53 protein-coding genes (2 of these 53 cut by a window edge) are annotated in these 57,671 nt (G+C 47.2%); 29 read left to right on the top strand and 24 right to left on the bottom strand.

Annotation, left to right across the window (positions count from 1 at the left end):
* Positions 1 to 803: the 5' portion of a class-II fumarase/aspartase family protein gene (locus tag I2494_RS12530; RefSeq protein ID WP_218467151.1), read on the bottom strand. 565 nt of this gene lie to the left of the window's left edge; only the first 803 of its 1,368 coding nucleotides appear in the window; it begins with the start codon at positions 801 to 803; the stop codon falls past the left edge of the window.
* 297 nt (positions 804 to 1,100) lie between these two features.
* Between I2494_RS12530 and I2494_RS12535 the strand changes: the two genes are divergently transcribed.
* The 11 genes from I2494_RS12535 (at position 1,101) to I2494_RS12585 (ending at position 15,046) form a co-directional block, all read left to right on the top strand.
* A complete protein-coding gene (locus I2494_RS12535) occupies positions 1,101 to 1,544 on the top strand; it encodes a hypothetical protein (RefSeq protein WP_218467150.1) in 444 nt (147 codons plus the stop codon).
* Positions 1,545 to 2,185: 641 nt separating this feature from the next.
* A complete protein-coding gene (locus I2494_RS12540; RefSeq protein WP_218467149.1) occupies positions 2,186 to 4,342 on the top strand; it encodes a TonB-dependent receptor plug domain-containing protein in 2,157 nt (718 codons plus the stop codon).
* Complete coding sequence (locus I2494_RS12545; protein ID WP_218467148.1) at positions 4,342 to 5,187, top strand: heme/hemin ABC transporter substrate-binding protein; 846 nt, start codon at positions 4,342 to 4,344, stop codon at positions 5,185 to 5,187. The genes I2494_RS12540 and I2494_RS12545 overlap by 1 nt, the downstream gene beginning before the upstream one ends.
* An 85-nt stretch (positions 5,188 to 5,272) precedes the next feature.
* Positions 5,273 to 6,589 carry a heme anaerobic degradation radical SAM methyltransferase ChuW/HutW gene (gene hutW, locus I2494_RS12550; protein WP_218467147.1) on the top strand — a complete coding sequence of 439 codons (1,317 nt, stop codon included), beginning with the start codon at positions 5,273 to 5,275 and terminating at the stop codon, positions 6,587 to 6,589.
* 29 nt (positions 6,590 to 6,618) lie between these two features.
* A complete protein-coding gene (gene hutX / locus I2494_RS12555; RefSeq protein ID WP_228350943.1) occupies positions 6,619 to 7,113 on the top strand; it encodes a heme utilization cystosolic carrier protein HutX in 495 nt (164 codons plus the stop codon).
* Complete coding sequence (locus tag I2494_RS12560) at positions 7,110 to 7,742, top strand: NAD(P)H-binding protein (protein WP_228350944.1); 633 nt, start codon at positions 7,110 to 7,112, stop codon at positions 7,740 to 7,742. The genes hutX and I2494_RS12560 overlap by 4 nt, the downstream gene beginning before the upstream one ends.
* A gap of 51 nt (positions 7,743 to 7,793) precedes the next feature.
* Positions 7,794 to 8,804: a FecCD family ABC transporter permease gene (locus tag I2494_RS12565; RefSeq protein WP_218467145.1), complete on the top strand. Its 1,011-nt coding sequence runs from the start codon at positions 7,794 to 7,796 to the stop codon at positions 8,802 to 8,804.
* Positions 8,797 to 9,567 carry a heme ABC transporter ATP-binding protein gene (locus I2494_RS12570; RefSeq protein ID WP_218467144.1) on the top strand — a complete coding sequence of 257 codons (771 nt, stop codon included), beginning with the start codon at positions 8,797 to 8,799 and terminating at the stop codon, positions 9,565 to 9,567. The genes I2494_RS12565 and I2494_RS12570 overlap by 8 nt, the downstream gene beginning before the upstream one ends.
* A gap of 446 nt (positions 9,568 to 10,013) precedes the next feature.
* Positions 10,014 to 13,589, top strand: coding sequence for an AAA domain-containing protein (locus tag I2494_RS12575; RefSeq protein WP_218467143.1), 3,576 nt, complete (start codon positions 10,014 to 10,016; stop codon positions 13,587 to 13,589).
* Between the two features lie 53 nt (positions 13,590 to 13,642).
* Positions 13,643 to 14,182, top strand: coding sequence for a DUF2058 domain-containing protein (locus I2494_RS12580; RefSeq protein ID WP_218467142.1), 540 nt, complete (start codon positions 13,643 to 13,645; stop codon positions 14,180 to 14,182).
* Positions 14,183 to 14,323: 141 nt separating this feature from the next.
* Positions 14,324 to 15,046, top strand: coding sequence for a hypothetical protein (locus tag I2494_RS12585; protein WP_218467141.1), 723 nt, complete (start codon positions 14,324 to 14,326; stop codon positions 15,044 to 15,046).
* Positions 15,047 to 15,267: 221 nt separating this feature from the next.
* Here I2494_RS12585 and I2494_RS12590 read toward each other — a convergent pair whose 3' ends face one another.
* Complete coding sequence (locus tag I2494_RS12590) at positions 15,268 to 16,722, bottom strand: KAP family P-loop NTPase fold protein (protein WP_218467140.1); 1,455 nt, start codon at positions 16,720 to 16,722, stop codon at positions 15,268 to 15,270.
* A gap of 435 nt (positions 16,723 to 17,157) precedes the next feature.
* Here I2494_RS12590 and I2494_RS12595 point away from each other — a divergent pair, with 435 nt between their 5' ends.
* The 3 genes from I2494_RS12595 to I2494_RS12605 all read left to right on the top strand — a co-directional run bounded on the left by I2494_RS12595 (position 17,158) and on the right by I2494_RS12605 (position 18,513).
* Positions 17,158 to 17,364: a hypothetical protein gene (locus tag I2494_RS12595; protein ID WP_218467139.1), complete on the top strand. Its 207-nt coding sequence runs from the start codon at positions 17,158 to 17,160 to the stop codon at positions 17,362 to 17,364.
* Positions 17,365 to 17,436: 72 nt separating this feature from the next.
* Positions 17,437 to 18,225 carry an aminoglycoside adenylyltransferase family protein gene (locus I2494_RS12600; protein WP_218467138.1) on the top strand — a complete coding sequence of 263 codons (789 nt, stop codon included), beginning with the start codon at positions 17,437 to 17,439 and terminating at the stop codon, positions 18,223 to 18,225.
* A 33-nt stretch (positions 18,226 to 18,258) separates the two neighbouring features.
* Entirely contained in the window at positions 18,259 to 18,513 is a 255-nt protein-coding gene (locus tag I2494_RS12605; RefSeq protein ID WP_218467137.1) for a CopG family ribbon-helix-helix protein, read from the top strand.
* Positions 18,514 to 18,840: 327 nt separating this feature from the next.
* Here I2494_RS12605 and I2494_RS12610 read toward each other — a convergent pair whose 3' ends face one another.
* The 8 genes from I2494_RS12610 to I2494_RS12645 all read right to left on the bottom strand — a co-directional run bounded on the left by I2494_RS12610 (position 18,841) and on the right by I2494_RS12645 (position 27,260).
* A complete protein-coding gene (locus I2494_RS12610; protein WP_218467136.1) occupies positions 18,841 to 19,749 on the bottom strand; it encodes a LysR substrate-binding domain-containing protein in 909 nt (302 codons plus the stop codon).
* A gap of 157 nt (positions 19,750 to 19,906) precedes the next feature.
* Complete coding sequence (locus I2494_RS12615; RefSeq protein WP_218467135.1) at positions 19,907 to 21,133, bottom strand: cytosine permease; 1,227 nt, start codon at positions 21,131 to 21,133, stop codon at positions 19,907 to 19,909.
* Positions 21,134 to 21,158: 25 nt separating this feature from the next.
* Positions 21,159 to 21,551, bottom strand: a complete 393-nt coding sequence (locus tag I2494_RS12620; protein WP_108901462.1) for an allophanate hydrolase-related protein — start codon at positions 21,549 to 21,551, stop codon at positions 21,159 to 21,161.
* A gap of 67 nt (positions 21,552 to 21,618) precedes the next feature.
* On the bottom strand, positions 21,619 to 22,578 hold the full coding sequence (arcC, locus tag I2494_RS12625; RefSeq protein WP_218467134.1) for a carbamate kinase: 960 nt from the start codon (positions 22,576 to 22,578) through the stop codon (positions 21,619 to 21,621).
* Positions 22,575 to 24,017: a YlbE family protein gene (locus I2494_RS12630; RefSeq protein ID WP_218467133.1), complete on the bottom strand. Its 1,443-nt coding sequence runs from the start codon at positions 24,015 to 24,017 to the stop codon at positions 22,575 to 22,577. Before I2494_RS12630 ends, arcC begins: the two co-directional genes overlap by 4 nt.
* Positions 24,018 to 24,028: 11 nt before the next feature.
* Positions 24,029 to 25,585, bottom strand: a complete 1,557-nt coding sequence (gene fdrA, locus I2494_RS12635; RefSeq protein ID WP_218467132.1) for an acyl-CoA synthetase FdrA — start codon at positions 25,583 to 25,585, stop codon at positions 24,029 to 24,031.
* A 109-nt stretch (positions 25,586 to 25,694) separates the two neighbouring features.
* Positions 25,695 to 26,588: a DUF2877 domain-containing protein gene (locus I2494_RS12640; protein ID WP_218467131.1), complete on the bottom strand. Its 894-nt coding sequence runs from the start codon at positions 26,586 to 26,588 to the stop codon at positions 25,695 to 25,697.
* 3 nt (positions 26,589 to 26,591) lie between these two features.
* On the bottom strand, positions 26,592 to 27,260 hold the full coding sequence (locus tag I2494_RS12645; RefSeq protein ID WP_218467130.1) for a cysteine hydrolase family protein: 669 nt from the start codon (positions 27,258 to 27,260) through the stop codon (positions 26,592 to 26,594).
* 782 nt (positions 27,261 to 28,042) lie between these two features.
* Here I2494_RS12645 and fdnG point away from each other — a divergent pair.
* The 3 genes from fdnG to fdnI are packed head-to-tail and all read left to right on the top strand — an operon-like array spanning position 28,043 to position 32,624.
* Positions 28,043 to 31,093, top strand: a complete 3,051-nt coding sequence (gene fdnG / locus I2494_RS12650; protein WP_218467129.1) for a formate dehydrogenase-N subunit alpha — start codon at positions 28,043 to 28,045, stop codon at positions 31,091 to 31,093.
* Between the two features lie 12 nt (positions 31,094 to 31,105).
* Positions 31,106 to 31,996, top strand: a complete 891-nt coding sequence (gene fdxH / locus I2494_RS12655; protein WP_218467128.1) for a formate dehydrogenase subunit beta — start codon at positions 31,106 to 31,108, stop codon at positions 31,994 to 31,996.
* Positions 31,980 to 32,624, top strand: a complete 645-nt coding sequence (fdnI, locus tag I2494_RS12660) for a formate dehydrogenase-N subunit gamma (protein ID WP_130593588.1) — start codon at positions 31,980 to 31,982, stop codon at positions 32,622 to 32,624. Before fdxH ends, fdnI begins: the two co-directional genes overlap by 17 nt.
* A 76-nt stretch (positions 32,625 to 32,700) precedes the next feature.
* Here fdnI and exuR read toward each other — a convergent pair whose 3' ends face one another.
* The 4 genes from exuR to I2494_RS12680 all read right to left on the bottom strand — a co-directional run bounded on the left by exuR (position 32,701) and on the right by I2494_RS12680 (position 36,557).
* Positions 32,701 to 33,483: a transcriptional regulator ExuR gene (gene exuR, locus I2494_RS12665; protein WP_218467127.1), complete on the bottom strand. Its 783-nt coding sequence runs from the start codon at positions 33,481 to 33,483 to the stop codon at positions 32,701 to 32,703.
* 189 nt (positions 33,484 to 33,672) lie between these two features.
* Complete coding sequence (locus I2494_RS12670; protein WP_228350945.1) at positions 33,673 to 34,992, bottom strand: TRAP transporter large permease; 1,320 nt, start codon at positions 34,990 to 34,992, stop codon at positions 33,673 to 33,675.
* The gene (locus I2494_RS12675; protein WP_218467126.1) at positions 34,992 to 35,492 is read right to left on the bottom strand and encodes a TRAP transporter small permease; all 501 of its coding nucleotides are present in this window, start codon (positions 35,490 to 35,492) and stop codon (positions 34,992 to 34,994) included. The genes I2494_RS12670 and I2494_RS12675 overlap by 1 nt, the downstream gene beginning before the upstream one ends.
* A 75-nt stretch (positions 35,493 to 35,567) precedes the next feature.
* Positions 35,568 to 36,557, bottom strand: a complete 990-nt coding sequence (locus I2494_RS12680) for a TRAP transporter substrate-binding protein (protein WP_218467125.1) — start codon at positions 36,555 to 36,557, stop codon at positions 35,568 to 35,570.
* A 318-nt stretch (positions 36,558 to 36,875) separates the two neighbouring features.
* On the opposite strand from I2494_RS12680, the gene uxaC reads away from it, so the two are divergent.
* From uxaC to I2494_RS12705, 5 genes are all read left to right on the top strand, one after another.
* Positions 36,876 to 38,288 carry a glucuronate isomerase gene (uxaC, locus tag I2494_RS12685; RefSeq protein ID WP_218467124.1) on the top strand — a complete coding sequence of 471 codons (1,413 nt, stop codon included), beginning with the start codon at positions 36,876 to 36,878 and terminating at the stop codon, positions 38,286 to 38,288.
* Between the two features lie 96 nt (positions 38,289 to 38,384).
* Positions 38,385 to 39,845, top strand: coding sequence for a tagaturonate reductase (locus I2494_RS12690; protein WP_218467123.1), 1,461 nt, complete (start codon positions 38,385 to 38,387; stop codon positions 39,843 to 39,845).
* Between the two features lie 19 nt (positions 39,846 to 39,864).
* On the top strand, positions 39,865 to 41,355 hold the full coding sequence (locus I2494_RS12695; RefSeq protein WP_218467122.1) for a UxaA family hydrolase: 1,491 nt from the start codon (positions 39,865 to 39,867) through the stop codon (positions 41,353 to 41,355).
* A gap of 181 nt (positions 41,356 to 41,536) precedes the next feature.
* The gene (locus I2494_RS12700; protein ID WP_218467121.1) at positions 41,537 to 42,247 is read left to right on the top strand and encodes a GNAT family N-acetyltransferase; all 711 of its coding nucleotides are present in this window, start codon (positions 41,537 to 41,539) and stop codon (positions 42,245 to 42,247) included.
* A 164-nt stretch (positions 42,248 to 42,411) separates the two neighbouring features.
* Positions 42,412 to 42,852 carry a helix-turn-helix domain-containing protein gene (locus tag I2494_RS12705; protein WP_218467120.1) on the top strand — a complete coding sequence of 147 codons (441 nt, stop codon included), beginning with the start codon at positions 42,412 to 42,414 and terminating at the stop codon, positions 42,850 to 42,852.
* A 91-nt stretch (positions 42,853 to 42,943) separates the two neighbouring features.
* Here I2494_RS12705 and I2494_RS12710 read toward each other — a convergent pair whose 3' ends face one another.
* Both I2494_RS12710 and I2494_RS12715 read right to left on the bottom strand, forming a co-directional pair.
* Complete coding sequence (locus tag I2494_RS12710; protein WP_140920692.1) at positions 42,944 to 44,311, bottom strand: L-serine ammonia-lyase; 1,368 nt, start codon at positions 44,309 to 44,311, stop codon at positions 42,944 to 42,946.
* A gap of 33 nt (positions 44,312 to 44,344) precedes the next feature.
* Positions 44,345 to 45,646: an HAAAP family serine/threonine permease gene (locus I2494_RS12715; protein WP_218467119.1), complete on the bottom strand. Its 1,302-nt coding sequence runs from the start codon at positions 45,644 to 45,646 to the stop codon at positions 44,345 to 44,347.
* 794 nt (positions 45,647 to 46,440) lie between these two features.
* On the opposite strand from I2494_RS12715, the gene I2494_RS12720 reads away from it, so the two are divergent.
* On the top strand, positions 46,441 to 47,415 hold the full coding sequence (locus I2494_RS12720; RefSeq protein ID WP_218467118.1) for a TerC family protein: 975 nt from the start codon (positions 46,441 to 46,443) through the stop codon (positions 47,413 to 47,415).
* A 743-nt stretch (positions 47,416 to 48,158) separates the two neighbouring features.
* Here I2494_RS12720 and I2494_RS12725 read toward each other — a convergent pair.
* Positions 48,159 to 48,392: a DUF2594 family protein gene (locus tag I2494_RS12725; protein WP_218467117.1), complete on the bottom strand. Its 234-nt coding sequence runs from the start codon at positions 48,390 to 48,392 to the stop codon at positions 48,159 to 48,161.
* 155 nt (positions 48,393 to 48,547) lie between these two features.
* On the opposite strand from I2494_RS12725, the gene I2494_RS12730 reads away from it, so the two are divergent.
* Positions 48,548 to 48,982 (top strand): hypothetical protein, encoded by a 435-nt coding sequence (locus I2494_RS12730; RefSeq protein WP_218467116.1) that lies wholly within the window; start codon positions 48,548 to 48,550, stop codon positions 48,980 to 48,982.
* A gap of 105 nt (positions 48,983 to 49,087) precedes the next feature.
* On the opposite strand, the gene I2494_RS12735 is transcribed toward I2494_RS12730, so the two are convergent.
* Both I2494_RS12735 and I2494_RS12740 read right to left on the bottom strand, forming a co-directional pair.
* Entirely contained in the window at positions 49,088 to 49,924 is an 837-nt protein-coding gene (locus I2494_RS12735; protein ID WP_218467115.1) for a 3-hydroxyacyl-CoA dehydrogenase NAD-binding domain-containing protein, read from the bottom strand.
* A gap of 278 nt (positions 49,925 to 50,202) precedes the next feature.
* Positions 50,203 to 50,571, bottom strand: coding sequence for an HMA2 domain-containing protein (locus I2494_RS12740; RefSeq protein WP_140920698.1), 369 nt, complete (start codon positions 50,569 to 50,571; stop codon positions 50,203 to 50,205).
* Positions 50,572 to 50,832: 261 nt separating this feature from the next.
* Here I2494_RS12740 and I2494_RS12745 point away from each other — a divergent pair, with 261 nt between their 5' ends.
* From I2494_RS12745 to I2494_RS12765, 5 genes are read left to right on the top strand one after another with little or no spacing between them, the layout of a single operon-like run.
* Positions 50,833 to 51,165, top strand: coding sequence for an HMA2 domain-containing protein (locus I2494_RS12745; protein WP_218467114.1), 333 nt, complete (start codon positions 50,833 to 50,835; stop codon positions 51,163 to 51,165).
* A 14-nt stretch (positions 51,166 to 51,179) separates the two neighbouring features.
* Positions 51,180 to 51,821 (top strand): YtxH domain-containing protein, encoded by a 642-nt coding sequence (locus I2494_RS12750; protein ID WP_228350946.1) that lies wholly within the window; start codon positions 51,180 to 51,182, stop codon positions 51,819 to 51,821.
* Positions 51,814 to 52,128: a hypothetical protein gene (locus I2494_RS12755; protein ID WP_130590576.1), complete on the top strand. Its 315-nt coding sequence runs from the start codon at positions 51,814 to 51,816 to the stop codon at positions 52,126 to 52,128. Before I2494_RS12750 ends, I2494_RS12755 begins: the two co-directional genes overlap by 8 nt.
* Positions 52,112 to 52,408: a YtxH domain-containing protein gene (locus I2494_RS12760; RefSeq protein ID WP_218467113.1), complete on the top strand. Its 297-nt coding sequence runs from the start codon at positions 52,112 to 52,114 to the stop codon at positions 52,406 to 52,408. The genes I2494_RS12755 and I2494_RS12760 overlap by 17 nt, the downstream gene beginning before the upstream one ends.
* Before the next feature lie 8 nt (positions 52,409 to 52,416).
* A complete protein-coding gene (locus I2494_RS12765) occupies positions 52,417 to 54,486 on the top strand; it encodes a heavy metal translocating P-type ATPase (protein WP_218467112.1) in 2,070 nt (689 codons plus the stop codon).
* Positions 54,487 to 54,733: 247 nt separating this feature from the next.
* On the opposite strand, the gene I2494_RS12770 is transcribed toward I2494_RS12765, so the two are convergent.
* The 5 genes from I2494_RS12770 to I2494_RS12790 form a co-directional block, all read right to left on the bottom strand.
* Entirely contained in the window at positions 54,734 to 55,333 is a 600-nt protein-coding gene (locus I2494_RS12770) for a histidine phosphatase family protein (protein WP_218467111.1), read from the bottom strand.
* Positions 55,334 to 55,401: 68 nt separating this feature from the next.
* Positions 55,402 to 56,247, bottom strand: coding sequence for a phosphonate ABC transporter, permease protein PhnE (gene phnE, locus I2494_RS12775; protein WP_218467110.1), 846 nt, complete (start codon positions 56,245 to 56,247; stop codon positions 55,402 to 55,404).
* Positions 56,244 to 57,032, bottom strand: a complete 789-nt coding sequence (gene phnE / locus I2494_RS12780) for a phosphonate ABC transporter, permease protein PhnE (protein ID WP_218467109.1) — start codon at positions 57,030 to 57,032, stop codon at positions 56,244 to 56,246. Before phnE (I2494_RS12780) ends, phnE (I2494_RS12775) begins: the two co-directional genes overlap by 4 nt.
* Positions 57,020 to 57,217, bottom strand: a complete 198-nt coding sequence (locus I2494_RS12785; RefSeq protein ID WP_218467108.1) for a P-loop NTPase family protein — start codon at positions 57,215 to 57,217, stop codon at positions 57,020 to 57,022. The genes phnE (I2494_RS12780) and I2494_RS12785 overlap by 13 nt, the downstream gene beginning before the upstream one ends.
* Positions 57,218 to 57,257: 40 nt before the next feature.
* A protein-coding gene (locus I2494_RS12790) for an ATP-binding cassette domain-containing protein (protein ID WP_218467107.1) crosses the window boundary here: on the bottom strand, positions 57,258 to 57,671 show its 3' portion. The gene runs 12 nt beyond the window's last position; 414 of the gene's 426 nt are visible here — the last part of the coding sequence; its start codon lies off the right edge, out of view; the stop codon is at positions 57,258 to 57,260.

The following is a 57,671-nucleotide window of genomic DNA, read 5'->3' on the forward strand; positions in this document are numbered from 1 at the left end:
GCGATGGAGGCTCGCCCCATGGTTTCAACATCATTGGCTATCCGGCATAGTGTCCCGTGCACCAGGGCGAAAAATTGTACTACCTGCACCACATTATCCTGACTGGCATTCATCATGCCAACGGGCGTGGATAGACCCAGTGTCGCCATCAGGTTTTTACGTGTTTCCATACCATGATGACCAACGGATGCCAGATTTCCTACCGCTCCACCAAACAGACCGGTAATCGCGCCGGGATAGAGGGCATCCAGACGCTGAATATGACGGCTTAATTCGCTCAAATAGCTGCTCACCTGCAATCCCCAGGTGGTCGCGGAGGCATCCATGGAGTTGGTTCTGGCTACCATCACGGTGGCTTTATGTTCCTGCGTCATGCTCTTCAGCGCATCACCCAGTGCGATAAGCTGGCTGCGTACTAATTGCAGTGTTTGCTTCATACGCATGGCCAGTGCGGAATCCAGCAGATCCTGAGTGGTACATCCCCAGTGCAGGTACTTTTTCACTAATGGTGTACCTGCATCGGTGATTTGATCTACCAGCGGTTTGATAGCCATACCAACGGAACGGGTTTCTGTCGCCAGTCGTGGCCAGTCTACGTTCAGAGAACGGCAGGTAGCCGCGATCTCTTCGGCGGCCTGCACAGGAATAATATCCAGTTCAGCCTGCACTCGGGCCACGCTGGTTTCAAACTCCAGCCAGCAACGAATGAGGTTTTCATCGGACCAAATCTGTTTCATTTCTGGCTGAGTAAACAAAGATGAATACAGTTCTGAATCAAATACTGAACTATGGCTGCCTCGCATTATTGACTCCTGTGTAGCGCTGGATGAACGATAATCCGCACATCATTGACGTTTGTTTCCGTATTAATAGCGGAAAGTCTGGTCTAATTAGCCGGTCATAAAAATGAGAATCTGAGTTTCCCTTGTTTCGCTGGCAGATTATTAATGAAAGTGTGATGGATATAACACAAGGGATTTAAGCTTGATCGGGCTGTCTGAAGGGTGAGCAATTTCGCTCTTTATGATTTGAAATCCATCAGGCAGAAAGAATAGGGTAATATGAATTTTGCTGCGATCTGTTCAATAAGGCGAACCACGATGATTAAAAAAATGAGCTGTTTATTGATGTTACTATTTGTCTGTTTTGGTGGCGTGGCACAGGCTGCCAGCTGTATCTCCATTAATGATAAAGACCAGCGTGCTTACTGTAATGCCAAACAGGGCAATGGTAGTTGTATCTCAATTAATAACGCAGATCTGAAGGCTCAATGTTATGCGGAAAAAGGGCAGGGTAGCTGTATATCGATTAAAGACAGGGAACAGCGGGCTTATTGCAATGCCAGAAAAAATAATAGTAGCTGCATAACCATTAATGATTCGGATTTAAGAGCGCAGTGCAACGCTGAGTTAAAGCAGAGCAGTTGCATAACGATTAAAGATAAGGATCAGCGAGCGTATTGCAATGCTAAAAAGGGGCAAGGTAGTTGTATTGCAATCAATAATGCCGACCTGAAAGCGCGCTGCTATGCGGAGAAGAAGTAATATCATTACCTGAATCTGAAGCGTTTACATTCAGCTATGTTTGGAACTCGTCAGGGATTTGGCCCAAAGGATTGTTGGTATGACATTCAGCTATTCAACCCGCTTTAAAAGTTCTATCAACGTGTTATTTCTGTTGTGTGTGGCGTTGCTGATACCGATCCAATTTTTCTTTATCTCGGCATTATTTATGCGCGATAAGCTTCGACCGAAATATTCATAGAAAACGCTTTGCGGCCATCGAGATTCCGGTGGCAGACATCATGATATTCACGATAGAAAATAAAGTATTGATGGTTAAAACCAGGAATGAAAACTATCGTTTTACACCCGTTGAGCTGAGTAAAGTGGATTGGCTATATCTACAGGATAATCTGTTCAATAAACGACAATATTTACAACGCATTGATTAGTCTGTTTTATTCCTGAAATTAATCCAGAACAAAAGCGATTATGCTCAGGTTATAGCCTGACATGGCTCAGTCTGAAAGTTTGATCAATATCTCAATTCCTTGATACAACCCACTAATTTTGTTGATGTAAGTCAATCATGTATTTGATTGGTACCTTTTCGTATAGACTTAATTGCAAATGCTAACGTAAACTAGAATGATAATAACAATCATTCTTATTAAGGTTTGGGCATGGCATTACACACAAGGAACGGGTACTTTTTACTCTCCTCTATAACTCTTCTGGTTATTCAAAGCGCCACAGCTGCAACACCTTCGACTTCCGGTTCATCGATTGCGGAAGAAAAAAACGAATTAGTCGTGACTGCGACGCGTTCAGAAACCTCGTTGTGGAGTAGTCCGGTAACAATTCAGGTCATTAATAGCGAACAGCTGGAAAAATCCACACGTTCATCTCTGGCTGATGAATTGCAGGATATTCCGGGTGTTGAAGTTACCGATAATGCCTTAGCGGGGCGCAAACAAATTCGTATTCGTGGAGAAGCCTCCTCACGAGTTCTGATTCTGATTGATGGACAGGAAGTGACTTATCAACGGGCGGGGCAGAACTTTGGCCCGGGTATTCTGATTGATGATTCCTCTCTGGAGCGTATCGAGGTGGTGAAAGGCCCCTATTCGGTACTCTACGGTTCGCAAGCCATTGGTGGAGTTGTGAACTTTATCACCCGTAAAGGGGGCGACAATCCGATTGGCGGTACGGTGAAAGCGGTTTATGACTCGGCCACGAAAGGCTGGCGTGAATCAGCTAACCTTCAGGGCAGCCTGGGTAACTTTGATTATCGGGTTAACGGCAGCTACGCCGATCACGGCGATCGTGACACGCCGGACGGGCGTTTACCGGATACCGGATTTGAAAATAACAGTCAGGGTGTGTGGTTAGGCTATACGCTGGATAAACATAAATTCGGCCTGTCTCTGGATCGCTACAAGTTATCCACTCAAACCTATCTGGATGATGACGCCTACCAGGAGTTCAGCGTTGCCATTCCTAAGCTGGAACGCGAGAAAGTCGGGCTATTTTATGACTTCGCAGTCGACGGCGAATATCTGAAGAGTATTCATCTTGATGGCTACACTCAGAAACTTGAGCGCGACTTTAAAAATAAAGTGAAAGTGGTGACTCCAAGCGGTAGCCCAATGATTGGTGATTTAAGCGTTGCCAATCAGACCCGTACTGAAGATGAACAGAAAACTTACGGTATGACATTACAGTCAAACTTTTCACTTTCTGAGAATAACAGTCTGGTGTTAGGGGCACAGTATCAGCAGGATAAAGTCACGCAGGAATCGGTGGGTAAAACCGAATCCAGCAGCTCCAGAGGTTTCCCTGCGGCGGTAAACTACACCAAAAATACTCAGGCTAACAGCAAGTCGGAACAAACCAACTGGTCGATATTTGGGCAAGATGAATGGAAGCTGAGCGACAACTGGACATGGACGCTGGGCGCCCGTCAATACTGGCTGGAGTCGGAATTAAAAAGCGGCAATGAAAGCGCCTCTCATACCATTTCAGGCAACAGCTTTACCACTCTGGATAGCCGTTCTGTCAGTGATAGCGCCTTTGTTACCTCAACCAGCCTGCGCTACTCCGGTTTTGATAATACTGAATTAAGAATGGCATTTGCTCAGGGCTATGTATTTCCTACCGTTGCCCAGCTGTTTATGGATACCTCTGCCGGTGGCGGCATGACCTACGGCAATCAAAATCTGGATGCCGAGCACTCCAATAACGTCGAAGTTGGCGCTCGTTATAACGGCAATATGTGGTATGTGGATGGCGCAATCTATTATTCAGAAGCCAAAGACTATATCGCTTCTATCGCTTGTTCAGGCCAAAGTATTTGTAAGGGCAATACCAGTTCAGCCCGTGCGGATTACTACTATTACGATAACGTCGATCGAGCCAAAACTTACGGTATGGAATTGTCCGCCGAGTATAACGGCTGGTCGGTTTCTCCGTATGCCAGCGGTAATATCCTGCGCCGTCAGTTCATCGGTCAGGATATGAAAACCTGGGATACCGGTGAACCCAGCGTGACCGGACGTTTTGGCGTTAAGCATCTGTTCTCTTTAAGCGCACTGGATCTGACCTCCGATCTGTATATTCGCGCGGCGTCAAAAGCCACCGACAATACCGGTTCCACCACTCAGAAATACCCGGGTTGGGCAACGCTCAATCTGGCGTTTAACAGTGAGTTTGGTTCTGAAAATCAATATCAGGTAAATCTTGAGCTGAATAACCTCACCGATAAGCGCTATCAAACCGCTCATGAATCTATTCCGGCAGCGGGAATTAATGCCGCCGTCGGCCTGACGTGGAAATTCTGATGATGAAAATCAAACGACTGATGACCGGTATTCTTGCGCTGTTCCTTTGTGGTCAGACTGTCGCAGAGGAAAAACTGGTGATAGCGGGAGGCTCTCTGTCCGAACTGGTCTATGCCATTGGTGCAGGTAATCAAGTGGTTGGCGTTGATCAGACCACGTTTTATCCGCCAGAGACGAATCAATTGCCACAAATAGGTTACTGGAAACAACTGAACGTGGAGGGAATTCTTTCTCTGCGACCAACGACCTTTATCACCTGGGAAGATGCCGGGCCAAAACTGGTGATGGAGCAGTTATCAAAGCATCAGGTCAAGGTTCTGACTCTGCCGCGTACCCCTGCCACCATCGAACGTATGTATCAGAATATTCGTACTTTATCTAAAGCGTTACAGCACTCAGAACAGGGTGAAGCGCTGATTAACGGCATTCAAACCCGCCTGGATGCCGTTGCTAACAGTAACGCACAACAAAAACAGCCGGTTCGGGTGATGTTTTTACTCTCCGTTGGTGGTAACTCACCTCAGGTTGCCGGCGCAGGGAGTGTAGCTGAAGCGGTGCTGAAACTGGCGGGGGGCAGCAATGTGGCTACTCACGAACAGTACAAGTCTTACAGCGGTGAGGCCATTATTGCCGCAAATCCTGACGTTATTGTGGTCACTTCCCAGAGCATGTCATCAGAAGCTCAAAGAAAACAGCTCGGTAACATAGCGGGAATTAACCGCACCGCAGCATGGAAAAACCAGCGCATTATCGAAGTGGATCAATCGCTGATTCTGGGAATGGGGCCGCGGGTGGTTGAGGCGGTAGAACAGCTACATCAACAGCTGTACCCCAATAGCCCATAGCTTTTTATTTCCGCTGGTGACGGGTTAGTCAGTATTAACTAACCCGTCACCAGTACAACTTAAAATAACCGTGAAAGACGCTACAATGAAATTGCCACAGCCGGATTTTACTCCTCATTTCGCCCTACCGGGTTCTCAACCCTTTCGCGATCGCCGTGCCATGATGCCCTGGCGCAGCGCGATGCCCGTTCCAAAGGAACAGCAGGCGGCCGCCTGGAATGCGCTGGTGAATACCATTACACCACCACGTAAACGGCTGATTTATCTTCATATCCCGTTTTGTGCCACCCACTGTAGCTTCTGTGGCTTTTATCAAAATCTATACGATGAAGATAGCTGCACCCACTATACCGATGCGCTATTGCGTGAAATTGAGATGGAAGCGGACAGCCCTCTGCATCAATCGGCACCGATACATGCAATCTATTTTGGTGGCGGTACGCCATCGGCACTGGCGGCTAAAGATATAGCACGCATTATCACAACTCTGCGTCAGTGCCTGCCGCTGGCACCGGACTGCGAAATTACCATTGAGGGGCGAGTGCTTAATTTTGATGATGAGCGCATTGATGCCTGTCTGGATGCGGGGGCAAATCGCTTCTCCATCGGTATTCAAACCTTTAACAGTGAAATTCGTAAACGCATGGCGCGTACCTCCGATGGCCCGGAAGCCAGACGGTTTATGGAAGGCCTGTGCCGACGTGATCGCGCTGCGGTGGTATGTGATTTGCTGTTTGGTTTACCGGGACAGGATACGCAAAGCTGGGCGGAAGATTTAGCCACAGTACGTGATATCGGCCTTGATGGCGTCGATCTGTATGCCTTAAACCTGCTGCCAAATACCACTTTAGGCAAAGCAGTAGAGAACAATCGCATCACGGTGCCAACGCCGGCAGAGCGACGTGATTTCTACCTTCAGGGCTGTGATTTCATGGATCAGAATGGCTGGCACAGCATCAGTAACAGCCACTGGGGGCGTACCACCCGGGAACGAAATCTGTATAACCTGCTGATAAAACGTGGAGCAGATTGTCTGGCCTTTGGTTCCGGCGGCGGTGGCTCGGTGAATGGTCACTCCTGGATGGTAGAACGTAATCTCGATAACTATTTTCAGGGGATCTCAAACGGTGCCAAGCCATTAATGATGATGACGCAAAGCGCTGACAGCCAATATCAATGGCGGCACGACCTGCAGGCCGGAATTGAAGTGGGACGAGTGCCGCTGGACTCCCTGACACCCCATGCTGACGTTTTATTACCGTTGCTGGAACAGTGGCATCAGTCCGGCCTGTCGTTGGATAGCTCCACCTGCCTGCGTCTGACCAATGAAGGTCGGTTCTGGGCAAGTAACTTACTGCAATCTTTGCAGGAACTGATTTTAGAACTTAACGCGAAGCAATAATTGACTGGCAATATCAATAAGGAATGAGCATGAACGCTGAATTACATGAACTAATGAAAACCAATCCCGATGGCACGCTGGAAGCTATCGCAGGCCAATTTAATACTACGCTGCTGGAGGTGATTAAACACTTACCGGTGCGTACGCTGGTGGGCGGAGATCAGTTTGATACCCTGTGGGATGCTGCCGTTGAGTGGGGCAACGTGACCACACTGGTGCATACCTCCGATGTGATTCTGGAGTTTACCGGTGAACTGCCATCGGGTTTCCATCGCCATGGTTACTTCAACCTGCGCGGTAAGCAGGGGATGACCGGGCACATCAAAGCGGAAAACTGCAAACATATCGCGCTGATTGAGCGCCAGTTTATGGGCATGGATACCGCCTCAATTCTGTTCCTGAACGAGGCTGGCAGCGCGATGTTTAAAATTTTCCTCGGTCGTGATGAGCATCGCCAACTGCTGGCTGATCAAGTGGTGGCATTTCGTGCGCTGGCCGCCCGGCTAGAGAAGGTGCCAGCGTGAAGCCTTGGTTAATTTTTGGTGCCGGTGGTCATGGTGTAGGCGCTGGCGTACTTGAGCTGGCGCTTGCTGAGGGGCGTTCGGTAGTGGCGTTAGTGCGTAAGCCAGATGCAGCCCAACGCCTGCGAAATTTGGGCGTAACGGTTATCGAAGGGGATGCCAGCGATCCGTATGCCGTTGAGCAAGCCTGTCAGACTGCCGGTGAATCTGCGGCGATTATCTCCACCCTTGGTGGAGCACAGGACTATCTGGCCCATCGCATTATTGTCGATACCGCCGAAAAATGTGGATTGTCACAAATGGTGATGGTGACGTCATTAGGCTGTGGCGATAGCTGGCCTACGTTGTCCCAACGAGCAAGAGCTGCGTTCGGACAGGCGGTACGTGAGAAATCATTAGCTGAAATCTGGTTACAGACCAGCACGTTGGATTTTGCCATTGTGCGCCCCGGCGGCTTACTGAATGGTACTGCAACTGGTCTGGCTCAGCTTTATCAGCATCAGGAAGTTCATGGTTTTGTCTACCGCAGGGATGTGGCGAGAGTGGTTCAACAGCTGTTGGCGGAGGCTTCTCTGAACAACCAGATCTACAGTTTAGTGCAACCTGAGTTAACGCCGGCAGCCAATAAATAAAATACCGCGCCGTAATGGCGCGAAACGTCTTGTATGTCATGGAGATATTGAGTGATGAATTATTCACTCTCTTCTCCCCGGTTTTTCTGGGGATTGGTGGTTTTTCTTATTGTATTAACACTGTGTGCAACCAATCTGGGGGCGATAAACCTGACGTTTTCGGCATTATGGGATGCGGAGTTAAAGGCGTATTACCGGGATATTTGGCTAAATATCCGTTTACCCAGAGTGCTGCTGGCGGTGTTAGTTGGTTCTGCATTGGCGATGGCCGGCGTTGTGATGCAGGGGTTATTCCGTAATCCTATGGCTGACCCCGGACTGTTGGGGGTCAGCAGCGGTTCAGCGTTGATGGTGGGCATCACTATTGTATTTCCGGTGGCATTACCGGCGGCACTGGTACTGTATGAGCAGATGTTTTTTGCCGTTATTGGCAGTTTTCTTATCTGTCTGGTGATTTTCTTTCTGAGCGGAGACGCCGGTCAGAATGGCATGATGTATCTGCTATTAGCCGGGATTGCCATCAATGCTCTGTGCGGTGCATCCATTGGCGTATTGAGCTATATCGGCGATGAACAACAACTGCGCCAACTAACGTTGTGGATGATGGGAAGTCTGGGGCAGGCTCAGTGGTCAACTCTGGCGATTGCTGCGTCATTGGCCATCCCTGCCATGGCGTTGACCTGGTATAACGCGCATAGCCTGAACCTGTTGCAATTAGGGGATGAAGAAGCCCATTACTTAGGATTAAACGTAAAACGCAAACGGCAGGTTCTGCTGATCCTTTGTTCATTACTGGTTGGTTCTACCGTCGCAGTAAGCGGCATTATTGGATTTATTGGTTTAGTCATTCCTCACCTGATTCGCATGACCATTGGTGCCAATCACCGTTGGCTGTTGCCGTGTTCAGCCCTGGGCGGAGCCTGCTTACTGTTGCTGGCGGATACGCTGGCACGCACCGTGGTACAACCGGCTGAAATGCCGGTGGGTTTGCTCACCAGTCTGATAGGCGGCCCCTATTTCTTATGGCTAATTATACGCACCCGGAGGTCGACAGGTGATTGAAGCTCAGAATCTGGTGTATAGCGTTCACCATCGTAAACTCACGGATAACGTTTCATTGACCCTGCCGGGAGGTGAGATTGTGGCGATCCTTGGCCCTAACGGCGCGGGTAAATCAACGTTATTGCGGCAGTTGACCGGTTATCTGCAACCGACCTCGGGGCAATGTTTGCTGTTTGGTAAACCATTAAATCAGTGGTCAGTGAAAGAACTGGCAAAGGCGCGGGCAGTGATGCGACAAAACTCCGGTATGGCCTTTCCTTTTAGCGTGAAGGAAGTAATTGAAATGGGTTTCCACACCCGGAAAGACCCGGCGCGAGACGATTCACTGGCGCAAATTATGGCACTCTGTTCCTGTGAAAACCTGGCAAAGCGCAACTATTGTCACCTTTCCGGCGGTGAACAACAGCGGGTACATCTGGCGCGTTTACTGGCACAGCTGTGGCAAAATCGGGATAAACCCAAGTGGTTATTTCTGGATGAGCCCACCTCTGCACTGGATGTGCATTATCAGCAACAGCTGTTTCGATTGTTGAAAAAACTGGTGAAAGAGGACAATTTTAACGTCTGCTGTGTATTGCACGATTTGAATCTGGCCTCCCTGTACGCCGACCGTATGATCCTGCTGGATCAGGGGCGGATTATTGCCAACGGCACCCCGGACGAAGTGCTAAACGAATCAATGCTAAGTGAGCTGTATCATGCAGATTTACGGGTGTCGACGCATCCGGAGGCCTGTGCGCCGCTGGTATTTTTGCGCAGTTAGCTACGAATTAGATGATGATGCTACTCTTGTGACAGAAATCGGTATGGTTTGCGGTTTGTTCCGCTAATAATTACGCGAATAAATTAAATTATGAAAAATTTTCATGAGCCATTTATAAACACAAAATGGAGTCAGAAAATATTAAGATTACTCTTATAGGATAAGAGAGGATTGATGGCTTTTATTTCATTGACTCCAAAGCGTATTAATTAATGCCGAAATTAATTATTCGCTGGATAAGAAATTAAAAATCACTATGCAAATATACAATTAAGTCTTTTCACTCTGTTATTGTAACGGGCAATAAATATTGCGTCATACACTGCCTGTTATCTGATTCATTCCTGCCATAAAGATTGATATTAGAATGCCAGGCTGTTGGCCTCATATTAAAATCAAACATATGGCACTTCTGTAGAAGAAAACCAGAGCAAGGGATGACAGGCATGAATTCAACCAAAACAGGGCAATGGTTGCGGTATTGGCGTAATTCTTTAGCGGACGCTGAAAGTGGTAAAGGTGCATTAACGTCAAAAGAACTTCGTACCTATTTATCTGTCCCTGTTGATTCATTGAAAAATGGTTATCTGGATAAAGACAGCGATGTACTTGAATCGCTGTTTAAGAATGAAGCCGAAAATGTATCGTTGGTTAAAGTGGTATACCGGCCGACGGCTTATAAACTTAAGTTTGAACATGGGAAAAAATATACCGGTTCTTTTCCTGAGATTGTGACCCCGGTTATTTGTATTTTTTGGGTGAGCCGTAATGGCTTTTTCTTGCCTGAATCAGCACCGGTTATTCCTCGCGATCTCTTATCTCCACAGCATGATGACAAATTAACCCTTTCATCCGTCAAAGAGATGGATAACTTCCTGGATCAACATGAGCTGTTAGTTTTCTCTGAGCAAGAGGCAATAGCGTTATTTAAAAGTGCGCAAAGTCATGAGGAACTGGCGTCATATTGGGCTCAGTACCACCATTTTACTCGTTGCCTGTTTATTCAGTTATGCCATGACTTTGTGCTCCGGGAGCGTTATGAAAATAAGAAAGGAAAGGGGTATTTACTTAGGTGTGATGATGTCAGCAACGGGACTCGCAATATCCTAAAACTATTTGACTGGCTGGATAGTAATCAGGAACCCATACCGCTGATAGAAAATTATGCCCGGGGTTACTGTACAACGTATCAACCTTGCATTGACTCGTTAGCGTCTCTGGCTGCACGCAGTGGCCATTCAAACTCAAAATTTCCTCTGGCAGATGCCCAGCGTGATGCGTTAGCTCAGGTGCTAACGATGTCCGAGGGGGAAATATTGGCAGTTAATGGCCCGCCGGGAACAGGGAAAACCACCTTTGTTTTATCAGTGGTAGCGTCGATGTGGGTTGATGCGGCGCTGAAAGAGCAAGAACCTCCTCTTATCATTGCCGCCTCGACCAACAATCAGGCGGTAACCAATATTATTGAGGCGTTTGGTAAAGACTTTGAGGAGAATAGCGATCGGTTTAGCGGGCGCTGGTTACCCGATGTTAACAGCTATGGTGGTTATTTTCCGGCTTCCAGTCTGGAGAGTGGAGCAGCAAAATATTATCAAACGGCAGCTTTTTATCGTTCGTTAGAAGATCCGGAATATATTGATCGGGCGGAGTCAGCGTTTTTAACCAGAGCTCAAACGGTATTTAACGATAGTTCGCTGGATACTGTTCTTAAAGTCAAACAGCGTTTGTACGCTGAACTCAGTCACCATCATCAACAGTTTGATGCAATACATCATGACTGGCAGGCGGTGAAGTGCGCTGAAAAGAGCTGTTATCAAGCGATGGGAGACGATGCAGAATTAGCCAAAGCGACAAAGCAGTCTGAATTAGCGGCATTGCAGCAGGCGCTTTCTCTGATCGCTCAGGATGTTTTGCAGTGGAAACAATTTTGTGCCGATGAGTCGATATTACTGACACTGCTAAATGTAGTACCGCCAATCGCCAAAAAACGTCAGCTCCGGCGTGAGATTTTTATTGAGCAGCATTTTAGTGCCACCACTCGCCATATTGTTAACGTTGAGGGCGACGGCAATCCTGAAACCGCGTTATCCCAATGGATTGACACTCAACAGCAAGCCATAACTCAAACTGAATCAGTGCTAGAGAACTGGAATAGATTGCTGGAAGAGAAAAGCATAGCCCAGCAGCGCTGGTTAAGTCGTGCATCAATATTTATTGCAGCCCCGGAAGCGATTCAAACGTTGGATCAACTGGATAAAGCGCTGGATACCTCATTGCGTTTTAAATTATTCCAGCTTGCAGTGCATTATTGGGAAGCGCGCTGGTTGCTTGATTGCAGAGCTCAGGAAGATGAACTACTAAAACCGGGGCCATCCGGTAAAGAAAAGACAGGACTAAAATTTGTTCGCCCTCGCTGGTATCGGCGAATGAAAATTACGCCCTGTATTGTATCTACGCTTCATTCTCTGCCGGGGCATATGAAGTATCGGATATTTGAGGCCGATAGCTATTTAATTAATGAGATCGACCTGCTGATTATTGATGAGGCGGGGCAGGTTTCCCCTGACACCGCAGCGGCATCTTTTGCGCTGGCAAAGCGCGCACTGGTTATTGGCGATGTACATCAAATCAAACCGGTGAGTAGTCAATCGCAAGCGGTTGATGTGGGTAACATGATGCAACACCGGCTGTTATCTCATCGGGACGAATATCCGGAGATTCGCCAGCTGGGGCGCTCGGTTGTGGATGGTAGCGTGATGCGAATTGCACAATCTGCCAGTCGGTATCGTTACTTAGATGAAACCGAACCGGGGATGTTTCTCCGGGAACATCGGCGTTGTTTTGATGAGATTATCTCTTTCTGTAACGATCTTTGTTATCAAGGTTTACTTCTTCCCAAGCGAGGAAGATACGATGCATTAAACGATAACAAACTTATATTGCCTGCTTTTGGTTATTTGCATATTGATGGCATGGCTGAATCGCCTATGGGTGGAAGTCGTATTAATCGACTTGAAGCCGCGACCATTGCCAGCTGGCTGGCTGAAAAACGTACCGAGTTAGAGGCGGCTTATCAGTCTAAGTTAGAAGACATTGTTGGTGTTATTACGCCTTTTAAAGCTCAGGAAAGATTGATTGCTGAACTGTGCGAAGCCCAGGGCATTAAAATGGGCCGTGGTGAAGGGGAAATGACGGTTGGAACGGTACATGCGCTACAGGGTGCAGAAAGAAAAGTAGTGATTTTTTCTGCTGTCTATTCCCGCCATAACGATGGTGGCTTTATTGACGGCGACCCCTCTATGTTGAATGTCGCGGTATCCCGGGCGAAAGACAGCTTTCTGGTGTTTGGCGATATGGATGTTATTTCTTCAGCAGGTAAAAGTACCCCGAGGCATATGCTGGGGAAATATCTGTTTAGCCGTGAAGAGAATGAACTGAGTTTTTCTATTGGCTCCCGCCCTGACTTAATGAAGTTATGTCCGAAACCCAAATTAATAAATGGCTCTGAAGAGCACGATCCGTTTTTCCTGAATCTATTGAGTATCGTGCAAAAGCGCGTGGATATGGTATCGCCGTGGCTTATTCTTTCCCGCCTGGTCGATTCCGGATTCCTGAAACATATGCAGGCCGCGGCCGCACGAGGCATTGAGGTAAATATTTATACTGACTATTACTTTAATGCTTTCGATAACAATCAATACCATGCTGAAAAAGATCAAACATTTAAGCAGTGTTGTGAAGCATTGCGTAATAACGGGGTTCAGGTTTATGTCATGAATCGGGTACATAGCAAGATAGTGATGGCTGATGAGCAGGTGATGTGTGTTGGCTCTTACAACTGGGGGAGCGCGGTACGTGAAGGCCGGTATAAAAATATGGAAACCTCTATGTTGTATAGCGGGAATTTAAAACCGGAGATCCAGATACAACTTGAGGCGTTGCAGGCGCGGGTCAGGAAGGCTTATGGGGTGAAGAAAGTGACGGGTGCGGGTCGGACGGTGGTGGAAGAGGGGGTGATGTAGGGGGTAGTTACAGGTATAATCCCACAAATTTTTCAATTGGTTTAGAAACGAAAATGACAAAACTCACCTTACAAGAGCAGCTGTTAAAAGCAGGATTAGTAAACAGCAAAAAGATGGCCAAAGTTCAGCGAACGGCTAAAAAATCACGGGTTCAGGCGCGTGAGGCAAGAGAAGCGGTAGAAGAAAATAAAAAAGCACAGCTTGAACGTGATAAGCAGTTAAGCGAACAACAAAAACAGGTTGCATTATCCAAAGAGTATAAAGCTCAGGTGAAACAGCTTATTGAAATGAACAGAATCAACATTTCAAAAGGCGATATTGATTTTAACTTCACCGATGACAATTTAATTAAAAGAGTGACGGTGGATAAGCTGACTCAGGCGCAGCTGATTAGCGGTCGTCTGGCGATTGCGCGGTTGGTGGTTGATGGTAATGGTGAGAATCAATATGCGATTATTCCTGCGAGTGTGGCGGATAAAATTGCGCAGCGGGATGCGGATAGTATTGTTTTGAATAGTGCGCTGAGTCAGGAAGAGCTGGATGAGGAAGATCCGTATGCTGACTTTAAGGTGCCGGATGATTTGATGTGGTGATTTTGGGTTTGTTGGTAGTTGGTTTATTGAGAGATACGAGGGATTATTTTGGACAGTTCTCATCATCTTTGCTATCAGCCTTAGGTGTTGAGAACTGTGCTTTGGCTGATATTACCTCTACAGTATACGAAAGGATAACTCGTGAAAAGAACAGTAGAAATAACAAAAAATAGTTTCTTTGAAATATTTTCGGATGCAATAACTCTTTACGAACTATCGGCAGCAGAGCAAAAACCTCACATCAAAAATATCCTTGCAAAGTCCAGCTTACTTTCAATTAATTACGCACTTGAAGCTGCTGCAAATTCATTCTTATCATCTATTGAAGTCACGCAAAAACTAAAAAGTCAATTTGACAGATTCTCGACCCTTGATAAATTTGATTTTACGCTTCAGTGGCATAAAGAAACATCACTTCCCCGTGGCGTCATTCAAACGCAAATAATCAAAGAGTTAATAGATCAACGTAATGCCCTTGTACATCCAAAGGTGACATCAATAATGGATGTCATAGAAACCACATCGGGTGAAGACAAGCTAGCTTATCTACACCAATCTACTAGTGATCCCGAGTCACCAAAAAGTAAACTATCAAATATATCCCTTGTCCCTGAAAGATATACTGATAAGGATGCCCTTATTGCATTAAAGGCTCTTGTAAATTTTTTAAATAGCTATGTTAATGATTGGTGGGGTATTGATTTGGAAACATCAGCCATTTTGCTAATGCCATCGTGGAACGGTTCAATTCAAGCCAAACCAATATTGTATGAAAGAAATTCACTAGAAACAGTTCTAAGACATGACCATCATCTTGAGATAAAATTCCTCGGGTTACATGGCATATTTGAACAGTTCGCATAATAGCGGATCAAATTACACATACTGTTAACTAAATACTAAACTCCGCAATTTAATCATGTATTAACATCAATTTCTCGCATTGTAGTTTTGATGTGTTGACTAGTCGTTTAAATAATTAGGAATATATAAGAGATAAATTTATTTTTGTGGCGATTAATTTTTTATGAATAATCGCCATTAATTATTATAGAATAACTTTGAGTGAAAATTTAAGATCTAAATTATGATAAATTACCAGCTAGTTCAACTATTTTTTTATAATCTGGCCATAGCCAATACTTTATAATATTTTCATCACTATTTCTTTTTTGTTCTATTTTAAGGGTAATTGTTGCTAATAATTGTGTGAATTCAGATGAGTTGTTTTTATTTGAGTATCTCATGATTCCTGAATAACTAAGATATTCATTTTTTATATATTCGCCACCGAATCCATCTTGGTGTTTTTTTTCATATAGTATAGAAGACATTAAAGAAACTTCAACTAGTTCATTGAAAGTACTTTTATTCAAAAAATGAATCTCCTGAGAAAAAGCATAAGTGTGAGCTTCATTATTACAGCGTTTAAAAAATTGTGGATAGTCTTTATCGAACTCAATTAAGGCTACTAATAAGGAGATAATATTAATATATTGATGTCTTGCGGAGATTTCTTTTTCTCTTATTGCTGTGCGTAAACAAGAAAATAGTTTATTGATTAATTGATCTATATCTCTAATCTTTAGTTCATAAGCAAGAGCTATGGATTTTATATATTCATTGAATCCATTATTCTTTTCATTTTTTATTTTGGGATATAAATCTAAACTGTCATAATGTGTAAAATCTAAATCTAATGCATCTAAATAACATTCTATATCAGGTGAAGGTAAATTAGCTCTTCTATCAAAGAAGCGTTTTAAATATTGCTTTGAGTCAAAGTTATCTCCATAGATAGCTGTAATTGAATGGTACAGTTGTGTTGTGTCAGTCGCGATAACGAATACAAAATTATCAGTTTTAAAGAAGTGTTTAATTACCTCAAGCATTTCAATAGCATAAGTTGGACGACAGCGATCTAATTCATCGATTAAAACGATTACAGGTAATTTGGCTTCAAAATCCTTTTCAAGAATCAAAGCTAATTCATTTAATTTGCTACGAATATTTTTAATGGCTTCTGTTTGTTCTTGGTATTCACTGGTCAATTTATCAATATATTTTTCGGGAGTATCTTCAATCATTGTTTTAGCAAACTCTATTCCAATGCTTGAATCATTTACCATTTTTTCTGCTAAAAAAGCTGATGTTGCAATGGCTGTTCCCTTTAAAAATTTTCCACAGAATTTCTTAATATTTTTTATTGCGTTTGTGTTGGATATATTTTTATTGAATGCTTCTAATTGATAAAGTAATTCACTTGTGACAACGGTAAGAGGACTTTTTGAAAAATCACTTTCCCATGCATCAATGTAAATAACAGGATGTTGCCTTTGAAGTAATTCACTATATATTCTTTTTAGAAACTCAGTTTTACCTGAACCCCATGCCCCATCAAGATTTAGAACGAATCCATCATATTCACCAGTAATATAATCAGCTATGAATTCCCCATATATTTTTCTATTCAGTTTACAGTTATTAAAATTAAATTCTTCCAACCAGGTTGCATGTTTTGCATTTTCGATATTAAGCATCAATATATCTCTCCATGAAATAAAATACAGATTGAAATATAGAATAATTGACAGGAGCTTATCTTCTTAGTTGACTGATTACCATAGGTTTTTTAATTTAATAAGTATATTCTCAAATATTTGCGAACCATCCCCACATTTTAAAATTAACCCACCAACTCGGCCTCTGTTCCATTGACCCTCTCCCTGTACAAATATACTGTGTTCTGGCTGTCGGTTTTTTATCCGTCAGCCAAAATAGCGAAACCCCGCAGTGCTCGAACACATACGGGGTTTCTCACCACAACGTTATATATAGGGATAACATCATGGCTGTGAAGAAGCATACCCAAACTCACTCTGAATTTATACTCGCAGTAAGATCAAATTGCGGATCGGGATCGAAAAAACGATCCTCTGTTTCAGCAAGTTGGCTGAAAAAAGGAGGGTGCCGTCATGCTTAATCTTATCGACTCCACCCCAAAAGATCCGCTGGAACTGGTTGAACAATGCTTAGCGCTGACCTGCGCAGTCATCAACATCAATGAAGCTGCGGTAAAAGAGTCACTGCAATTTATTCTGCATGAAAAAATGGAAGCGCTGTTTAGTGCGCTTTATTGTGTGGAGGATGAAATGAAATCAGAGGTCGAAACGTCACTGTAAAGCCGTGCGGTACTTTACGAATTGATGTGAAGTACCGCTTTAATTAACACCATGTCTGAGGTGGCAGATAACATGATAAAAAACATACCTGACTCAGCACGGCAACAGTTGGAATCGGCCTGTGCCCTCATCACTCAGGTTCTTGAACACCATCTTATGGCGATTCATTTATATGGTTCCGCGGTTGAAGGTGGACTGAAGCCCTACAGCGACATTGACTTACTGGTTACTGTGCAGGCACCGCTTAATACAAAACAACGGCAGGCCTTAATGCAGGGGTTACTGGCAATCTCGCTTCCTCCCGGCACCTCAGATGCCTGCCGGGCGCTGGAAGTGACGGTTGTGCAGTATTCACAACTGGTGCCATGGCAATTTCCACCCACAAGAGAAATGCAGTTTGGTGAGTGGCTGCGTGATGACATCCTTGCCGGAATTTATGAACCCGCACAGCAAGACATTGATATTACTATCTTGTTAACCAAAGTACGCAATGCCAGCGTGGCATTAACGGGAGAAAACGCCGACACACTATTTAATCCCGTACCGAAGCACGATTTGCTGCAAACCTTCAAACATACCCTTGAACTATGGAATGAACCTAAAGATTTGCAGGGCGATGAACGTAATATTATTTTGACCCTGGCACGAATCTGGTACAGCGTGGTGACTGAAAATATCATTGTTAAAGATCAGGCAGCGGACTGGCTGCTACCACAATTACCCGCCGAACATACCGCCATATTACAGGCCGCACGCTCAGAATATCTGGGACTATCCTCAGAGAATTGGACAAGAGCAATGCCAGCAGTAGAACGCTTTGTACGATATGCCAAAACGCAGATTTCTGCCCAACTGGGATAAAACGATATGGTCTGTATTAGAGGAAACAACCCAATGCCTAACCAAACCACATTCACCATAAAGCTGGAAACAGAACTCAAAGATGCTTTTACCAAAATAGCAGAAACTGAACATTGTTCTGTATCTCAGGTGATGCGCGATCTAATGCAACAGTATATTGAACGGCATGAATATAAACACTTTCTTGAAGATAAAGTAACGTCCGCCCGCGCATCAATAGCCAATGGGCAAAGCATCCCCCATCAAGATGCCAAAGCAATATTCAAAACACGCAGGGAAAAGGTTTAAAGGAACAATTAGTGCTGATTGGAGGCAAGGTTCAATAGTCGAGTATCTCTCCCTAAATACAGCCAATCGTCGGGAGAGGCCGCCGTGGGGGTCGACTTGGCGCAAGCCAACGACAAACAGGCAAAGCCTGTTTGAACAGCGCTCGCGCTGGCCCGAAGGGCAAAACACCGAAGGTGTTTTGTAACTGCCCGTAGGCGGACTAGGCCCGACGCACTCCACAGCCAAGAATATGGCCCTTCCGGCCGAGCACAATGGTGATATTAAGTTAAAGCCTTTACGGCCGGAATACCCACAGAAGCCAATCAATAATACCTAACTACCCAAACTTCAGAAGTACCCACACAACCGCCCCTTCATCTCCGCCCGCAGTAAAAACTCCGCTGCCCACTGCCGAACTTTCCCCATCCCATCCGACCGATAAGCAACAAACATCTGAGTAGCATGCTTATGCTCCTGCATCGGCTTCTTCACCAACTCACCGGCATTCAGCAACGGCAAACACAAATGATGAGGAATATAACCAATCCCCACATTCCGTCGAATCAAATCAATCGCAATATGAAAGTCAGGCACAAACACCGGCTTCTGGCCTTCAAGTAACCATGCCTGCTGACGGGTGAAATTAATCGACGTATCGCGAATACAAATCGCCGGATATTTACGCAATTCGGCGTTTTGCAAAGGATGAACCTGCGTAGCTAACGGATGCGTAGGGCCAACCACAAAATCCCAATCCATTTGCCCGATAGGGGCGCTGATAATCCCTTCGGTGCTGGGAACCGAATGAGGGGCGCCAATGGCTAAGTCGGCCTTTTTGCTGTACAACGCATCCCAACTGCCGTTATACACTTCGGTATTCACTTTTAGCTGGGTAGAGGGAAATGCCTGCTCAAACTCACTGATAAATTCTACCAGCGCACCGGGACCAACAATATTATTCACCGCCACCGTCAGCTCACGTTCAACCCCTTCATGTACCAATGCCGTATTGCGCTTTAGCGCATCTAAATCATCAAGAATGGTTTTGCTATGGTGGATAAAATATTCACCGGCGGGCGTCAGTTCAATATAGCGCCCCTTGCGAATAAACAGCTCAATGCCGAATGATTCTTCCAGCTTTTTAACCGTATAGCTGATGGCCGACGGCACTTTATTAATGTGGTCTGCGGCGGTGGTAATGCTTTTATATTCAGCAACCAGACGGACAATGCGAATAGTCTCATCAGAAATAAACATATTAAACCTGCGGGAGATTGGCGCTATTAATTGAAAAGCATCATGAAGCAGTTAATTGGCGGATGCAACCGCGTATCAACGTTTGTGTTAAAGCGGAGGTATTCTCACTCCCTGTAAGGGGAGTGAGAACAGACAGAGCAGATAATCGGGCAGAAATTTATTTGTTGGCTGATGTGAGTTTGCTTAATACCGCATAACACACACAGGCCACCAGAATGGAGTCTACCGATGGAATAGTGGTCAGGGTAAACATACCTTTGATGGTCATAAAGCCGACCAGCGAACCGATAATCCATGCCACAAAGGTGGTGATTTTAATCTGGGATTCTTTAGCCAGCAGCGTTTCATCATAACCATTACGGCGATAGATAAAGAAGTCAGCAATATAGATACCCGCAACCGGAGGAGTGGCAACCCCAAGGAATAACAGGAATGGAATAAACCACGCCATAATATCCATACTGCCAACGATGGCTGCCAGCACCCCTAAAGCCACGGTGATTTGCCATTTAGGGAAACGGGTAAGCAGGGTGGAAACCACCAGCGTGCCCTGAAACATATTGCCGGCATTGCCGGTAACGGTAGCAAAAATCAGCAAAATAGCCGCCGGTAGCACCGCACCAAACAGTGCCATTGCCCCTAACAGCGAGCTTTGACCACTCAGTGCGCTTGGCGTTGCGCCAGCCCAGTACAGCAGCGGATAAGCAATCAGGAAGGTCAGCAGCGCAGCAATGATGGCATGTTTACGATTATGTACGAAGCTACCGAAGTCCGGCAGAGTGGCCACTAAAACAATAATGGTACCTACCACCGAAGAGATCGCCACCCCCATATTCATCGAACTGAGGTGTTCAAACGCCGGCACTTTACCGTTAACCGCGACGTAGAGAATGTAGCAAAGCACCAGTGCGATAATCGGTACCGCGAACTGTGCCACTTTACCCAATACTTCAAAACCAAATGCGGTTGAGGCAACAAAGATAATACAACCGAAAGCAACCAACAGCGGAGTCGGCAGATTAAAACCATATTGCGCCAGCAGGTCATGAACCGAATGACCAAACATATTGGCGGTAACGGTGATCCAGCCAAACAGACTGATAGCCATCAGAATGTTGATGGCTATGGCGCCTTTCTCACCGAACGCATATTTCACAATGCCATAGGTCGGTAAACATGCCTTTTCCCCTACGCTGATAGTAATGGCCGCTAAAATAGCCAGAATCAATCCACCAATGCCGACCACCTGAATCAACTCAGAGCTGGACAACTGATTACCTAAGCTGGATGAGGAAAGCAGTACCGGTGTAACGGCGATACCCAGCAAAATCATGGCGATACGGAGCCCTGAAGCGGTGTTTAAATTTTCACTCGTTTTGCGCATACGATATTCCTTTACGCTATAGCGTTTAGCTTAGGTGATGATGCCCGGTATATTTTCTCCAGCATCCTAAATCAGTGATCTCTTTTTGTCCTTCGGTTAACCATGGCTCTGCCAGCACGCCCAGCACTTCGCTGCCGTCTTGCAGTTTCACTTTACCAATGGCTAAACCCGCAGGCTCACTCATCAGTAAGTCAGCGAATGAACTTAAAGGAAGTTCCCAGATTTCCAGCGATACCGACGTGCCGCCTTCCATCACTCTGATCATGCCAGGGTGACGATCGTTAATGCTCCAGATGCGATAGTGAGCATCGGTCTTATCTTCACGTACAAATACGCCGCCGGCTTTAAGCATATTCGGGTTGAGTTCCAGTCCACGCATCAGAGTGCCGTTGACCGCCAGCAAGGTTGTTGCTGCCATGTGTTATCTCCTGTTAATAATTATTCTGTATAAAAGCCCCGCAAGGGCAGGGCTCAAAATGGTTTTACTATGGTGTAATCCAGGTGCCGGTTTTATGCTCCAGCGCATCGCGAATGGCTTCCGGACTGGTAATCAGTCCACGGCCGGTTTTGCCATGCTGTTGGTTGTAAGCAATAAAACCCATAATGGCTTCCACTTTTGGCAACATGCTGCCAGCACCAAACTGCTGCTGATCGATAAGTTCCTGCGCTTCCGCCATGGTCAGGTTGCTTAACCAACGCTGATCCGGTTGGCCAAAATTGACTGCGACCTGCTTCACGCCGGTAGGGATCAACAGTAAATCCGCTTCCAGCTGTTGCGCCAATAGGGCTGATGCCAGATCTTTATCAATAACCGCTTCAACGCCGGTTAACTGACCCTTGGCATCACGTACCACCGGGATCCCGCCGCCGCCGCAGGCGATAACTACACAGCCCTGAGCTAACAGACTGGCGATCACCTGATGCTCAATAATTTCCTGTGGCAGAGGTGAAGCCACGGTGCGACGCCAGCCGCGACCGGCATCTTCCATTACCGTCCAGTTCAGCTCCTGCTGGCGCTGACGAGCCGTGGCTTCATCAAAGAAGGCACCAATTGGCTTGCTGGGATGGTTAAATGCTTTATCGTCGGCGCTGACCAGGGTTTGAGTCACAATGGTCACCACAGGCTTATTAATTCCACGACGTTGAAGTTCGTTATTCAGCGCTTTTTGGAACATATAGCCAATGGCACCCTGAGTATCGCCAACCGCGTAATCCAACGGTACCGGCGCCACTTCCTGTTTTGATAATTCTGAACGGCGAAGAATAAAACCAACCTGCGGCCCGTTACCGTGGGTCACCACTAAGTCCCAACCAGCTTCGATCATTTCGGCGATATGGTGAACGCTTTCAATTACTGACAGGTACTGGTCAGGAATGCTGTTGTGCTTATCGTCGGTGATTAATGCATTACCGCCTACTGCCACAATGGCTAATGGCTTACTCATGATGCTTTTCCTTCATGATGTTTTTCTTCATAGCGTCTGACCTGTTCTGCCAGTGCAGAAATGGCTTCAACAAAACCCGGCATTGGCGCGGTAGTAATACCGGCACCGATTTGGCCTACGCCGGCCTGTTTGTGTGCAATACCGGTGTTAATGACCGGCAGAATGCCCCGATCGACCACTTTACGTGCATCAATACCGGCAGCGGTTGGCGCAAAGTTCAGCGCTGGTAGCGTAAAGGCAGGGTTGCCCCCCAGCGTGATGGCCTGCATCCGGCGGCTGTTATTGGTCGCATCGTCCGGCGTACCACCAACAAATTTCACGATGGCCGGAGAAGAGGCCATAGCAAAGCCACCGACACCGGCGGTTTCGGTAATGGCGCTATCTCCTAAGTCGGCGGCGGCATCTTCAACGCCGTAGCCCGGGAAGAACAGACCTTCAACCGGGTTAGCCGGAGCCTGGAACCAGCGGTCACCGGTACCGGATAAACGGATACCAAAGTTGACGCCGTTACGCGCCATTACGGTAACCATTGAGCTGAACGGTACGTTGGCAGCGGCATCCATCATGGCTTTACAGGCTGCCATGGACAGGTTAAGGAAGAAGTGATCGTTACCCACAATAAAGGCGGTGGCGCGTTGGATCAGGTCTAACGGCAAGCCGCTTTCCAGCAGGGCAGGAATCAGACGCTTAATCAGCAGGCCAGTGGCTGCGGCATTACGGTTATGAACTTCATCACCCATATGCAGCGCTTGTGCCATCAACGGTTTCAGTTCAAGGTCGCCTAAGATGGCAACCGCTTTTTTCAGTGCCGGAGCCAGTTCATTCGCCATCCAGTGCAGGCGTTGCAGTACTTCGTCATTATTAGCGCCAAAGCGTAATACTTTACCCAGACCCTCGTTAAAGTTACTGAATGAACGGGCACCGTTGGTTTTATTTTCAATTACCCATAGCGGCATGGACGGGCTGATAATGCCGGCCATCGGGCCAACGGCCTGATAGTGGTGGCAGGGTTCCAGATCCACTTGATTATCCAGTACCATTTTTTCTGCGGCTTCATGGCTGGTGGCCCAGCCTTCAAACAGAATGGCACCAATAATTGCGCCTTTTACCGGGCCGCACATGTTGTTCCAGCTAATCGGTGGGCCGGAATGCAGAATCAGTTTGCGCTGAGACATGGCGCTGATAGCTTCACGGGCGAACATCACGTCAACCAGTGCAGGCTGAGCGCTAAGGTATTGCTCAAACGCCTGCTTGTTGGCCTGTTCAACCAGTGGATGACGCATTAGCCAGACCAGATCCATTCCTGCTTTAATATTGCCCATGGCGGGTGGCTGCCAGCTCAGATTGATAACTTCACCACCGGCTTGTTGCAGGTTATTAGCAAAGCTTGCCAGACCTGCGTTGACGACTTTCAGCGGTTGACTAAATAATTGATTCATAGTGGGCTCCATTATTTCTCTGCCTGCTGACGAGCAACATAACTTGCCCAAAGCGCAGCCTGTGCATTACAGCCTGCGACCAGAACGCCGGCCTGACGTAAATTATTTATTTGGCGCGACCTGACTTGCGGGTCGGCTTCGGTTCCACAAACGTGGGCAATTAACAGAGGAAGATTTTTGGCACCGAGTTTCTCGCGCATCTGACCAATCACCTCAAGCAACTCATCCGCTGGCTCCAGCGATGCGCCATAGCCCAGCACCAGATCGAACAGCACCACGGCGGTTTTAGGGTCGCTAAGCTCTTCCTGAATCCGTTGGTTACGCAGGGTTGGGTCGATCATTGGGTGAGGGCGACCGTTGGTGAAGTCGTCATCCCCCATATCGACAATGGTGTTGCTCTGGCTGTGCCAGATATCACTGAGTTGGGTATTGCCTTTCACCGGCGTATTGGAAGAGGCTGAGAACCCTTGCTGCTTACAAAGTAGTTGCGCTTCATAACAGAAAGTACCACCGGCAAACACGCCGCGAATTTCACGACGCTGAGCAGGTAAGTGCACACTTTCAGCCGCCAGTACCTTTTCATCCGCAGGAGCAATTTGCGCCACGGAAGCCGGAATAGATTTCTGATTCAGCAGCGCTACCGCGACTTCTGCCGCATCGGCCAGAGTATGCACAAAGGTGATGCCGGAGGTATGGAACTCCTGCGCATCGGCACCCAGGAAGTTAACCACTACCGGTTTACCGGCTTTTTGCGCCTGTTGCAAAATGCGTTCTGCTACCGGGCGGGCTGGTGGTTTGGAAATCAGCACAATCACCTGAGTTTCCGGATCGTTGGCCAGCGCATCCACACCAAACAGCATAGAAATGCCGCCAATCTCTTCGTGCAGGTCGTGGCCACCGGTGCCAAGCGCCTGAGAAATTCCGGCTCCCAACTGATCGATACGACAACTGACTTCCTGCAATCCGGTACCGGAAGCGGCGACGACGCCAATAGCCCCGCGTTTTACCACGTTGGCAAAGCCCAGCGGCATACCGTTAACAATGGCGGTACCACAATCCGGCCCCATCACCAGCAGGTGTTTCTCACGGGCTAATTCTTTGATCTGTTTTTCATGGGCCATGCTGACGTTATCGCTGAACAGCATCACGTTCATGCCCAGATTCAGGGCCTTAATCGCTTCGGCGGCGGCATAATCGCCGGGCACGGAAATCAGTGCCAGATTGGCGTCTTCAGCGGTTTCTTTGGCCATTTCCAGACTGGTTAATACCGGAGGGCGAACGCCGCCGCTGTTACTCTCTTCTGGTTTGCTTTTCAGGCGCTGTTCCGCCAGCGCAAGGGCTTCATCACAGGCTTCATCTTCACCACGAACGGCAATAATCAGATCGTTCGGACCGGCCTGACAGCCATTGTCCAGACCTGCGTCGCGCAGTTGAATCAGATTGGTTTCTGTTCCCATGACGACTGACGCCTGCTCGATGCCGGGCAGCTTATTGATTTGAGCGGATATCTGCATCAGGGAGACGGAGTCCTGATACAAATTGGCAAATACTTTATGTTTTACACTCATTTTTATTACCTGTGCTTTTACTGCCTGCCAGCTTTGCAGACAAGGTCATCACGTGTCGGTATTGGGAAATATCGACATGAATATTTAAAAAATAGCCCCCAACAGGGGATTAGTGCACGCTACGGACGGTTCTTAAACCGTGTAACACGCCCGCCAGACAATCCACGCCGGAAGCGGCGCCAAATTGCATTACCTGATGGCCGGCAAGTTTCAATTCCTGTTCCGTGGTTTGGCGGCAAAGGCAGCCTAAAAGTCGATAAACCGGTTCGGAATAGTCTTGCTGTAACGCCAGTGATAAGTAGTGTTTGCTGATATCAGTGGTTTTTGTCAGCATCTGAGCGATGGCCGCTTTTACGCTGTTTATATGACGTGAAAGGGTTGGATGTTGGTGCCACAGAGAAAGGGCGGCCAGATATCCCAACAGATAATCATCGCCATCCGGCGTTAAGCCGGAGCCATAACCGATTAAACCAGCAACCTGCTGTTGTAATTGGCTATCACTGTGTGCCAGCGCTAACGAGGGGAGTCGTCCATCCGTTGGTTCATCAGGGAGCAGTTGTAATGCACTGCTAACCTGATGTTGCTGGCAATAATCCATCAGTAATGTTTTTAATACGTGGTGGTGGTTACCAATCATTTGGCGATCCACCTCCGATGACATGCTGAGCTTCGCTGGTTGCCAGTTGCTGGCTCGGGTACTGTCCGCTTGCCAGTCACCACCGATTAACCGTCCCTGTTGGATGGTGATATGCATGGAACGATGACAGTAATTGCGCCAGTCCCAACCTGCCGGGGCCGCTATCCTTACGGCACAGGGCAGGTTTTGATATTCGTTATTCAGCAGGGTTAACAGGCCGCCATTAGCCAGCGACAAATTAACTGCACGGGAGAACACGCTGTGTACCGCTAAACAGTGATGACCTTGCATCATTGGCCGTGCAAGATAACCCACAGAAAGTACCGTCAGGCAATGGTTGATAACCCGAGTTCTCCCTTCCATCATGGCTTACCCTTTCAGGCCTTCCACAATGGCGTTAGCATCGCTTACCCAGCCAAAAATAGCGCCCTGAGCTTTAATCATCTCCAGAGCATATTTTTGGAATTCAGGGAAATAGGAACCTACGCAATCCTGAGGAATGATGCACTCATAGCCACGGTCATTGGCTTCACGCACGGTAGTAGTAACACAAACTTCAGTGGTAACACCGCAAACGATCAGGGTTTTGATACCGTGATTTTGCAGAATTAAATGCAGGTCGGTCTGATAGAAAGCCCCTTTGCCTGGCTTATCAATAACCGGCTCACCGGCGATTGGGTAGAGTTCAGGGATAATGTCATGGCCGTCTTCACCGCGTACCAGAATGCGTCCCATCGGGCCTTTAGTACCGATAAAAGTTTGACCGCCACGGGTTAATTTTGCCGGAGGACAGTCCGCCAGATCGGCACGGTGGCCTTCACGGGTATGAATTACCAGCATTTTATGGTCACGTGCCGCTTTCAGCACTTTTTTGCATGGTTCAATGGCGGTGCGAACCAGTGAAACATCGTTGCCCAACGCTTCGCCAAAACCGCCTGGCTCAACGAAATCACGCTGCATGTCAATCATGACCAGCGCAGTAGTTTTTAAATCAAACGGCAGGGCAAAGGGTTCAGCACGAAAAGTATGTTGTGTCATAGGTCAGGCTCCTTGTGTCCCATGATTAATGGGGTAGGGGATTAAGTATTTTTGCTTCCATCAGACTAGGACAGGAATAGACAAACCGACAGGAAAATGATTTTCACGACAGCGACAAATATTTTGACGCAGAAAAGATAATCAGAACCAGCTCTCATTATCAGCTTGATACCCATCATGTCTTTGGTTGTTAAATCAAAATAATTGATGGTGAAATTGGTTTCTATTCAAATTATTTAATGTGTAAGTGTGAGTTAACGCGGCCTTTTTATGACGTCAAAGGGTCGCGTTCTCTAAAAATAGAAGGAGCGGAATTTTTATCCGGATTGGGAAAAACACCGCTTCAGCATCGTGAGAAAACGGATACTTTTATGTTAATTTAAATGTTAAAAAAATTACTTCGTTAGAGGTAGTTAAATATGTCGAATTGTAAAAATTCTTTATAAAATAAAACAGGTTACAAATTTTTACATCTAAGGTGTATTTTTAAGCTATCAATATATTATGTTTTTTTTCAGTGTGATATGTCATCAATGCTATTTTTATCGCTGATTTATTCACATGAAAATGATTATTTTTTGGTCAAATGTTAAATTTAATAACCTTGCAAATTATAATGCTATTAGTTGATCGAATTTTCATATTAATACCTATTAATGAGTAAAAATTTTAACAAAAACAAATCGATAATTAAGGATCGAGATCAATAAGTGAGACGGTTGTTCCCTCTATAATCCGCGCGTAAATGATTAAGTTCGTATGTCATCAATGAGGAGAGAACCATGCAGGTCAGCAGGAGGCAGTTTTTTAAAATCTGCGCTGGCGGTATGGCGGGTACAACTGTAGCGGCATTAGGCTTTACGCCGGCTATGGCACTGGCGGAAACGCGTAATTATAAATTATTGCACGCCCGTGAAACGCGTAATACCTGCACTTACTGTTCCGTTGGCTGTGGGCTGTTAATGTACAGCCTGGGCGACGGAGCGAAAAACGCCAAAAGTAGTATTTTCCATATCGAAGGGGATCCGGATCATCCGGTAAACCGCGGTGCGCTTTGTCCGAAAGGGGCAGGGCTTATCGATTACATCCACAGTGAAGGCCGTTTGCAGTATCCGGAATACCGTGCGCCGGGTTCGGATAAGTGGCAGCGTTTGAGCTGGGATGACGCATTAAATCGCATTGCTAAATTAATGAAAGAAGATCGCGATGCGCATTTTCAACATACCAATGATGCGGGGACGGTAGTAAACCGCTGGCTGAGTACCGGTATGCTGTGTGGCTCTGCCGCCAGTAACGAAACGGGTTTATTGACTCAGAAGTTTATCCGTTCCCTCGGCATGTTAGGCATTGACCAGGTAGCACGTATCTGACACGGACCAACGGTAGCAAGTCTTGCTCCAACATTTGGTCGCGGTGCGATGACCAACCACTGGGTTGATATCAAAAATGCGAACGTGGTTGTGGTGATGGGCGGTAACGCTGCAGAAGCACATCCGGTTGGTTTCCGCTGGGCGCTGGAAGCCAAAAAACACAACAATGCCAAAATTGTTGTGGTAGATCCCCGTTTCACTCGTACGGCGTCGGTGGCTGATATTTATGCCCCAATCCGTTCCGGTACCGACATTGCTTTCCTGTCGGGCGTGATTCTGTATCTGATAAATAATAATAAAATCAATGCGGAATATGTGAAGCATTACACTAATGCCAGCTATATCATTCGCGAAGATTTCGGCTTTGAAGACGGCTTATTCAGCGGCTTTGATGAACAGAAAGGGCGTTATGATAAATCCAGCTGGAACTATCAGTTGGATGACAGCGGTCAACCAATGCGCGATCCGACGTTGAGCGATCCCCGTTGTGTATGGAACCTGTTAAAACATCACGTCAGCCGTTATACCCCGGATATGGTTGAAAATATCTGCGGTACACCACAGGCAGATTTTGCCAAAGTGTGTGAAGTGCTGGCGGAAACCAGTGCGCCAAACTTAACCACTACCTTCCTGTACGCATTAGGCTGGACTGAACATACCGTTGGTTCACAAAATATTCGTACGATGGCGATGATTCAGCTGCTGCTGGGTAACATCGGTATGGCGGGCGGTGGCGTAAACGCACTGCGTGGTCACTCTAACGTTCAGGGTACGACGGACGTTGGTCTGCTATCTCAAAGCCTGCCGGGTTATCTGACGCTGCCTTCTGAGAAGCACACTAATCTGGAAACCTATCTCTCTGCGGTTACGCCGAAAGGCATGCTGCCAGGTCAGGTGAACTACTGGAGTAACTATCCTAAGTTCTTCGTTAGCCTGATGAAGAGTTTCTACGGTGATAAAGCGCAGAAGGATAACGACTGGGGCTTTGACTGGTTGCCGAAATGGGATCAATCCTACGACTGGATGCACTATTTCGAGCGTATGGATCAGGGGCTGGTTACCGGCTTTATCTGTCAGGGGGTTAACGCCTTAGCGTCATCACCAAACAGAAACAAGACCGCGCGTGCACTGGCGAAACTGAAGTTCCTGGTGGTGATGGATCCATTAGCCACTGAAACGGCCAGCTTCTGGGAAAACCACGGCGAGCATAACGATGTCGATCCTGCCGCGATTCAGACCGAGGTATTCCGTTTACCGTCCAGCTGTTTTGCTGAAGAAGATGGTTCTATTGCTAACTCCGGTCGCTGGTTACAGTGGCACTGGAAAGGCGCAGAGCCGCCGGGTGAAGCTAAAACTGACGGTGAAATGTTATCTGCTCTGCTGTTTAAAATTCGCGAGCTGTATAACGCCGAAGGCGGTAATACCCCGGAACCGCTGCTGAATATGCAGTGGAACTACTCTCGTCCGCATCATCCGGAATCGGAAGAAGTGGCGAAAGAGCTTAACGGTCGGGCGCTGGCGGATGTGGTGGATGCCAATGGCAATGTCCTGGCGAAAAAAGGCCAGCAGTTATCTACCTTTGCTCATCTGAGGGATGACGGCACCACTGCCAGTGCCTGCTGGATTTATGCCGGTAGCTGGACTGAGGCCGGTAACCAGATGGCGCTGCGTGATAATGCTGATCCGTCAGGCTTAGGTTTAACGCCGAAGTGGTCATGGGCGTGGCCGGTTAACCGTCGCATCATCTATAACCGTGCATCTGCTGACGTACAGGGTAAAGCCTGGGATCCGAAACGTACCCTGATCGAGTGGGATGGCAGTAAGTGGGGCGGTAACGATGTGCCTGACTTTAACCTGACCGCGGCACCGGGTTCGGAAACCGGCCCATTTATTATGCAGCCGGAAGGCGTAGGTCGCCTGTTTGCGCTGGATAAAATGGCGGAAGGGCCGTTCCCTGAGCACTACGAGCCAATTGAAACACCAATTGGTACTAACCCGCTGCATCCAAACGTGGTGTCTAACCCGGCTGTGCGGATGTTTGAGAGCGATAAGAAAGAAATGGGTACCAGTAAGGATTTCCCTTACGTGGGTACCACTTATCGTTTAACCGAACATTTCCACACCTGGACTAAACACTCGAAGCTGAATGCTATTACTCAACCGGAGCAATTCATTGAAATCAGTGAAGGGCTGGCGGCAAAAGTGGGCGTACAGCACGGCGATATGGTGAAGGTAAGCTCTAAACGCGGCCAGATTAAGACCAAAGTGGTGGTGACCAAACGTCTTCGCACGCTGAAAGTAAATGGTCAGGATGTGGAAACCGTGGGTATTCCCATTCACTGGGGCTTTAAAGGTGCGGCGCGTAACGGCTTTATTGCCAATACCCTGACGCCATCGGTGGGTGATGCTAACTCACAAACGCCAGAGTTTAAGGCGTTCCTGGTTAACGTGGAAAAGGTGTAACGGAGAACAATTATGTCAATGCAATCTCAAGACATTATGAAGCGTTCCGCCACCAACGTTTTGACGCCGCCTCCACAGGTGCGTCATCACCAGGAAGAAGTGGCAAAGCTGATTGATGTCACCACCTGTATCGGCTGTAAAGCCTGTCAGGTGGCCTGCTCCGAGTGGAACGATATTCGTGATGAAATCGGTCATAACGTCGGTGTCTATGACAATACTGCGGATCTGACTCCGCAGTCATGGACGGTGATGCGCTACTCGGAAGTTGAAGAAAACGGCAAGCTGGAATGGTTAATCCGTAAAGACGGCTGTATGCACTGTAGCGAGCCGGGCTGCCTGAAGGCATGTCCGTCTGCCGGTGCGATTGTACAGTACGCCAACGGTATTGTTGATTTCCAGTCAGAGCACTGTATCGGCTGTGGTTACTGCATCGCCGGTTGTCCGTTCAATGTTCCGCGTCTGAATAATGAGGACAACCGAGTGTACAAATGTACCCTGTGCGTTGACCGCGTTAGCGTCGGTCAGGAACCTGCCTGTGTGAAAACCTGTCCGACCGGTGCCATTACCTTTGGTACCAAGAAAGACATGATTCATCTGGCAGAGGAGCGTATTGCCGAGCTGAACTCCCGTGGCTACACCAATGCCGGTTTATATAATCCGGAAGGGGTTGGTGGTACACACGTGATGTATGTGCTGCATCATGCCGATCGTCCTGAGCTGTATCACGGCTTACCGAAAGATCCGACTATCAGTCCGGTGGTTGGTTTCTGGAAAGGTATTCTGAAGCCGCTGTCGGCACTGGGTTTTGTAGCGACCTTTGCCGGTCTGATTTTCCACTATGTGGGTGTCGGCCCGAATAAAGTCGACAGTGATGACGAGGATGATCATCATGAAGAAAAGTAAGATGATTAAACGTAACTCGTTTATCGACAGAGCCTGCCACTGGACGGTGGTGATTTGCTTCTTTCTGGTTGCCCTGTCAGGTATTGCGATGTTTTTCCCATCGTTACACTGGCTGACCCAGACTTTTGGTACGCCGCAAATGGGACGGATTTTGCATCCTTTCTTTGGCGTGCTGATTTTCCTGGTGCTGATTGTGATGTTCTTCCGCTTTGTGAAGCACAACATCCCGAAGAAGGACGATATCGGCTGGTTCCTGCATATTGTGGAAGTGCTGAAAGGCAACGAACACAAAGTGGCGGATGTGGGCAAATATAACCCGGGTCAGAAGATGATGTTCTGGAGCATTATGAGCCTGATTCTGGTGCTGCTGGTTACCGGCGTTATCATCTGGCGTCCTTACTTTGCGCATCTGTTCCCAATGTGGTCGATCCGCCTGTGTCTGTTACTGCATGCGGTAGCGGCGATTGTGCTGATTCACGCCATTCTGATCCATATCTATATGGCATTCTGGGTGAAAGGCTCTATTTCCGGCATGATTGAAGGTAAAGTCAGTCGTAAATGGGCCAGAAAGCACCATCCACGCTGGGCCCGTCAGGTTGAGGCCGAAGAAGAGAAAGACAAGCGCTGATAGCGATTGGTTTTTCTGCATGATAGTGAAAACGGCGAGATAATCTCGCCGTTTTTGTTGATGAAATAGCGTTGTCTTACTTTCTCTTCTCAATCACCGAAGCATGCTCCAGATGCACCACCGGATTCTCAGCAAACATATAGCGATCAACGTTAAATTCGAAGTCTTCGCTGGTGGCGTTAAACAGCATCTGCTTGGTGTTTTCCAGATGTTCCCACATGGCGACTTTAGCCGCATAGGGGTCTTTACGGGTTAGCGCTTTGAGGATTTGATCGTGCTCGTCGCACCAGCTTTCGATGGAGCGCTCGTCAATATGTTCGTGCAGCTTACGCCAGTAAGGGTTAAGCACTCGCTGGCTCCACATCTTTTCAACGATGGTGGCCATCGCCGTATTGTGGGTAGACATCGCGACCTGAATATGGAATTTTAAATCCCATTCGGAATCACGAAAGCGGTCCTCTTTGCGGGCATGCTCCTGAATTTCCATCAGCTTAAGCAGATCTTCTTTGGTGACCTGAGTCGCGGCAAACTCAGCAATATTACTCTCAATCAACTGGCGAGCCTGTAACAGTTCAAATGGCCCGCAGGAGGCGAATTCCAGACCGCTGTGGGGCATTACCCTGGTTTTCGGTTGATTAGAGATAACATGAATGCCGGAACCTTTACGTACATCCACATAGCCTTCCACTTCCAGCATGATGATGGCCTCGCGCACTACCGTTCGGCTAACGTTCATTTCATCAGAGATCAGGCGTTCGGCCGGTAATTTTTCACCAACGGCATACACACCTTGTTCAATGCGACGTTTTAATTCGGTAGCGATTTGTTGATATAAGCGAGAACTGTCGACCATTTGCATATTGAGTACTCTAATCGTTAAAACCAGTGATTGAAGGCTTAATCGGATATCATCAGGCTATCATACCACTTATAAAATTTGTGCACTATGTTGTGTTGAAATCAATGAAGGGTATTGGTTTATTGCGGTTTTTATCTTTTAACTGTTCACCGCTGACACCACACACAGTGCCAGCGATGAAGCAGAACCTTATTTCATGCCAAACAGACCCGGCAAGAACAGGGAGAGTTGAGGAATGTAGCTGACGGCGAACAGCGAAACCAGTAATGCGGCAAAGAATGGCAGCATGGGTTTCAACAAGTCTTGCAGTTTCACGCCGGAAACCGAGCAGCCAACGAACAGGGCACTACCAACCGGCGGAGTACAGAGCCCGATACACAGGTTGAATACCATCATGATGCCGAAGTGCACCGGATCCATTCCCATCGATTTAACGATAGGTAAGAAGATCGGGGTGAAGATCAGTACCGCAGGTGTCATATCCATAAACACCCCGATGATTAACAAAATAATGTTAATGATCAGCAGGATGACAATCAGGTTATCCGACACACTGATTAACGCTTCGTTAATCATATAGGGGATATCCGCATTGGTCATGGCCCATGACATGCCCACAGAAACCCCAATCAGGAACAGCACGATAGAGGTGGTGACCACCGAATCAAGAATGATTTTTGGCAGATCTTTAAATTTGATTTCACGGTAAATCAGTACCGAAAGCACAAAGGTATAAACCACCGCAATGGCAGATGCTTCGGTTGCGGTAAAGATACCGCCCAGAATACCGCCCATGACGATAACCACCATCAGCAGGCTTGGGATCGCATCCAGAAACGCTTTTACTACCATTTGCATGGTAGGACGTGGTGCCATCGGATAGTTACGACGCTTGGCGATAACGTAAGTAACTAGCATAACGCTCAGACCCATCAGAATGCCCGGAATATAGCCGGCCATAAACAGAGTGGCTACCGAGATACCACCAGCGGTCAGCGCATAAACGATCAGCACGTTTGACGGAGGAATTAACAAGCCAGAGATACAGGAGGTGACGTTAATAGCAGCGGTGAAAGAGGGCTCATAGCCGGCTTTTTTCTGCATCGGTGCCATGGTGCCACCAACGGCCGCCGCAGCGGCAACCGCGGAACCAGAAATCGAACCGAACATCATGTTGGCCATCACGTTAACGTGCCCCAGAGAACCCGGAATACGACCAACCATAATTTGAGAAAGATTAATCAGACGGTGAGCAATGCCCCCGCTGTTCATCAGTGAACCTGCCAGTATAAAGAACGGTATGGCCAGCAGAGAGAAACTATCGAGTCCGGTGGCTATCTTTTGACCGGATATGGTTAGCGTAACATCGGTTGGCAACATCAGTGAGCCAGCGACCAGCGTGGCAATACCAATGGCAAAGGAGATAGGAACGCCAGTGAAAACCAGGATGACAAAGGTCATCAACATAACAAGGGGAACAAACCATTCCCAGGCAGTGAGCCATTCCATTATTTACTCTCCTCTGTTGTCCCGGGATTGACGATAGCATCAATGATAAACAGCAGGCTGTAATACACCATGATGATGCCGCTTATCGGTAACACAACGTAGATATAGGCCATAGGAACTTGCATGGCCGGGGAAACCTGACCAGATTCATACACTTTTGCCAGCAGGGTATAACCGCCCCAAATCATGACACCGCCGGAAAAACCGCAGATGCAAAGGTTAATAATAATGTTGCTGATACGGCGCTTAATGCCGGTCAGGTTTAAAGTAAACAGGTCAATGGAAAGGTGCTTTTGCAGGCCAACCGTATAGGCGGCACCTAATAAACCAACCCAAATCATACTGAAGCGGGCGATCTCATCCGTCATCGTACTGGGGCTATTGAGGACGAAGCGGCTGAACACCTGCCAGACGACGCAAATTACCAGTATCACCATCATGACGACTGAGAATGTTGCGATAAACCAATCAATTGGCTTTTTTAATTTTTCAATAGGCATGTTGTTTGTTCCATAAAAATAGCGGGCTGAACAACGGTATTTATCAACCCCTTCAGCACCGCCATTGGAAAAATATTACTTGTTTGCTTCGCCTTCGATTTTGGTCATCCATTCCGCCACGCTGGCGTCTTTTCTGAAATCGTCATACAGCGGGCTTAATGCTTCACGGAATGGCGTTTTATCAACGGTGATAAAGGTCGCACCCAGTTCCTGTGCCTTATTACGTGAATTGGTGACTTCTTCGTCCCATAGCTTCTGTTGATACACTTCAGAATTACGGGCCGCTTTGGTGATGATAGCGCGCTGCTCATCACTCATGCCGTTCCAGACTTTAGACGCGATAACCAGGTAGTCAGGTACGCTGGTGTGCTGATCTTCAGTATAGAATTTGGCGACTTCAACGTGACGGGTCTGGTAGTAAGACGGTTCATTATTTTCTGCCCCGTCAATAACCCCTTGTTGCAGGGCGGTATACACTTCACCAAAAGGAATTAGAGCCGGTGAAGCACCTAACAGTTCGATGATTTTATTGGTGGTTGGCGTCGACACCACGCGAATTTTCATCCCTTTCATATCCGCCGGAGAGTTAATCGGCTTTTTAGCATAGAAGCTGCGAGTACCTGCCACATAAGCGGCGATAGCCACAAATCCTTTGCTATCAGTCTGCTTCATCAGTTCCTGACCAACCGGGCCGTAAAGAACGCGTTTAAAGTGTGCGTCATCTTTAAACAGATAAGGCAGGCTAAATACGGAGAATGCGCTGGCAAACGGTTCCATTTCACTGGCGCTACCCTTGGTCATATCCAGCGCACCGTTCTGCATCATTTCGATGGTTTCACGTGGGCCACCCATCTGACCGTTTGGATAGATACGGACACGCATCTTACCGCCAGACTCTTCTTGAATCTCTTTTGCCATCTGATCCAGTGCCTTATGAACCACGTGTTCCTGATCCAGATTGTGAGCCAGTTTCAGTGTGATTTTTTCAACAGCGGCGGTGCTCATTGAAGTCATCATCAGCGGTACTGAAAGGCAAAGACTCGCTAATAGTGGTTTTAGTTTCATCCTTCTTATTCCTTTTTTGAGTGGAGGTTTAAGGTAGAGCCAATGGTATTTATCTCTTTCTTGGTTGATAGCTTATGTTAATCTGTCATACATCTTCTGTGGTTGAGGTATATCACAAAAACCAGAATATTATGGGTAACATCATGCAATCACTAGCTAATAGTAGGGTTTGTTAATTATTAGCCGACAGAGTAAGGTATGTGACAGGCTGTAAAAAGGTGAAGATTGCAAAAATGAGATCTAACTCACTTTGATATTGGTATAACAACTTATAGAATGATATAAACAGCGAATCACTCTGACTAAGGAAATCATTCCATGTCTCAATTTTTAACTGAAGACTTTTTACTGGATACCGAGTTCGCCCGTCAGCTATACCACGGCTATGCGGCAGAACAACCTATTTTTGATTACCATTGCCATCTGCCACCAGAGCAAATAGCCAACGATTACAAATTTAGAAACCTATATGACATCTGGTTGAAAGGGGATCACTATAAGTGGCGGGCCATGCGTACTCACGGCGTGGCTGAACGTTTATGTACCGGTGATGCACCAGACCTTGAGAAGTTTAAAGCCTGGGCTGCCACTGTTCCCCATACTATCGGTAATCCACTTTACCACTGGACTCATCTTGAGCTGCGTCGTCCGTTTGGTATTACCGGGGTACTGCTTTCTTCGTCAACCGCTGATGACTTATGGAACCGTTGTAATCAGTTGCTGGAGCAAGACAGCTTCTCAGCCCGCGGCATCATGCAACAAATGAATGTCAAAATGGCAGGAACCACCGACGATCCGGTTGATTCACTGGAACACCACAAGGCGATTGCTCAGGACGGTAGCTTTAAGATTAAAGTATTGCCAAGCTGGCGTCCGGACAAAGCATTCAATATTGATTCACCGGGATTTGTTGAATATATCCACCGTCTTGAAGCGGCGGCAGATAACCCTATCCATCGCTTTAGCGACTTGTGTGATGCGCTGAATAAACGTTTGGATCATTTTGCCGCCCATGGCTGCCGTATCGCTGACCATGCGCTGGATGAAGTGGTATACCAGCAAGCGGATGAAGCAACACTGGATGGTATTTTGACCCATGCACTTCAGGGGCAAGCCCCATCAACGGAACAAGTGGCTCAGTTTAAAACCGGCGTGCTGTTGTTTTTAGGCAGTCAATATCATCAGCGTCAGTGGGTACAGCAGTACCACATTGGCGCGCTGCGCAATAATAACGTGTTTATGTTGCAACGTTTGGGGCCGGATACCGGTTTTGACTCTATTCACGATGCGCCTGTGGCTTTGCCTTTGTCCCGTCTGCTCAATGCTCAGGCAGCCAATAATGCGTTGCCAAAAACCATTCTTTATTGCCTGAATCCGCGTGATAACGAAGTGCTGGCTACTATGTGCGGTAACTTCCAGCAGGAAGGTATTCCGGGCAAGATGCAGTTTGGCTCCGGCTGGTGGTTTAACGACCAGAAAGACGGCATGCAACGTCAAATGGTACAGCTTAGCCAACTGGGTTTGCTGAGTCACTTTGTTGGCATGCTGACCGACAGCCGCAGTTTCCTCTCTTATACCCGCCATGAATATTTCCGCCGCATTCTGTGCCAGATGATAGGGCGCTGGGTGGCTGATGGCGAAGCACCGGCAGATATCCAACTGTTGGGTGAAATGGTGAAAAACATCTGTTTTGACAACGCAAAACGTTATTTCGCCATTGAACTTGAGTAAGGCCACCGCCGGTTGATATTGGACTTTTATCACCGGGAATCAGAGGGAGAGCGGTAGCGCTCTCCTCCCATCGGTCAATCGAATTAGGGTAAAACTATGCAGAATTTAAACCGTCAGAATTTCCCCGGCCCTCAGTACCCGGATAAGATTATTCAGTTTGGTGAAGGGAATTTTTTACGCGCCTTTATTGACTGGCAAATTGATTTATTAAACGAAAACACTGACCTGAATGCCGGGGTTGTTGTTGTTCGTCCGATTGATAGTAATTTTCCTCCTTCGCTGGATACGCAGGATGGTCTGTATACCACCATTATCCGTGGCCTGAATGAACAGGGGGAAACCGTTCGGGAAACGCGTTTAATTCGTTCGGTTAACCGTGAAATTAATGTTTATCAGCAGTTTGAGCAGTATATGGCGCTGGCTCGGGATGAAAACATTCGAATAGTATTTTCTAATACTACCGAAGCGGGTATTAGCTTTAATTCGGACGATAAACTGGATGATGCGCCACCGGCCAGCTATCCGGCCAAGCTTACCCGTTTGTTGTATGAGCGTTTCACCCATTTTAACGGTGCGGCAGATAAGGGTTGGATTCTGATCCCTTGTGAACTGATTGATTACAAGGGTGATGCCTTGCGCGAGCTAGTATTGCGCTATGCCACGCTATGGCAGCTGCCGACAGCATTTGTGACCTGGCTTGAACAGCACAATACGTTCTGTTCAACACTGGTTGACCGGATCGTTACTGGCTATCCGCGTAATGAAGTGGAGGCTTTACAGCAAGAGCTGGGCTATCAGGATACCTTTCTGGATACCGCCGAATATTTCTACCTGTTTGTGATTCAGGGCCCTCGCTGGCTGGAACATACGCTGTGTCTGGATAAGCTAAAGCTGAATATTCTGATTGTCGATGACATTAAACCTTACAAAGAGCGCAAAGTCGCGATTCTGAACGGTGCTCATACGGCTCTGGTACCGGTTGCTTATCTGGCTGGTCTCGATTATGTCGGTCAGGCGATGGATGATGAGCAAATCAATCGTTTTGTGGAACAAACCATTTTTGATGAAATTGTTCCGGTGCTGTCACTGCCAAAAGATGAACTGAATTCATTTGCTCATGCGGTGATTAGCCGCTTCCGTAATCCTTTTATTCAGCATCAATTGCTGTCTATCTCACTGAATGGAATGACCAAATACCGCACTCGTATTCTGCCTCAATTGGTGGAATATCAGCGTCAGTATGGAAAGTTACCAACGCATCTGACCTTCGCTCTGTCAGCGCTGATTGCTTTCTATACGGGCAAACGCGGTGATGAGATAACACCATTACAGGATGATGAAATCTGGTTAACACGTTATGCCAGACTGTGGGTACAGCATCAGGTAGGGCAAATTACGCTGGTAGAGCTGGTTAGCGATGTGTTGTCTCAGACGGCGCATTGGGAACAGGATCTAACGGCTATTCCAGGGCTGGTGTCATTAGTGGCTGAACAGCTACAGGCAATTCAGGAAAACGGTATGAGAGCAGCGCTAAATCAATACTGTTTTAGCCAATGAGCGACAGTCAGGATCAACTATGAAACAAATTATAAAAATTCATCCTGCTGACAATGTTGCCGTAGCGCTACAGGATTTGATGGATGGGGCTATCGTTGATGTTGACGGGCAATCAGTCGAGCTAAAACAGGCCGTCAGCCGGGGGCATAAATTTGCCATCAAGGACATTGCTGCTGAAGGGCAGGTGATGAAGTACGGCCTGCCTATAGGCCATGCTTTACAGGCTATTGCTGTCGGTGAACATGTACATTCACAAAATCTTAAAACCAACTTAGGTGAGCTGGATAATTATCAGTACCATCCGGTAGCGGTTTCACTCGCTTCTCCACTGGCGGATCCTGATGTGGCGATTTACCGTCGCCACAACGGTCTGACAGGGATCCGCAATGAACTATGGATTATTCCAACGGTTGGCTGTGTAAATGGTATTGCCCGTCAGATCCTTCAACGTTTTAAACAGCAGCATGGTGATTTAAGCGATATTGATGGTGTTTACCTGTTTAACCATCCTTTTGGCTGTTCTCAGTTGGGGGATGACCATCAAAATACCCGAACCATGTTACAGAACATGGTGCGTCATCCTAATGCGGGTGCAGTTTTAGTGATTGGGTTAGGTTGTGAGAACAATCAGGTCGATGAATTTCGCCGTACTTTAGGTGAAGTGGACGAATCACGAACCCGTTTTATGGTGTGCCAAAAATATGATGATGAAGTGGAAGCGGGCGTTGAGTACCTGAATGAGTTGTATCAGGCGATGCGCCACGATCGCCGTCAACCGGGCAAGCTGAGTGAAGTCCGTTTTGGCCTGGAGTGCGGCGGTTCTGATGGGCTGTCGGGTATAACCGCTAACCCTCTGCTGGGGCGCTTTTCTGATTTTCTGATTGCTCACGGTGGAACCACAGTACTCACCGAAGTACCGGAGATGTTTGGTGCCGAGCAGGCGTTGATGAACCATTGCCGCGACCAACAGACCTTCGAGAAAACCGTGAGTATGATTAACGATTTCAAAAGTTATTTTATTGCCCATCAGCAGCCGATTTATGAAAACCCATCGCCGGGAAATAAAGCCGGTGGGATTTCTACTCTGGAAGAGAAATCGTTGGGTTGTACTCAAAAAGCAGGCAGCAGTCAGGTGGTTGATGTGCTTAAGTACGGTGAACGCCTGAAAGAATCGGGTTTAAACCTGCTTAGCGCTCCGGGGAATGATGCCGTAGCCACCAGCGCTTTGGCCGGTGCGGGATGCAATATGGTGTTGTTTTCTACCGGTCGTGGTACTCCTTATGGTGGTTTTGTTCCCACCATGAAGCTGGCAACCAACAGCGAATTGGCGAAGAAAAAGCCTCACTGGATTGATTTTGATGCCGGACAGCTGTTGTATGGCGTATCGATGGATGAATTGTTGAGTCAATTTATTGACTACACCGTTAGCGTGGTCAACGGTAAGTTAACCTGCAATGAAGTGAATGATTTCCGTGAATTGGCGATCTTTAAGAGTGGAGTGACATTGTAAGGCGCTGACAGAATGAAATGATTCATAGTTGCTTCATCGGTTAACCGCCAGCATTTTCTGATGCTGGCGGTTTTCTTTTGCTTAAAATAATCGATTAAAAATTCATTCATCGACTCTTACTATTGTGGTCACCTGAGGTTAAAGTAATAAAAACACCAATTCACATCGAAGGAGTCTTTCCGTGTCCCACACTTTGAATCAGTATCAACAACCTGTTGGTGAAACGCTTACAGACTGGAAACCGCGTCAGCATCCACAGCGCCTTGAGTTAGTCGGTGAATATTGCCGTCTGGAGCCGCTACAGGCCACCCGTCATGCAGAAGACCTGTTCCATGCTTTTAGCCAGGCTCCTGATGGCCGTGACTGGACTTATATGGCTTATGGTCCGTTTGAAGATCGGGCGCTGTATTTTCAACATGTCGAGCAGGCTTCCGGCACTACCGATCCGCTACATTTTGCCATTATCGATCAGACGACTAACCGTGCGGTAGGGACTATTGCTTTGATGCGTATCGATAAAGTGAGCGGAGTGATGGAAGTGGGACACGTTACCTTCTCCCCGTTGCTGAAACAAACCCGTATTGCCACCGAAGCACAGTATTTACTGATGTGTTATGCCTTCGATAAGTTGGGATATCGCCGCTATGAGTGGAAATGCGATAATCTCAATGCACCTTCTCGTGCCGCAGCACAACGCTTAGGCTTTACCTTTGAGGGTATTTTCCGTCAGGCGGTGGTATATAAACAACGTACCCGTGATACCGCATGGTTTTCCATTTTAGATAGCGAGTGGCCGGTAATTAAGGCTGGTATGGAGCGCTGGCTGAGCGAAGCTAACTTTGACAGCAACGGTAAGCAAAAGCTGAGCCTGAAAGCCTGCCGTGAACTATAATTATTATTGTTGGTGGTGATTATCCTCCTGCCGTAAGTCAGTGTTATTTCCTGACAAGTCGCATTCCGGCAGGGGGAAGATCACATTCATTCAATTCATTTTATATAACACCACAGTTAGTAGGTATAATAGCAACAGACAATTGCAACACATCAGGTACAGCCATGAAATTTAATACCGTATCCGATAGCGAAATCATTTCTGAGCTTTGCCGCAGAATTAAAGAGACGCGTATTGCCATGCGGTTATCTCAGATTGAGCTGGCAGAACGAGCGCAAGTGGGTATCGCGACCATTAAGCGTGTAGAAATGGGGGAGGCCGTCACGTTAAGTACGCTGATTGGTATCCTTCGTGGTTTAGATCGCCTGCATCAGTTGGAAGGGATCCTATTTGATTCTGAGGTCAGGGCGTTTAACGCTCAGATCACTCCCGATGCAGAAAAAGCCCCGGTGCGCATCCGTAAAAAGAGCGGCGAAAGTGAAGGTGAAGGGGAGAAAAACCCCGCCGGACTGGAATCAAACGTGCCACAGGACGACAGCAACTGGTATACCCTGGCAGCCAAAAGCAATGTGGTTTGGCCGTGGTTTAAGCCGGAAAAGAAATAGCGCGTTACTTCCGAATATTTAACAGACAAAAAAATATCCCCTGTACGGTCATGCCGGGCAGGGGATATTTATTATCAGAATTTAGTCTTTATCAGGACTCACACAGCGCGACTTTAATCGCTAATCCACCACGAGAGGTCTCACGGTATTTGGCGTTCATATCTTTACCGGTCTCGTACATGGTTTCGATAACTTTATCCAGAGAGACACGCGGTTCGCTGGTACGCAGAATCGCCATGCTGGCAGAGTTAATCGCTTTGACGGCGGCAATGGCATTACGCTCAATACAAGGAACTTGAACCTGACCGGCAACCGGATCGCAGGTTAAGCCCAGATTGTGCTCCATACCGATCTCTGCGGCATTACACACTTTCTCCGGACTACCCCCCCGTAGTTCAGCCAGACCGGCAGATGCCATTGAACAGGCAACGCCAATCTCACCCTGACAGCCCACTTCCGCGCCAGAGATAGAGGCGTTCATCTTATACAGTAATCCTACGGCACCTGCCGCCAGGAAATAACGGGTATAAGCTTCTGGTGTCACCGGTTGAATAAAGTGGTCATAGTAAGCCAGAACCGCTGGAATGATGCCACAAGCACCGTTGGTTGGCGCAGTAACCACACGGCCACCGGCGGCGTTTTCTTCACTGACGGCCATAGCGAACATGTTAACCCAGTCCATCGCCGTCATTGGATCGGTGGATAAGCGGTCATGAGTTTGCAGTATGCGGTGCAGGGCAGAAGCCCGGCGCGGAACCTTTAATGGACCGGGCAACACACCTTCAGTACTCATACCACGATGGATAGCACCTTTCATGGTTTCCCATACCAGTGCCATGTAACGCTCCACCTCTTCTCTACCGTGTAGGGCAATTTCGTTTTTCATCATCACCGCAGAGAGAGACAAACAGTTATCTTTGCAGTGACGAAGCAGGTTTTTAGCTGAATAGAATGGGTAAGGAACCGTTACCTCAGCGGTGGATTCTTTACCGAAATTCTCTTCATCTACCACGAAACCGCCGCCGGTAGAGTAGTAGGTTTTGCTGCTGAGCAGAATATTGTTGTCATAAGCATGAAATGTCAGACCATTTTCATGCAGGGGCAACGTCTTATCTGAGAAATTCAATGTCAGTCCAACACGACGCAGTGTGTTGTCAGCACAACGGATAGGCAAAGTGCCGGTCTCATGTACCTGCTGAATAAAGCCAGGGATGGAATCGACCTCTACCGTATCCGGTTTGTTGCCAGCCAGACCCATGATGATGGCGATATCGGTATGGTGCCCTTTGCCTGTCAGTGACAGAGAACCGTAGATATCAACAACAATATCGGTGGTCAGATTATCCAGTTGTTTACTTTTCAGGTCTTCAATAAACCGGATACCGGCTACCATCGGACCCACTGTATGGGAACTGGAAGGACCTATACCAATTTTAAAAATTTCAAATACGCTAATCATGGAATCTCCTTACAACATCATGTTGGACGACTGTTAGCTGATAAGGCTGTAAACAATGGCTGACATGGAAATCAGACCCATCAGTACGACGAACACGTTGCTGATGTGACCGCTGTATTTACGCATAGCGGGAACTTTATGAATGGCGTACATCGGCATCAGGAACAGTAGCATTGCGATGATTGGGCCACCCAGAGTTTCAATCATACCCAGGATGCTTGGGTTCAGTGTTGCCACGATCCAGGTAGTAATTAACATGAACAGTGCAGTGATGCGGTTCAGTTTGCTCAGTTCGATGCTTTTGCCTTTACCGCGCAGCGATTTGATTACCATACCGTTGAAACCTTCACGAGCACCCAAATAGTGACCCAGGAATGATTTGGTAATCGCGATGAAAGCAATTACTGGCGCGATATAAGCAATGATTGGTGTATCAAAGTGGTTAGCCAGGTAAGACAGAATCGAGATGTTCTGTGCTTTCGCAGCAGCCAGATCTGCAGGAGACAGGCTCAGTACGCAGCTGAATACGAAGAACATAACGGTCAGAACCATCATGATGTGGCTGCGAGCCAGAATTTGCGAACATTTACGTTCTGCGTTCTGACCGTACTCTTCACGTTTAGCCACGGCGAATGCAGAAATAATCGGTGAGTGGTTGAAAGAGAACACCATGACCGGGATAGCCAGCCACAGGGTCATTAACAGGCCATTACCGGTTGCAGAGGCGGTTGATGATAAGCTGGCAGTTTCGAATATTGCACCAGTCCAGTTTGGAATCAGATATAAAGCTAATAACATCAGAACGGCAACGAATGGGAATACCAGAATACTCATTGCTTTAACAATGAATTGCTCACCAAAACGAACAATTGTCATTAATCCTACAATCAGAATTAAAGATAAAATAGCGCGTGGTGGTGATGGTAAATTTAATTGGTGAACAATAAAGCTGTCTACCGTGTTAGTAATTGCAACACTATAAACCAGAAGGATTGGATATATTGCGAAGAAATATAACAGGGTAATTAATTTACCTGCACCAACACCAAAGTGTTCTTCTACTACTTCAGTAATATCTTCACCAGGATTTTTACCGGAAAGAACAAAGCGAGTTAATCCACGGTGTGAAAAATAGGTCATAGGAAAGGCGATAAGAGCCATAATAATTAATGGAATAAGACCGCCAATACCAGCGTTAATTGGTAAGAATAATACACCTGCACCGATTGCTGTGCCGTACAGGCCCAGCATCCACATGGTGTCAGATTTACGCCAGCCTAAACTGGAAACCGGCGCAATACTTGCTGTGGTTGTTGTGGTTTGAGTAGTGTCCATAAATACCCCAAAGTAAATTTTTATTAAAATGGTCCCGCGGTATTAGATTAATACCGGTGATAAACTAACTTTTTATTAAGAAATAATGTGTGGGTTTGTCACGGCAGGAACTTTAACAAATTAAAATAAAATAATGCTCAACCTCGATCACAAAACCATTTTTGAATAAAAAGTTTTAAAGAATCAGATTTGATATTTTATTTTAACGGGAGAGGTTATAGACCAGTAATGATACTTTTTGTAGGGGCTTTATTGAGTCTGAAAAATATAAAGAATCAAAATTGATATCTAATATTTTTTATTTCCTAAGGGCTCATTGTTGATACTTTATTATATTTCCCTCGGATGTATTTATTATAGAACCAATAGGAAAATAAGTGCAAATAAATAATATAATTAAATAAGAAAATAGGATTCATTGATTTATCCATTCATTTGTTGTTTTTTAATGAGCAAGTTAATCCTCGTTTTTCATCATTTAAATGTTCCAGCCACTTGACTCTGGTAACGAGAATACGTATCTTTTGCCCTGCAAAGGGGAGTAACTTCCAAGCTGGCTAATCGTCAATACGATGTATGCATATACATCCGGTTACCAGGCAACCTTCGGTTGTAAGTGAGACCTTGCCGGAAGGCGAGGTGCGCTTATAGCTAGCTAAAATAGCGGCTGCGTCTTCCGACGTTGCCGTTTTTTTATGTCTGAAGGTTAGGTTTCTGTATCCATCAACCATGCTATTTAAAGCAACAATAGTTTTAAACAGCACGGTGAGATAAGAAACCCGAGGAGACCCTAAATGAATACAGTTGGAACCCCGTTATTGTGGGGCAGTTTTGCACTTATCGTTGCCGTAATGCTAATCATTGACCTGTTTGGGCAGGGCAAGAAGAAAGGCGGGGCGATGTCTTTTAAACAGGCTGCGGTCTGGTCGTTAATCTGGATTACCCTCTCTTTACTGTTTGCACTTGGTCTATGGTGGTATTTGAATGATACCGCTGGCCAGCAGGTGGCTGATACGCAGGCTCTGGCATTTATCACCGGTTATCTGATTGAAAAAGCGCTGGCGGTCGATAATGTGTTCGTCTGGCTAATGATATTTAGCTACTTCTCTGTTCCTGTAGCCATACAGCGACGTGTATTGGTATATGGTGTGTTAGGCGCTATCGTTCTGCGTGCCATCATGATCTTTATCGGTAGCTGGCTGATTTCTGAATTTAGCTGGATATTGTATGTGTTTGGTGCCTTCCTGCTATTTACCGGCATCAAAATGGCTCTGGCTAAAGAAGACGATGAGTCCAATATTGGTGATAAACCAATGGTAAAATGGATCCGCAGTCATATCCGCATGACCGATAATATGGAAGGGGAGCGCTTCTTTACTCGCCGTAACGGCGTATTGTTCGCTACGCCGCTATTTTTGGTTTTGATTCTGGTGGAAATCAGTGACGTCATTTTTGCTGTAGATAGCATCCCGGCTATCTTTGCGGTGACAACCGATCCCTTTATCGTACTCACTTCAAACCTGTTCGCTATTTTGGGCCTGCGGGCAATGTACTTCTTGCTGGTGAACGTAGCGGAACGCTTCTCTATGTTGAAGTATGGTCTGGCGGTGATTCTGGTGTTTATTGGTATCAAGATGCTGATTGTTGATTTCTACCATATTCCGATAGCGATTTCATTGGGAACGGTAGGAGGAATTTTGGCGGTGACGTTGGCGATTAATGGGTGGGTGAATTACAGGAATGATACGCTTGAGGATGATAAGAAGTAACCTGATTCATACTTGATGTGTTGAAGAAAATTAGGTTGAGTGTTGGTTTCGTCCACTAATAGTACAGTGCCTGAATAAACATTGGTGCGAGTGGCCGAGCAGAGGGTACCAGGGCGGGCACCCTCTGCACTCCCGCGCCTTCGCACACGAATCCAGGTCGCCTGGTGGCGACTGCCTTCCTCCTTCGTTCAGCCTTAACGCACCGGCACTGATTCGCTCCCGGCGAAGCAGTGCCTCGACTGGCATCCATGCCAGCCGTGCTGGCCTCTCTCAGTCGTCAGCTGAATTCCAGTGCTCTTGAAGGTCAAAGGATGGAGGTCAAAAAATGAAGGGCAACAGAGGAAGGCTGTAAGATAATTTAGTATGCAGGGGGTTACCCTGAATAATTGTTGCTGTTGACCTTTGGTTTTGTAACCAAAGTTAATCGTCGGGAGAGGGTGCCGTGGGGACGACTTGGCGTAAGCCAACGACAAACAGGCTTTGCCTGTTTGAACAGCGCTAGCGCTGGCCCGTCAGGGTGAAACACCGCAAGGTGTCTCATAACTGCCCGTAGGCAGCCCAGGCCGACGCACTCTGGTGCTTAGTGCCGACGGTCTTCCGGCCGAGCACAATGGAAATATATGCAATATCGTTTTTACGGCCGAAATATCCTCAGCAGCCAATTTCTCTTAAAAGACTAACCCCACAATAGCAAAAAGCCCCGCGTTAAACCTAACGCGGGGCTCTCAAAGCCAAAAAAACTATCAGCACGTCTCTTGACGATATGCCTGCCGCATTTGCTGAACGATACCTTTAAACGCTTCGGCTTCCGCCATATCCGGATGATCGGCAATCAGTCTTTCCATCTTTAGAATCACTTTTCCTGCATCCGCCTGACCCATAGTGATCAGCATTAACGTCAGAATCGCTTTCAGACCGGAAATCTCTCTGGCCATCTCTTCCGGTGTTGCGTTGGTTGGAAAATCGATATTGTTCATAACTAGTCCCGTGTCGATATATGTGACAATTAAAATTTGGGCATATGTTAGCAAAGTATTGCCTCAGACGTGAGCATCTGTTGGTGGAAAAGTATTGAAAACTGCTTAATAATATAGATAATCATTCTCATTATTGTTTGCGGGCGCACCATTTTATGTCATCAGCCCTTAAGGCACTGAAAAAGTTACACAAAAAAGCGTCTAAGCACGGAAGCAAAAATAAGGCGGGGGATCGTGCGCTTCAGAATCTTGTTCGTCCTGCAGTTTTACCGGGAGCTCACCCCCGTAGTACCCAATCAGAACCCTCAGATTCAATCTGGAGTGAACTCTCTCAGCAAGTGATGGGCAACATGCTGGTTGAAGTGTCAAAACCCTTAAAGCCATTGTTGGATTGGTTTGATCACGGAGGCTATAACCTCCCGACACCACGTCAGCCGGTAAAACGTGGAAGCGCCGGCAACATGCGTATCCAGCCCAACTCGGTAGCACCTCCGGCAATCTTACGCTTACCCTTTAAATCTCCACCCTGTAAACGCTGCCCGGCGAAAAGTGGTGGTATTTGCCAGTGTGCCGCCAAACGTTTTGCTTAATTTTGATAACCTATTGCTGATGTGATTTGTGCTAGGGTTGTATCGCGATAAAACACAATAGCCCGACTGCACTGCAATCGGGCCCCTGGATGTCGGGATTTAATTTCAGTCGTAGCGATAGAATCCTTTCTTACTCTTTCTTCCTAATGCCCCACCTCTGACCATCTTACGCAGCAGAATATGCGGGCGATATTTTGAGTCGCCGGTTTCTGAGTAAAGCACTTCCATAATAGCAAGACAGACATCCAGACCGATTAAATCGCCCAGCGCCAATGGCCCCATAGGGTGATTGGCGCCCAGTTTCATTGCGGTGTCGATATCTTCTGCGCTGGCGGTACCATCGGCATAGATACCAATAGCTTCATTTACCATCGGAATCAGCACGCGATTGACGATAAAGCCCGGTGCGTCTTTAGAAATAACGGCAACTTTACCGACCTGCTGAACGATCTCCTGCATTTTGCTGACCATCTCATCGGTAGTACTTAAACCCACAACGATTTCTACCAGTGTCATTACGGGGGCCGGATTGAAAAAGTGCAATCCGATAACCTGGCGATCCAATCCGGCGCTCAGTTCAGTAATAGACAGTGAAGACGTATTGGAGGCAAAAATGGCGTCAGCCCGGCAGATGTTTTTCAGGCTATTAAAAAGCTGGCGTTTAACATCGATATTTTCGACGATAGCCTCAATGATGAGGTCGCAGTCAGAGACATCTTCTGGCAGGCCGGGAACAATGTTGGTGGCGATGGCTTTAGCTCTGTCTGCCACCATTTTATCTTTATCCACCAGCTTGTTCAGTGAGGTGATGATGTTGTTTTTTCCTTTCTCTGCATATTCTTGCTTAATATCAGCGAGAACCACACTGAAGCCTTCTGTGGCAGCAAACACTTGAGCAATGCCTGCACCCATCGCGCCTGCACCGATAACGCCTACCTTCATATTGTTACCTTCCTGTATTTCAAACTGTTGAGAGTTATTTATACGTAAGTCTCAATTATATCTTTCCGTATCGGCGAGGACTGTGTCGGGAGGCGCAGTTTCTTTATCTGATTAGACACGATGAAATTTAGAAGAAAGCAGGTGATGCGGGCTGACGGGAGATAAAGAGAAATACAGGTTTGATTAAAAGACAGGGGGATTAATTACGTAGAGTAATGAAGAAGGCCCACATTGATTAATGTGAGCCCTCTATATAACAGGAGAAGCTGATAGGCTATTTATCTGGCTATGGCTGCAACAGCACTCACCAATGAGCCACCCAGCGTGCGCTTCAGCGTCGTTAAGGCAATGCCTTTCAGTAAGGTTTTAGCACCCAGACGTACCGCATTATTAATGAAATCGCGTTCTTCGCTGTTTTCCAGCCAGCCATAGCTTTCGACCGTTTCCAGCAGTGCAGCGGCGCTTATCACTTTGCTGTCGAAACGAATTGCCACAGAACCCGCGTAGCGACGGTATTGAATCTCTTTGATTCCCGGCACTAACTCCAGTTTTGCAATCAAATCTGTCACTTCAGCAGCATGCTGTTGAATATAATCAGAACGAATGCGAACACGGTTTTGTGTCTGATGAACATATGGACTACTCATAGCGGCCACCTGAATGATAAAGATAACGAGAATAATTTACATTAAGGTTTGTGCGCTGTCCAGTACTGTTATTAACCAATTTCTGCGTAATATCTCTACTTCTTTATGCTACGGTTTTTTTGTTTTTCGGCATAAATCTGATTTACTTCCAAACAAGTGTGTTTAAGTGTTTTAAATCATCAGGTCACGTCATATGATAGCCGTAACTAATATGGCTCCTTATTCTGCAGCGTCAGAATGGTTGATTTTTTAGGATGTAACATGAGTTCTGATAGTTTTAGTGGGTTAATGGCGCTACGCCGTTTTGTTGAACTTGCCCACCATATCCCTGGTCGCATCAGGCTGCGTTTTACCAATAAGCTGGTGGCCGGGCTGAGTAAAAGTAAATTATCTGCATTAGAAGAACTTTGTGGCAAAGATAATTGTTTACGTAGTTATACCCTTAATAGTGCAACCGGAAGTCTATTATTAGAGTATGACGCTAAACGTTTGCCGCCAAAACTACTGGAACAGCTATTTGGTGATGACGATCGGATTGCAGAGCAAGCGTTAACTGAAATTCTGCCAATTATCTCTCCGCCAGAGTCTAAATAAGTGAGGAACTGAAGATGGGAAAAGACAAGAAGAGTAACGATCAGGAAATCCCTGAATATCAAGGGATGCCACCCTACGGACCTTACGGTTATCCTTATTATCCTCCCTATCCTCAGCAGCAAGGGCAACCAATGCCGCAGCAGATGATGTGGCCTCCTCATCCCCCAATGTGGAATCCAATGTGTGGTCAGCCTCCAATGGGTTATCCAATGCCGCCACAATACCAGCAGTTTCCACCTCAGTTCCAACAGCCAGCCCCACAGCAAATGGCTCCGGGTTTTGACTGGAGTGGACAGGCGCAGGGCATGGTTGAAGGCTTAATGGGGGAGCAAGCCGGATTATTTAAAAATATCATCAGTACTATCGGTGTTGATGATAAAGAGTTTTGGAAAGGCGCAATGATTGGTGCTGCCGCAGCGCTGATTTTAGGTAATGAAAGCGTACGTAATACGCTGCTGCAAACTTTTGCTAATGCTGGCGACATGCTGAAAAGTGGCGGTAGCAAAGTGAAAGAGAAAGCGGAAACCACCGCTGAAAGCGTGAAAGAGAGCGTAATGACCAGCGGCGCTATTTTCCGTGATACGGTTCAGGCTGGCAAAGAAGGCTTTCAGGAGTCGGTAGAACGCCATCGTGAGCAGGAGAAAGCGGATGAGTAATAATAGCGATCGCATGAATCCAGCCAGCCGGGCGTTGATCGCAGGAGCGCTGGTTGGCGCTACGGCTTCTGGTGTGGAGCAGTGGCGTCAGTATCAGCGCGGTGAGAAGACGCTGGAACAGGCGACCAGTAAAGTTCTGATTGATGCCACTAAAGCCGGTTTAGTGAGTGGGGCTGCCATGACGGTAGCCAACGCCACCGCAGGCCGCCCGGTACTGACATTATTAACGGTACTCAGCGCAGGTGCTGCCGGACTGTACCTATTAGACTCAATGAATAAGCGAGGCGCAGATGAAACAGCCGAATAACCCTTACTACAATCCTTACGCGCCTTATCCGATGGATCAGTCAGCACCGCAAACCCCTTATCGGGCGGACAATAGCCGGGCTCATCTGATTACCGGTATCGTCGCCGGCGCTGCGATCGCTTATCTGTTGTCTAACCGCAATGTGCAAAAGAGCATTGGCGCAACGGCCAACAAAGCCTGGGGCGCGATTCGTGGTGAAGTGGAAGAGCTGAAAGAGCGTCTGGCGGATGTTCAGGCAGAGCTGGATTATTATCGCGAAAAAGATCAGGACAGCGAGTAACTGCCCCGATGACCCATTTATATACCGTTAAGCCAGTTCACCAACTTCCTGGTCGACTGAGAGTGCGCATTGTTCAATTGCGGGAGCAACCGGACGTTGCCGGATGGCTTAAAACCCATCTGCTCTCTTTCACCGGAGTGAAAACGGTGCGCTTGCGCCCGGCAGCGGCTTCTGCCGTATTAACCTATCACACCAGTAAAACCGATGTGGAAAAGTTGTTAGCACAGTTGAATGCCATTGATTGGGATTCAGCCACCGACAGCGAGTACGAAGCGGAGTATTGCGGTGGTGATAATCTGTTAAATCTGGCCGGTTTGGCCGCAACCCAATTTTTACCTAAGCGTTGGTCTGCCTTACCTGCCGTTGCATTGATGGCACCTACCATTGCTGAAGGCGTTGAGTCGCTGTGCCAGCGTGAGTTGAAGGTTGAAGTACTGGATGCGCTGGCGCTTAGTCTGTCAATTGCCCGGGGTGATTACCGGACGGCAATGTTGACCCAGTCGTTACTGACGCTGGGGGAATATTTTGAGCAAGAAACCAGCCGCCATTCTGATGAATTATTGTCTGAGTTGATGCAGCCCCAGTACCACTCGGTTTGGGTTGAACGTGATGGTGAAAGTCAGGAAATCAACGCGGAAGATCTGGTAAACGGTGATGTCATGCTGCTGGGGCCTGGAGATAATATTCCTGCTGACGGTAGCGTATTGCGCGGTATTGGTTTAATTAATCAGGCATCGATGACCGGAGAGAGTGTACCGGTACGTCGTGAAGCAGGCGCCTGGGTATTTGCCGGCACTCAGGTTCAGGACGGTAACATTGCGGTGCGTGCCGAGCGGGTAGGGGATGAGTCTTCAACGGCAAATATTCGTCGTTTTATTACCGAGTCACTCGGTCAGCGTAGCGAAACTCAGCAGGTTACCCAAAGGATGGCCGATCGCAGGGTGGCTATTACTCTGGGGGCTGGTGCTGGCGTATTTGCACTGACCCGTGACTGGAATCGCCTGGCCTCAGTTTTCCTGGTCGACTATTCCTGTGCCTTAAAACTGAGTACGCCGATTGCGTTTAAATCGGTGATGTACAAAGCGGCAACCTCCGGGTTATTGCTTAAGGGGGGCCGTGCTATTGAGCAGTTGGCCGATATCGATACCGTGGTGTTTGATAAAACCGGTACCCTGACCTACGGGGATATGCTGGTGACCGACGTGGTTAGTTTTGACCCAAAACATACCTGGGCTAAACGGCTGTTGGCAATTGCTGCTTCGGTGGAAGAACACAGTAATCACCCACTGGCGCGGGCGGTGGTAAGCGCTGCGCAGCAACACGAACTGCCACATATTAATCACGGCGAAGTGGAGTATGTGATTGCGCACGGGTTAATTTCTGAGCTTGATGGTAACCGCATGGTGATTGGCAGTCGCCACTTCCTGCGAGAGCATTACCATATCGATTTCTCCCCGTTCCAGACTCAAATCGAAGAGTTGGAAGAGCAAGGCCGTCATCTGTTGTTTATTAGTCTTAATGAGCAACTGGTCGGTATGATTGGTCTGCAGGATAATGTGCGTGATGAAGCTGCGCAGGTTATCAGTCAGTTGCGTGAACTGGGTATTAAAAATGTCATTCTGTTAACCGGCGATAAGCAGCATAAGGCCGAGCAAATGGCTAAAGATCTGGGTATTGACCAGTTCTTCGCTGAAGCAACGCCGGAAAGTAAAGTTAGCGTAGTTCAGTCATTGCAGGAACAGGGTTGCCGCGTGATGTTTGTGGGTGATGGCGTTAATGATGCACCGGTACTGACTCAGGCAGATGTTGGCCTGGCGATGAATCAAAGCACAGAGCTTGCCCAACAGGCGGCGGATGCGGTACTGCTGCAAGACTCTCTGCACGGAGTAGTAACGGCCCGTGAGCTGGCAGTTGATGCAATGAAATTGGTTAACAGCAACATTAAACTAACCGAGTGGATTAACAGCGCCATTATGTTAGCAGCAGCGATGGGACGACTATCCCCGACGTTGAGTGCCCTGTTGCATAATGGAACCACCATCGGGGTATTGTTAAGATCGCTTGCCGCGAGGAAATAAGTTTTTTGAATTGAAGGTCGTGTCATTTGGTTTTGACCTTTCCATTGAGCACTGGAATTCAGCCGACAACTGAGAGAGGGTAGCACGGCTGGCATGGAGGCCTCGTGCTGCGTTATGAACGCTAAACAGCAGTTGGATTATCAGGTTATCTGTCTGGCGTGATAAAATTTTTAGGGTGATGAAGAGAGTTAACTTTTCATCACCCTGTATGCTTTATTACCATCACTATTAACTTAACCTAGTCCTGTCAGGCATTGCTCAATGCTGCCTGTGATTGTAACTCTCCGTTCAACTTTCTTACTTCTGCGGTTATTAGTGGCGCTAAATCCCGGTGTTGACTCAGCGGTTTTTGCTGAAAATGCGTCAACAGAATCTGTAAGGGATCGCCATGGCCAACCAGCAAAATCTTTTTCTGAGAATATTGCTGTTCCAGCGTCTGGATAAACGCCAATTCACGCTCACAAACGGCACTTAGCGGCTCTACCTGAGCGAATGGTTCGGTGAGGTTCTGTTCGTCATGCTTCCAGACCTGTGGATAGTGGCTGTCATCCTGCAGTTCAAACTCACCAAAATGACGTTCACGTAGCGCAGCGGCGGGCTTTGCCTGACGATTAAAATAGTCAGCCACTATCCCGGCGGTTTCTGCCGTACGTTTAAAGTCGGAATGGAAAATCAGATCCGGAATAGAATAAGGCCAGTTTTCCAGAGTCTGAATAACCTGGTTAATACCCACCGGGGATAAGCCATAGGCATGCTGCCCATGCTGAATATCACTAACAATAATCTTTTGTTGATTGGCTAAACTGTGACCGTGACGCAGTACATAATATTGGTTTCTCAAAGTCATTGGACCGTTCCTGTATTAATCGATTATCTGCTCTTTTAGAGGGAAACTATCGTCTCCCCCTATTCAGATTAGATTAATTTTTTGCGTACGCGAACAACAACCCACTCAGCTAACAAAACGACCACTAAAATACTTACCAGAATGGTTGCTACTAACTGCCACTGGAACAGGTTCATTGCATCGCTGAGTACGACACCAATGCCACCTGCGCCCACTAAACCCAGTACCGCAGATTCCCGCACGTTAATATCCCAGCGAAACAGAACAATACTGAAGAAAGCGGGTATGACCTGTGGCCAGTAACCTTTTACCAGAATACTGGGCATCGACGCACCGGTTGCTTTTAACGCTTCAATACTACCCATATTGATCTCTTCTAATGCTTCCGCCAGTAGTTTACCAACAAAACCAACGGAGCGTAGGGCGACGGCCAGAACACCGGCGATCGTACCCGGCCCGAAAATAGCCACAAACAGTAGTGCCCACACCAGCGAGTTAACCGAGCGGGAAGTCACCAGACAGGTTTGTGCCAGCCAGTTAACAATTCTCGACGGCATCACATTGCGGGCGTTTAACAATGCTAATGGCACAGCCAGTATCAGGCAAAGCAAAGTGCCTAAGGTGGCAATATTCAGCGTTTCCATCAGAGCCTGATGAATGGTGCCCGGGTAAGCAGCCAGATCCAGTGGCCACATGCGTTCAAACATATCGGCCATTTGAGTGGGAGCATCGTAAAGAAACTCAGGAATCACCTCAACGGTTCTGAGTGAAGCAAACAGCGATGCCAACATAATCACATAGACTAAATAGCGGGCAGCCCGTTGTAGCGGCGTAAAACGCTGATATTTGGCCGGAGCAGTATTCATCGTCATGGCGTCCGTTTGAGGTGAGGAAGTTACAGGTAAGGCTGTCATGATGAAAAGACCCTCCGTACCAGATTAGACAGGGCTTCACCCAGCAGGATCAGCGCGATAATGGTGAGCAGAATAGCGGTGACAAAATCATAATCAAAACGTTGGAAGGCGGAGAATAGGGTACCGCCCAAACCACCTGCGCCTACCAGACCAACCATGGTTGAATTACGCAGGTTTGAGTCCAGTTGATAGGTAGAGAAACCAATAAAACGGGAGAAAACCTGCGGCAGTACGGCAAACAGAATCAGGCTGACAAAGCTGGCTCCGGTAGCCCGGATAGCTTCTACTTGTTTTAGGGAGATCTCTTCAATCGCTTCAGCAAACAGCTTGGCGATAAAACCGATAGAGGCCACGATCAGAGTCAGTATTCCTGCCAGTGCGCCAAAACCAACGGATTTCACAAACAAAATAGCAATAATGACCGGATGGAAAGTTCGGCATACCGCAATCACTATTCGTGCCGGCGCGCTAATAATATTTGGCATCAGGTTTCGGGCAGCAAACAGACCAACAAATAGTGAAATAATAATGCCAACAGCACTGGCAATAATCGCTATTTGTAAGCTCTCCATTAGATCGTGCAACAGCAGTTCCCAGCGTTCAAAATTAGGGGGGAACATTCGGCTGAGCAAGCGTTCGGCGTGTTCCATTCCGATAGCCATGCGCTGAAAATTAAGCCCCATGGTGCTGAAGGCATACAGAATATATCCCGCCACCGCCAGAGTACCGGCGCGCATCAGCCAGTTAGTTTTAAACGGATTAGAATCAGGAGTTATACCAGCCATGATTCACCCCCGTAGATTTCTTTCAGGTGGGTGTCGGTGATGCCCTGAGCCGGGCCGTCATAGACTACGCGTCCCCCGCTCATACCGATAATGCGTTTGGCAAAACGCTGAGCCAGTTTTACATCGTGAATATTAACCAGCGTAGGAATGCCTTTGCTGGCCGCCAGCTTATCCATCAGTTCCATAATTTCTACTGCAGTTTTTGGGTCTAATGATGAGGTTGGCTCATCGGCCAGCAGAATCCTCTTGTAAAAATTTACGTCGCCACGCCTGCCAGGCATTCATATAGCCAAGGCGCCCGGTTAATACGTTTTCAATCACGCTCAGGCGTTCTACCAGATTGTACTCCTGAAATACCATGCCTATCTGGCGACGTAGATGGCGCAAGGCTTTACCCTGAACTTTAACCAAATCAGCATGTTGAAACAGAATCTCTCCGGTAGTTGGCGTAATCAGACGATTGATGCAGCGCAGTAGGGTACTTTTTCCGGTACCTGATGGGCCAATGATGGCGACGATGCCGGGCTGGTCAATATCGATATTGATGTCTTTCAGAATCGGTTTTCCTGCCCGATAGGCGTGGTTTAACTGCCGGATACTGAGGTAATTGTGTAGTGAATTTTGTGGTGAAAGCGATGA

Source organism: Limnobaculum allomyrinae (assembly GCF_016649425.1).
Classification (GTDB): Bacteria; Pseudomonadota; Gammaproteobacteria; order Enterobacterales; family Enterobacteriaceae; genus Limnobaculum; species Limnobaculum allomyrinae.

What these genes read in the sequence shown, in the direction of transcription:
- I2494_RS12715 (WP_218467119.1), bottom strand. Translation starts at nt 45,646, where the DNA reads ATGGACACTACTCAAACCACAACAACCACAGCAAGTATTGCGCCGGTT.
- phnE (WP_218467109.1), bottom strand. Translation starts at nt 57,032, where the DNA reads ATGGCTGGTATAACTCCTGATTCTAATCCGTTTAAAACTAACTGGCTG.
- I2494_RS12745 (WP_218467114.1), top strand. Translation starts at nt 50,833, where the DNA reads ATGAGTTCTGATAGTTTTAGTGGGTTAATGGCGCTACGCCGTTTTGTT.
- I2494_RS12615 (WP_218467135.1), bottom strand. Translation starts at nt 21,133, where the DNA reads ATGCGCAAAACGAGTGAAAATTTAAACACCGCTTCAGGGCTCCGTATC.
- I2494_RS12725 (WP_218467117.1), bottom strand. Translation starts at nt 48,392, where the DNA reads ATGAACAATATCGATTTTCCAACCAACGCAACACCGGAAGAGATGGCC.
- hutW (WP_218467147.1), top strand. Translation starts at nt 5,273, where the DNA reads ATGAAATTGCCACAGCCGGATTTTACTCCTCATTTCGCCCTACCGGGT.
- I2494_RS12765 (WP_218467112.1), top strand. Translation starts at nt 52,417, where the DNA reads ATGACCCATTTATATACCGTTAAGCCAGTTCACCAACTTCCTGGTCGA.
- I2494_RS12740 (WP_140920698.1), bottom strand. Translation starts at nt 50,571, where the DNA reads ATGAGTAGTCCATATGTTCATCAGACACAAAACCGTGTTCGCATTCGT.
- I2494_RS12770 (WP_218467111.1), bottom strand. Translation starts at nt 55,333, where the DNA reads ATGACTTTGAGAAACCAATATTATGTACTGCGTCACGGTCACAGTTTA.
- I2494_RS12610 (WP_218467136.1), bottom strand. Translation starts at nt 19,749, where the DNA reads ATGTTTATTTCTGATGAGACTATTCGCATTGTCCGTCTGGTTGCTGAA.
- I2494_RS12690 (WP_218467123.1), top strand. Translation starts at nt 38,385, where the DNA reads ATGCAGAATTTAAACCGTCAGAATTTCCCCGGCCCTCAGTACCCGGAT.
- phnE (WP_218467110.1), bottom strand. Translation starts at nt 56,247, where the DNA reads ATGACAGCCTTACCTGTAACTTCCTCACCTCAAACGGACGCCATGACG.
- I2494_RS12605 (WP_218467137.1), top strand. Translation starts at nt 18,259, where the DNA reads ATGCCTAACCAAACCACATTCACCATAAAGCTGGAAACAGAACTCAAA.
- I2494_RS12680 (WP_218467125.1), bottom strand. Translation starts at nt 36,557, where the DNA reads ATGAAACTAAAACCACTATTAGCGAGTCTTTGCCTTTCAGTACCGCTG.
- I2494_RS12630 (WP_218467133.1), bottom strand. Translation starts at nt 24,017, where the DNA reads ATGAATCAATTATTTAGTCAACCGCTGAAAGTCGTCAACGCAGGTCTG.
- I2494_RS12695 (WP_218467122.1), top strand. Translation starts at nt 39,865, where the DNA reads ATGAAACAAATTATAAAAATTCATCCTGCTGACAATGTTGCCGTAGCG.
- I2494_RS12540 (WP_218467149.1), top strand. Translation starts at nt 2,186, where the DNA reads ATGGCATTACACACAAGGAACGGGTACTTTTTACTCTCCTCTATAACT.
- I2494_RS12645 (WP_218467130.1), bottom strand. Translation starts at nt 27,260, where the DNA reads ATGACACAACATACTTTTCGTGCTGAACCCTTTGCCCTGCCGTTTGAT.
- I2494_RS12580 (WP_218467142.1), top strand. Translation starts at nt 13,643, where the DNA reads ATGACAAAACTCACCTTACAAGAGCAGCTGTTAAAAGCAGGATTAGTA.
- I2494_RS12750 (WP_228350946.1), top strand. Translation starts at nt 51,180, where the DNA reads ATGGGAAAAGACAAGAAGAGTAACGATCAGGAAATCCCTGAATATCAA.
- I2494_RS12755 (WP_130590576.1), top strand. Translation starts at nt 51,814, where the DNA reads ATGAGTAATAATAGCGATCGCATGAATCCAGCCAGCCGGGCGTTGATC.
- I2494_RS12670 (WP_228350945.1), bottom strand. Translation starts at nt 34,992, where the DNA reads ATGGAATGGCTCACTGCCTGGGAATGGTTTGTTCCCCTTGTTATGTTG.
- hutX (WP_228350943.1), top strand. Translation starts at nt 6,619, where the DNA reads ATGAACGCTGAATTACATGAACTAATGAAAACCAATCCCGATGGCACG.
- I2494_RS12620 (WP_108901462.1), bottom strand. Translation starts at nt 21,551, where the DNA reads ATGGCAGCAACAACCTTGCTGGCGGTCAACGGCACTCTGATGCGTGGA.
- I2494_RS12735 (WP_218467115.1), bottom strand. Translation starts at nt 49,924, where the DNA reads ATGAAGGTAGGCGTTATCGGTGCAGGCGCGATGGGTGCAGGCATTGCT.
- I2494_RS12595 (WP_218467139.1), top strand. Translation starts at nt 17,158, where the DNA reads ATGCTTAATCTTATCGACTCCACCCCAAAAGATCCGCTGGAACTGGTT.
- exuR (WP_218467127.1), bottom strand. Translation starts at nt 33,483, where the DNA reads ATGCAAATGGTCGACAGTTCTCGCTTATATCAACAAATCGCTACCGAA.
- I2494_RS12575 (WP_218467143.1), top strand. Translation starts at nt 10,014, where the DNA reads ATGAATTCAACCAAAACAGGGCAATGGTTGCGGTATTGGCGTAATTCT.
- I2494_RS12535 (WP_218467150.1), top strand. Translation starts at nt 1,101, where the DNA reads ATGATTAAAAAAATGAGCTGTTTATTGATGTTACTATTTGTCTGTTTT.
- I2494_RS12640 (WP_218467131.1), bottom strand. Translation starts at nt 26,588, where the DNA reads ATGATGGAAGGGAGAACTCGGGTTATCAACCATTGCCTGACGGTACTT.
- I2494_RS12720 (WP_218467118.1), top strand. Translation starts at nt 46,441, where the DNA reads ATGAATACAGTTGGAACCCCGTTATTGTGGGGCAGTTTTGCACTTATC.
- I2494_RS12705 (WP_218467120.1), top strand. Translation starts at nt 42,412, where the DNA reads ATGAAATTTAATACCGTATCCGATAGCGAAATCATTTCTGAGCTTTGC.
- I2494_RS12600 (WP_218467138.1), top strand. Translation starts at nt 17,437, where the DNA reads ATGATAAAAAACATACCTGACTCAGCACGGCAACAGTTGGAATCGGCC.
- I2494_RS12675 (WP_218467126.1), bottom strand. Translation starts at nt 35,492, where the DNA reads ATGCCTATTGAAAAATTAAAAAAGCCAATTGATTGGTTTATCGCAACA.
- I2494_RS12730 (WP_218467116.1), top strand. Translation starts at nt 48,548, where the DNA reads ATGTCATCAGCCCTTAAGGCACTGAAAAAGTTACACAAAAAAGCGTCT.
- arcC (WP_218467134.1), bottom strand. Translation starts at nt 22,578, where the DNA reads ATGAGTAAGCCATTAGCCATTGTGGCAGTAGGCGGTAATGCATTAATC.
- I2494_RS12760 (WP_218467113.1), top strand. Translation starts at nt 52,112, where the DNA reads ATGAAACAGCCGAATAACCCTTACTACAATCCTTACGCGCCTTATCCG.
- fdxH (WP_218467128.1), top strand. Translation starts at nt 31,106, where the DNA reads ATGTCAATGCAATCTCAAGACATTATGAAGCGTTCCGCCACCAACGTT.
- fdrA (WP_218467132.1), bottom strand. Translation starts at nt 25,585, where the DNA reads ATGAGTGTAAAACATAAAGTATTTGCCAATTTGTATCAGGACTCCGTC.
- uxaC (WP_218467124.1), top strand. Translation starts at nt 36,876, where the DNA reads ATGTCTCAATTTTTAACTGAAGACTTTTTACTGGATACCGAGTTCGCC.
- I2494_RS12785 (WP_218467108.1), bottom strand. Translation starts at nt 57,217, where the DNA reads ATGGAACTGATGGATAAGCTGGCGGCCAGCAAAGGCATTCCTACGCTG.
- I2494_RS12545 (WP_218467148.1), top strand. Translation starts at nt 4,342, where the DNA reads ATGATGAAAATCAAACGACTGATGACCGGTATTCTTGCGCTGTTCCTT.
- I2494_RS12710 (WP_140920692.1), bottom strand. Translation starts at nt 44,311, where the DNA reads ATGATTAGCGTATTTGAAATTTTTAAAATTGGTATAGGTCCTTCCAGT.
- I2494_RS12590 (WP_218467140.1), bottom strand. Translation starts at nt 16,722, where the DNA reads ATGCTTAATATCGAAAATGCAAAACATGCAACCTGGTTGGAAGAATTT.